Source organism: Sphingomonas sp. DC1600-2, from assembly GCF_049897605.1.
Lineage (GTDB): Bacteria > Pseudomonadota > Alphaproteobacteria > Sphingomonadales > Sphingomonadaceae > Sphingomonas.
This window is the reverse complement of sequence record NZ_JAFCWO010000001.1, coordinates 277,328-334,998: the sequence shown is the minus strand read 5'-3', so window position 1 is coordinate 334,998 and position 57,671 is coordinate 277,328. Positions and strand designations below refer to the sequence as shown.

The window sequence follows — 57,671 nt, the reverse complement described above, 5'->3', positions numbered from 1 at the left end:
TTGACGGCTGCGAACGCATCGCTTGATGGCATCATCGCTCTCCCCATGCGGCTTCGTCCAAGCTCCAAAACTCTGTGCGGTGCCGATGCCCGCATTGGCAAGGCGCTCGTAAATTATTTTGTCCGACTATTGACCGTCGAACCACCCTCCGTTTAGCAATGCCGCACGATCCGTAACGGCGCACGCCCGCTGCACGATCGTCGAAAACAAAAAGCTCCGGCCAGCATAAGGCAGGGCGATCGGGAGAAGACCGGATGACCGGAGTGGGGCGATCCGTTGATCGACGTCGTGCTTGGTTCGCATCGCATGGCGCGGGGCGCGCCGCATTGTACGGAATGGCATTGCTGCTGGGCGCGCCCGCCATGGCACAGGACGCGCGGATGGTGCCGACTGTCGCCCCGGCCGAACCCAATGCGATCCGGCTCGATACCGGCGACGCCGCGGGCGCGACCGCACCGGAGTCGTGGTTCCGCCAATATGGCGTCGCGATGACGCGCAACGTCAGCACCGCGACACTGACGCCGTTCCTCCCCGATCCTGCCAAGGCGACCGGCGCGGCGGTGATCGTGGCACCCGGCGGCGGTTTCCTGATGCTGTCGATGGAGAATGAGGGGTGGCGCGTCGCGCGTGCGCTCGCCGATCGCGGGATCGCCGCGTTCGTTCTGAAATACCGCCTGAAGCCAACCCCCGCCGGCATGCCCGAGTTCGAACAGGCGGTGGCGGCGATGTTCGCGGGTGCCGGACGTCCCACATCGCGGCTGCGCCCCGAGGAGGCTGCCGCCGGGCTGGCCGAGCCGATCGCCGACGCGCGCGCCGCCTTCGCACTGATCCGTGCGCACGCCCGCGAATGGCGGGTCGATCCAGCCCGCGTTGGGATGATGGGCTTCTCGGCAGGGGCCATGACGACAATGGCCACCGCGCTCACCGCCCCCGAACTGCACCCGGCGTTCCTCGCGCCGATCTACGGCTCGATGGAGGCGGTCAGCGTACGCCCCGACGCGCCGCCGCTGTTCGCGGTGCTCGCCGCCGACGACCCGCTGTTCGCACGCAAAGGTCTGGGCCTGATCGATTCGTGGCAGCAGGCGGGACGGCCTGTCGAATTTCATTTGTATGGCCAGGGCGGCCACGGCTTCGGCCTTGGTAAAGCGAACACGACGAGCACCGAGTGGTTCGACGCCTTCGTCCGTTGGCTCGATATGAACGGCTTGCTGACACGCCAGCGGGACGGCGGCGCGGCAGGCGCAAGCGGCACGGGAGCGACAAAGCCATGAAACCGATCAAGATCGCAATCGTGCTGGCAGTGGGCGCTTTAGCGCCGCTGACCGCCGGTTTGGCGCAACAGGCACCCGCGCCTGCGCGCAGTTTCGAACCCTATTTTACCGCGCCGACAAACGCACCGCTGCCCCCTGACGCCGACGGTTTCCTGCAACGCTGGCTGCTGTTGGAACCGATCGTCAAGCCAAACCGCAGCAACATCGGTTTCACGCAAAGCTATGTGCGCGCCGCGCTGACCGATTTTCCCGGTGGCACTGTTGCCGTGCCGCGCGATGGTGCGCTGATCAAGACGCCGGAGCCGCTGCGCTGGCACGCGCTCGATGCGCGGTTGTTCGACGTCAAGCTGTTCAATTTCGCGCAAAGCCTCGGCAAGCCGGTCTATGGTGTGATCTTCCATGCGGTCACCGTCGTCGACAGCCCGCGCGAAATGCACAATGTGCGCCTCGCCGTCGGCTCGAACGCAGCCTCAATGTGGTGGGTCAACGGCACCGAAGCCGTCGGCCTGTATGGCGACCGTCGCATGGTGATGGACGACGGCGTATCGCAACCGCTGACGCTGCACAAAGGGCGCAACATCGTCCGCGGCGCGGTCATCAACGGTCCGGGCCTCAGCGACTTTTGCGTCCGCTTTGTCGACGCCGAGGGGCGACCGGTCCGCGACCTCACGATCGACCTTAAATAGCTCCGTCCGGGCTTAAACCCGCGCGATCCCGTTGGAGATACCATGAAGTACGCTGCGATTGCCGTCCTGTCGGCCCTGCTCGCACTGCCGGGCACCGCCGCTGCCCAATTGGAGGGCGAGCCCTTTATCCATGATCCCTCGACGATCGCGCTGTCGGACGGGAAATACTATACGTTCGGCACAGGGCGCGGTGGCCTGGTGTCCGAAGACGGCTGGAGCTGGCATAGCGGTGGCGTTCGTCCCGGCGGCGGGGTCGCGCCCGACATCATCCACATCGGCGATCGCTACTATGTCGCCTATGCGGTCGGCGGCGGCGGCATGAACGGCGGCCATGCCAGCCAGGTCAAGGTGATGTGGACGCACTCGCTCGACCCCGGCTCGCCCGCTTTCGGATATCATGATGTCGGCGTCGTTGCCGAGAGCAACGGCGTCGAAGACGCCGATGCGATCGATCCCGCCTTCCTCCTCGCCGACGGGCGGCTGTGGCTGAGCTACGGCACCTATTTCGGCTATATCCGCATGGTCGAGCTCGATCCCACAACGGGTGTCCGGCGCGCAGGCAACCAACCGGTCGATATCGCGATCGACATGGAAGCCACCGCACTGCTCTACCGCGATGGCTATTACTATCTGCTGGGAACGCACGGCACGTGCTGCGACGGGCCCAATTCTTCGTACAACATTCGCGTCGGGCGCTCGCGCTCGCCGACCGGCCCGTTCGTCGACCATATGGGCGTACCGCTGCTGAAAGGCGGTGGGAAACTGGTGGTCGCCGGGCGCGGGCGTCGCTACGGCCCCGGCCATTTCGGCCTGGTCGACCTTGGCGACGGACTCCAGAAGTTCTCGATGCACTATGAAGCCGATATGGATCGCAGCGGGCGTAGCGTGCTCGCGATCGAGCCCTTGTTGTGGAAGGATGGCTGGCCGGTCGGCGGCGAAAATCTTGCGGCCGGAACGTATGAGATCGAATCGCAGCGCAGCGGCGGCGCGCTGCAGCTTGCCGTTGACGACACCCGCATCGCGTTCGATGCGCGCCGCAGCTTCTTTGCTGCGCCGAATACGCCGGTCACCCCCATCGCGAACCAGACGCTTGGCGAAGATCAGGCGAACTGGCCAAGCGGGCCGATCAACGTCGACCTTGGCGATTATATGATCAGGCCGCACCAGCAATGGACAATCGCCCCAGTCGCCGGGGCAGGCGGCTATTTCGGTGCCCCGTATTACAGCATCCTCATCGCGGGTACCGGCCGCGCGCTGGCCGTGTCGGGCGAGACCGTCGCAACCGTGCCGACCTTTACCGGCGCACCCGAGCAATTGTGGCGGATCGACCAACTCACCGACGGCACCTACCGGATAACGCCGAAGGTGACGGGACAAGGCCCGTCGCGCGCGCTGGTTGCCGTGGGGGCCAGCACCCCCGCCCTCGCCCCGTTCGATCCCGCAAGCGCCGTCGGACGGTGGACCTTCAAGCGACCGTAGCGGAGACTCCCCATCTTCACGGAAGGACGTCCTACGATAGTCGCAGTTTCCGTCACGACCGGCTGCTGCTAGAGTTCGGCGCTGTGACGATCGAACATTCCCTCTCCCCGGCTGAAGATGCCGGAACCGCAACCGACAGCGAACTGCCAACGCGCTCTCCGCGCGGCAAAGGGCGGCGGCTGCGCGGCGCCATTGCCCACAAACTCGGCGTGGCCATCCTGTCTGGCAAATATGCCCCGGGCGAGACGCTTTCCAGCGAGACCGTCTTTGCCGAATCGCTCGACGTATCGCGCAGTGCTTATCGCGAAGGCATCCAGGCGCTGATTGCCAAGGGGCTGGTCGAAAGCCGACCAAAAGCGGGAACGCGCGTGCTCCCGCGCGACCGGTGGAATCTGCTCGACCCCGACGTGCTCGGCTGGGCCTTTGCCGGCGAACCCGATCCGCAATTGGTGCGCAGCCTGTTCGAACTGCGCTTGATCATCGAACCTGCCGCCGCCGGGATGGCCGCGACCAAGCGCGACCGCAGCGAACTCAAACGCATGAAGGAGGCACTTGCCGCGATGCGGCGGCATTCGCTCGCGACCGATCTGGGCCGTGCGGCCGACCGGCAGTTTCACGATACGATCCTGCGCGCCACCCGCAACGATGCGTTGGTGGTGCTCAGCGCCTCGATCGGCGCAGCGGTCAGTTGGACAACGCAGTTCAAGCAACGCCTGCGCGCGCTGCCGCGCAACCCGATCCCCGATCACGTGCTCGTTTATGACGCGATTGCCGCCGCCGACCCCGACGCCGCCAGCGCGGCGATGCGGCGGCTGGTCGAACTCGCGCTGGAAGATACCCAAAGCGCGATGGCGAGCTGATCGCGCCGGAGTCAGCGCGTCAGCGCCGCCTCGGACCAGCTCACCGGATCGGGAAAGCGCAGCGGCGTCGCGGTGCGCGCAACGAGTTCGATCAGCGTGACGCCACGCACGTCGACCGACAGCGGCGCGACTGCGTCGCCGAAGCGCATCGGTGCCGACTGGCCGAGCAGCTTGCCGTCGCCATAGACCGCGAAGCGCACCGGCTGGCTGCGATCGCGCGCCGAATCGTCGACCCCGACCAACGCCGAGAAGCGGGCGAACCCCGAATTGCGCACTTCGATCCGCGAATTGGCAAGCACACCGATCCCGGTGGTGAAGCGACGCCCGGCCACCTGCAGCGTCTCGCCATAAGGCGTGCCGTCAGCCTGCGCGCCACCCCAGCCGCCATAACGCGGGTGGTCGCCGTCGCCCCGAGTCCCGCGCCACGGCAAGATGCCACGGTGGATCAGCGGCTCATGCTCGGGGACGACGACGCCATCGACCGCAGGATTCACCCGGCCCGGCTGCTCCGAGAGATAGAGACCGCCGGGCAATTGCCGCGTGCCGTGCGCAGTGAAGACAAGCGTCTGATGCGGCGCGAGCGCGAGCTTGGTCTCGCCGCGGAAGTGCGTCGTGCCGCCATCCCACAGATCGTCGAGCGTAACGTCACCATCGGCGGTGAATTTGAGATGGTCGGCAGTCAGCACCGCTTGCGCTGGCGACGCGGTGCGGTTGAAGATCGCCACCGCTTTGTCGCCGCTCGCCAGCGTTTTGACGAGGATCTGCACATCGTCGGTATCGAACGCCAGCACCGCCTGGTTGCCGGCGGGATCCTGGTCGAGCGCGATGATCCGCGAATTGCCCAGGATCGCCAGCATCGTCGGCGGTGCCTTGCGCAAGTCATAGCCGATGAACAGCGGCGCATTCACCATTGCCCAAAGTGTGAAATGCGTCCGCGCCTCGGCCGCATGCGCCGCATCGAAATCGCCGGTGCCGATGAACAGCATGTCGGGGTCGTTCCACGATCCCGGATGCGCATAGAGCGCGCGGCGCGACACGCTGTCGAAATTGTGCAGCATCCGCGACCAGCTTGGCGAAATGTCCTCGCTGGTGCGCGAGATGCTGCCGACATCCTTGCCCCAGGCGCGGACATCGGCCGAGCCCCACAGGCAGATCGAATAGAGGAAGTCGTTGTCGGGGTTATAGCGCTTTAGCGCGCGCCCGACCTCCTCATACAGCCCGCGCACCGCCGCAATGTCGCTGCGCCCGACCGATTCGACGTCGACCAGCGGCGCGAGCGCGCGATACTGGCCCGACTTCACGCGCGGATCGGTGGCGGGGAAAGCGCGGATGCCGCAGCCGTCGACCTTGATCAGGTCGAAGCCCCAGTCCTTGAAATAGAGCGCGATATCCTGGTCGACATGCCCGTACAGGGCGACCTCGCGCTCGGCGACGGTACCTTCGGGCATATTGGCCATGGTCGAGGTGAACGCCTGCCCGCAGGTATTGCGCCCGATGTCGGAATAAATGCCGGCCTTGAGCCCCATCGCATGGAGCCGGTCGGTAAAGGGCCGGAAGCTGGTGTCGCCGCCCGGCCCCGCCCCCTTGGCCGAGGGAAAGGTCGTGGTGCGGATGACCATCCGCCCGTCACTTTCCCGTCGCTTGAGCCACCAGCCGTCATCGATGTCGATATAGCGATAGCCCTTCGCCGCCAGCCCCGAATCGACGATGATCTGCGCCGAGGCGAGCACCTTGTCCTCGCTGACATCTTCGTAAAAGGCGTTCCAGCTGTTCCACCCCATTGGCGGCAATTGCCCCGCGCCCGCAGTATAAGCGCTCCACCGCCCGGCTGGGGCGAGATCGTCGGCCTGCGCCATCGCGGGCAAGCTGCAAGCCGTGGCCGCGAGCAGCGCCGCACAGACGCGCAATCGGCTGCGTCCGCCGCGCATCAGCGCGCCGCCTTGGTCACGAGGTTCTTGCCGAAGAAGGGCATCACATTTTCCTGAAAGCGCACCGCCACGTCGCTGACGTGCGTCCCGTGGTACAGTTCGAAGCTGTTGGCGATACCATAGCGGTCCAATGTCGCGTGAAGCTTGGCGGCGTCGTCCTTGAGGCCGTCCTGATCGCCGACATCGATCGCGATGGCGCGATACTGGCGCAAATTGCCGATATATTGGTCGACAAAGGCGAGCGGCGCGTTCGCCGCCCATTTTGCCAGCACCTCGGGCTGCACGACGCCGTTCTTGGTCGGCAAGTCGAGGTAAAAAGGCGGGTTTTTCGGATTGGGCGACCAGGCGGCGGCGGTCGCAAATTGCGCGCGCCCGAAGAAGGGCAGCGCGGTGGCTTCCTCGCGCGTATGAATGGCCTCCAGCGCGGCGGCCGCCTTGGGGTCGATCTGGCCGGGATCGCGCGCCGACAGGCAGCACGGGCTCATCATATAGATCGCGCCGAACATGTCGGGATGCCGCATCCCGATCCGCGCGGTGCCGTATCCCCCCATCGAATGCCCGACGAGCCCGCGGCTGCGCCGGTCGGCGATCGTGCGATAATGCGCGTCGATATAATGGATCAGGTCGCGCGCGATGAAGGTCTCGAAATCGCCGGTGGTGACCGAGCTGGAATACATCGATCCGTTATGCAGCGTCTTCGAATCGGGCAGCACCACGATCATCTCGGGCACGCCCTTGGCGAACGCGCCCTCGATCGTCTGCGGCACGTGAATTTCGTGGGTCCATTGCTCGGCACCGATCGAATAGCCGTGGAGCGCATACAGCACCGGGTAACGCCGCTTCGGGTTGGCGGCGTAGCTTGGCGGCAGCATCACCAGCACGTCGCGGTCCGCCGAATCGCCCTCGAGATTGCCGACGATGGTCGGCGCATGCACCTTGATCCGCTCGATCGTAACGGCCGGAGCACCGGCAACCGGCGGTGGGACGTGCGTCGGCACTTGTCCGATTGCCGGCATCCCCCCCATCAGCAAAGCGGCGGTTCCGATGCAGGCAACGCGTGAGGCACGCCATGCCGCCCGCAGCCGATGACGATTGCGCATATCACTCTCCCAAGCACTTATTGGACCGGTATCGCGTCTTCGCGACGTGTCGTCTTGTCCGTCTAAAGCAAGTCCGCGTCAATTCCTTGCAGCGCCTCCTCTAGGCCGGGGCCTACCCGCCGCGAAGCAAGCGCATCACCAACGCCCGGATCCGCCCATAATTGCCGCCACGCAGCGGCCCCAGGATACCATGCTGCTGTTCCGACAGGTGCCTGAGCGGATGGCCATCGGGGCGAAAAACATAGTGTTCAAAAAACGCTCGCCACGCCGCGCGTTCGGGCGCGGGGCGCTCGGCGATTGCGATCATCGCGAGCAACATCGCGGTATGCGGAGCATCGGGACCGCTGGCGAAGCCATCCCACCAATAATTGACCAGAACATTGAAGGGTGCAGTCGCTTCGACCGAATGCCACCACAGCTTCGGCAGATACAGCGCGTCGCCGGGTTCCAGATCGACGGGAATCGCCCGTCCCCGGGCGTTGGCGAACGCCGGGTAGCGTGCGTCTTCCGGCGGCGCACTGGCGGCCAGGCTGACCGGTTGCCCGGCCAGCGTGTGATCGATCGGCCCGACATACAGATCGGCAATCGCATCGGGCGGATAAAGCGTGAAACGCCGTCGCCCCGCCACGACACAGGCGAGGTTGTCGAACGTATCATAGTGGCAAGCGACCGACGACGCGGTCCCAAGCCAGATCCGCGGCCCGACGTCGGGCGACAGGATCGAGAGCGTATTTTCGGCAGAAAAGCCCGGAAGATAGTCATCTGTGGGCAGCGAACCGACATAGATTGACGGTTGCGAGGGAGACTGTGCTGCGTCCGCGATCCGCCCAAGCGCCTCACCGAACCGCACGCTTTCGCGCGAGAAGGTAAACCCGGCCAGTCCGTCGGCATAATCGTATCGTCCACCCGTTCCCGGATCGCCGACAAACATCTCCGCCGCCCGGTCGACCGCGAATCGTGCCAGATAGGCGACGAGCGCCGCCTGCGATTGCGCTTGCGCGGCATAAGCCGGCCACTGGCGACATACGCCGCGCAAGACGACCGGTTCGCACGGCTCGGCAATGTCGCGGAGGAACCGGTCGCGATCCAATGTCGTGCCGTCGACGGTTCGCAAGCAGGGCGAGTCGAGCGATGTCATCCGGCAACAAGACGATCGTTGCGCAGGCGGGCGAGGCGCGAAAGATGCTGCTGTGATCCAAGGACGCTTTGCGCGAGCGCCAGGTCGCCTTGCCGGAACAGTCCGATCACCGCAACGTCGTCGAGCTCGGCCAGGGCATCGCGACTGATCGTGTAGAGGCCTTCCAGCACGAGTCGTTCGCCATCGTCGAAGCTGAATGACAGGTCGATCGGCTCGACCAGTTTGAGCGCGAGCAAACGCTTGAGGAACTGCTCGGTCCGCGGCAACCCCGCGTGCAACTGACTCAAGGCGCTCTGGACACGGCGCAGCGCCGCGGCGGGCAGGCCCTCTTCTTCAAACACCCTTTGCCCACCCGTTCCCGCAAAGCGGGGTTGCGCCGGATCGATCGCGATATGATCGCCGGAGATATAGAAACCCTGCCGCACCAGATCGAGGAGCCCTTCGACCGCCGCGCCATCACCCGTTCCGGAAAAAATGTTTTCGCCCGGCTTCAGGCCCAGCAGTGCTCCGGCATAAAATGCCCCGGTTTCAGGATGTTTGGTAAAAAGGATCGGAAATCGGGCAGCGACCGACTCGAACTCTTCGACCACGATCTGCACGAAGTGCCGGTCGGCGGACAGCGGCGGACCAAGCCGCAGCGCCGCGTGATTATCGGTATTTAAGACCTCCAGCGTCGCCATCGGCGTCCTCTCCTAAGCTATCGCGCCGCTGCTCACGGTCGTCCTGCTGGCATAAGCGGCGCACCACGCTCCGGCCAAGAGCCTTGATCGTTTTTTCGCATTACACCGACAAATACCATTGCGCAGCGTCTCTGGTAGCGATAACAATGCTCCCAGCGCAATAGGTCGGACGATACCGACTGGGGCGCGAGAAGCTTGTCCCGGGGCCCACGGCCTGGGGCAGGCGTCTGAATAATAATGATAGTTTAAGAGGGAGGGGATTGTGACGTACTTCACCGCACGCCGGAATAGCGCAGCATCGGGCTCACGCAGGCGCAAATTTATTCTGATTGGCGCTCCGAGCTTGCTCGCGCTTGCTTTGGCAGATCCGGCCGCCGCACAAACCAGCGACGCGCAGACTATCCATACCGCGCAGGCCGTAACGCCGCAGGATGGGGCTGCTACCGCCGACACCGGCAAACCTTCTACCCCCGACGACATCGGGCAGGACATCATCGTTACGGGTCTGCGCGGATCGCTCCAGCGCAACCTGGACATCAAGCGTTCGGCGACAGGCGTTGTCGATGCCATCTCGTCCGAAGACATCGGCAAATTTCCCGACTCGAACGTCGCAGCCTCGCTCCAGCGCTTGCCCGGCGTGTCGATCCAGCGCTCGGGTGCCCGTGGCGAAGCAACCGGCATCACGGTTCGCGGCTTTGGCGGCGACTTCAATACCACGCTGTATGACGGTCGCCGCATCTCGACCGCGACCGGTGGCCGCCAGATCGATTTCTCCACCGTCGGTTCCGATTTCATCGGCCGCCTGAGCGTCCTCAAGACGCCCGACGTGGCGCTGACCTCAAGCTCGATCGGCGCGACCGTCAATGTCGAATTCCCCAAGCCGTTCGATCATCCGGGCCTCCGCCTGGCGACCAGCATTGCAGGCTCGGTGCAGGATCGCTCGGGCAAGATCGTTCCGACCGGCGGCGTGCTGCTTAGCGACACCTTCGCCAATGGCACGCTCGGCGTGCTCGCCGACTTCATCTACACGCGCCGCGATACCAACACCAACCGCGTCGGCGTCAATGGCTGGGAGGGCGGCTATTACGCGCCGTGCCAGCTGAAGGGCACCACTGCGACCAGTTGCTCGCCAACCAGCGACTCCAAGAGCGCCGCCTATGCCGACGCACGCAACCGCCAGACGGTGGTCGGCTGGTTCCCCCAGCAATATGTTTACGAGCAGGATCGTACCAAGGACGAACGCTATGACGGGCGCATCGCGCTGCAATGGCATCCGTCGGACGATGTGATGGTCACGATCGACGACAATTTCTCGCGGCAGAAGGTCGTCACCGACATTTACGGTTTCGGCGTGTGGTTCAACCAGGGCGCGCTGCGCAACGTCGAGCTCGACAAGAACGGGCAGGCCATCAATTTCACGCAGACCGGCTCGCCGACCGACTTCACCTCGGCAATCAACACCGAAGTGCTGCAGACCAATGCGATCGGCGGCAACGTCAAATGGGACGCGAACGAGCACCTCACGCTCGAGGGCGATCTCAACTACGCGCAGAGCTGGCGTAATCCGGACGGCAATATCGGCAGCCAGAACGGCGATATCGGCTATGGCGGTGCGCTCGGCACGACGACCGGGCTGCAAATTCTCGGCAACAGCAGCAACGCCATTCCGGTGCTGACGGCTTTTGGGCCCAACGGCACCGCTGCGGATTTCGCCAATCCCGCGCTGATCGGTTCGCATGTCACCGTGAACCAAACCCAGCGCAACACCGATACCCTGAAGCAGGCGCGCTTTAATGCGACCTGGCATCAGGACAATCTGACCATCAAGGCTGGCGGACAGTATATCGAGGACCGCTTCCAGCTCAGCAACCAGAGCACCTTCACCAACAACTTCTGGCAGGCCTATGCCGGCTACGGCACGCCTTCCGCGCAGGGTGGTGGCATCGCGCCGCTGCCAAGCAGCCTGTATCAGGGCACGATCTCGACCAACAACTTCATCCCCGGCTTCAAGGGCTCGTTGCCGCCGTCGTTGATCATGTTCAACCCGATCGCCTATCAGAATTATCTGACCAGCCTCGGCAATCCTCAGACGAAAAACATCCCCGGCTATAACTATTCGGGCGTTACCGGCTTTACCGGAACCTTTGACGAGGCGGTCGATCCCGGCAGCATCCAGGATATTCGGGAAAAGACCTGGTCGCTCTACATGAGCGTCAATTTCACCACCGACATCGGCAATATGCCGTTCCACTTCAACGCGGGCGTGCGGAACGAGAACACCCATCTGACATCGGTCGGCCAGGGCCGCCTGCCGTTGGTGCTCAGCACCAGCAGCGCCGATCCGACGCTGCTGACAGTGTCGAGCTATACCCCGGTTCAGGCGGTTTCGAGCAAGAGCAGCTATTCGTTCCTCCTGCCGACGCTCGACGCCCGGCTCGAAGTCACCGACCGGCTGCAATTGCGCTTCGATGCGTCGCGCACGCTGACGCGCCCGGCGCTCAACCTGCTGTCGCCGGTGCTCAACGTCGGCAGCGGCCAGCGCGTCAACGCGCTGACGGCAAGCGGCGGCAACCCCAACCTCAAGCCGTATCTGTCGGACAATTTCGACGTCGCGGCCGAATGGTATTACAAGCGCAACTCCTACGTTTCGGTCGATTTCTTCGTGAAGAACGTCAGCAACTTCATCGTTGGCGGTGTGACGCGGCAGGCCATTAACGGCGTGATCGATCCGACCACCGGGCAGCCCGCCAACTTTGCGGTCACGCAACAGGTCAACGGGCCTGATGCGACGGTGCGCGGGGTCGAGGTTGCATGGCAACAGGTGTTCGGCGAAACCGGCTTCGGCTTCACCGCCAACGCGACCTTTGTCGACACCAACAAGCCCTACGATCCGACCAACATCTCGCAAACCGGTTTTGCGGTCACCGGCCTGGCCAACTCCGCGAACTTCGTCGGCTTCTACGACAAGCACGGCTTCCAGTTCCGGGCGGCGCTCAACTGGCGCGACAAGTATCTGCTCCAGTTCGGCCAGAACCAGAATACCGGACAATTCGGTGCCGAACCGACCTTCGTCAATTCGAGCCTCCAGCTCGACCTGTCGTCGAGCTATGACATCAACAAGCACTTCAGCGTGTTTGGCGAGGTCCAGAACGTCAACAACAACCAGCAAAGCACCCACGGCCGCTTCGACAATCAGTTGCTCGACGTGTTCGACTATGGACGGCGCTATCTGGCCGGCGCGCGCTTCCGCTTCTAGTCTCTGCCACCTCGGGGGTGCCGTATCGGCACCCCCTCATTTTTGGTAGTCGGGAGCGATGCAGAGCGTCAAAAATATCGTCATCGTCGGCGGCGGGACGGCTGGGTGGCTGACGGCCGGCATCATCGCCGCGCGGCATCGCGGCCGGATGCCGGAAGGCTTTTCGGTAACGCTGATCGAATCCCCGGGAACGCCGATCATCGGGGTTGGCGAGGGCACCTGGCCGACGCTGCGCACGACGCTTTCCAAAATCGGTGTGTCGGAAAGCGATTTCTTCCGCGAATGCAACGCTTCGTTCAAACAAGGCGCGCGCTTCGCCCGCTGGACAACCGGCGAGCCCGATGAAGGCTATTATCATCCGCTGATGCTGCCGCAGAGTTTCTCGCGGGTTAATCTTGCGACGCATTGGCTGGCCGACGACCATGGCCAAAGCTTCTGCGACATGGTCTCGCCGCAAGGGCGGCTGTGCGATGACGGGCTTGCCCCCAAGACGATCGCCACCCCCGAATATGAGGCGCTCGCCAACTACGCCTATCATCTCGATGCCGGGAAATTCGCGGGCTTCCTCCAGCGGCACTGCTGCGAAACGCTCGGCGTTCGCCACATACTCGCCGACGTCCAGCATGCGACGCAGGCCGAAAATGGCGACATCCTCACCGTCGTCACCGAACAGGCAGGCGAGATCGCGGGCGATCTGTTCATCGACTGCACTGGCTTTGCGGCGCTGCTGATCGGCAAGACGCTCGGCGTGCCGTTCAAGAGTTGCAGCGACACCTTGTTTTGCGACACGGCGCTGGCGGTGCAAATCCCGCATGAGGATCCGGACGGACCAATCGCCTCGCACACGATTTCGACCGCGCAATCGTCAGGCTGGATCTGGGACATCGGCCTGCCGACGCGGCGCGGCGTCGGGCATGTCTATTCGAGCAGCCACATTTCCGACGATGCCGCCGAGCAGGAATTGCGAGCCTATCTCGGCCCGCGCGGCCGCGATCTGGCGGTGCGCAAACTGGCGATCCGGGCCGGGCACCGCGAAACCTTCTGGAAGAACAATTGCGTGGCGATCGGCCTGGCCGCCGGTTTCCTCGAACCGCTCGAAGCATCGGCGATCGTGCTGATCGAACTCTCCGCCAAGCTGGTGGCCGAACAGATGCCGGTGTGCCGCGAAGTGATGGACATCCTCGCCGCGCGCTTCAACGCGACGACGCTGTACCGCTGGGGCCGGATCATCGATTTCCTGAAGCTGCATTATGTGCTGACCAAGCGCACCGACAGCGATTTCTGGCGCGACAATGTCCGGCCCGAAACGGTCCCGGACCGGCTACGCGATCTGCTGACCCTGTGGAAATACCAGCCGCCATGGTTCCACGACGAATTTGACCGTGTCGAGGAAGTCTTCCCGGCGGCAAGCTATCAATATGTGCTCTATGGCATGAACTTCCACACCGAAGTGTCGCGCGACGCGATCGCGGGCGAAACCCGGCTCGCGGCGCAAGCACAGCGCGAAGCCGCGACCCAGACCGAGCGTCTGCGCGCGGGCTTGCCGCGGCACCGCGATCTGATCCGCAAGATCGTCGAGCATGGGTTACCGACGATCTGATCCTCCGACGACTCCTTCCCTCCCCCGGATTTGAGGTACATCATGGCATCGACCCTTTCTTTCGCATCGCGCGCGCTCCTGCTGGTGAGCGCCAGCGTCGCAACCATTGCGTCGCAAGCGCAGGACGTGCCCGCATCGCCAACCCGCTTGCCGCCGCAGCCCGGCGTGGCGCGCGCCGAGGCGGACCGCCTTGCGGCAACACTGGTTGCGCAAATGACGACCGAGGAGAAGCTGCCGCAGCTGCTCAACGTCGCACCCGCCATCCCACGGCTGAAGATTCCGGCGTATAACTGGTGGACGGAATCGCTCCACGGCGCGCTCGGGCCGATTCCGACCACCAACTTCCCCGAGCCGATCGGCCTAGCGGCGAGCTTCGATGCCCCACTGGTGCATCAGGTCGCGGGCGCGATCAGCACCGAGGTGCGCGCGCTCCACACCCAAGGGCGGCAGACCGGCAAGCTGGGCCGGATCGGCACCGGGCTCGATACGTGGTCGCCCAACATCAACATCTTCCGCGATCCGCGCTGGGGCCGGGGCCAGGAGACCTATGGCGAGGATCCCTATCTCGCCGCACGCATGGGCGTTGCCTTCGTAACAGGCATGCAGGGGCCCAACCCGGATCTGCCGCAGGTCATCTCCACGCCCAAGCATTTCGCGGTCCATAGTGGCCCCGAATCGACCCGCCACGCCGCCAACGTCTATGTCTCGCCGCACGATCTGGAGGATACCTATCTCCCCGCGTTCCGCGCGGCGATCGTCGAGGGGCGCGCCGGTTCGATCATGTGCGCCTACAACCGCATCGACGGCCAGCCCGCTTGCGCGAACGATCTGCTGCTTAAGGATCACCTGCGCGGTGCCTGGGGCTTTACCGGCTATGTCGTGTCGGATTGTGACGCGGTGAAGGACATTGCCGACAATCACAAATATGCCCCCGACCAGGCGACCGCCGTCGCTGCAGCGATGAAGGCGGGCGTCGACAATGAATGCAACACCCAGACGATCGGCGATATCGGCGGCCTGCCCGACCGGTTCGGCGAGGCGTTGAAGCGCAATCTGATTTCGCAAGGCGATATCGATCGCACCTTGGTCCGGCTGTTCTCCGCGCGCCTCCGCAATGGCGATTTGCCGGGCGTCGCGGGCGCGCCGGCGGTGGTTCCGGTAAGCGCCATCCTCACCCCCGATCATAGGGCGCTCGCACTGGAAGCTGCCGAAAAGAGCCTGGTGCTGCTCAAGAATGACGGCGTGCTGCCGCTGCGCCCGGGCGCGCGGATCGCGGTGATCGGCCCGCTGGGCGATGCGACGCGCGTGCTGCGCGGCAATTATTCCTCGACGCAGTCCGCCCCGCCGGTCTCGGTAGTGGAGGGTCTGCGCCAAGCCGCCGGTGCCAGCGCGGTGACGCTGGTGCCCTTCGGGGAATCGATCACCGATGGCGATCGCGTGCCGCCGTCGGCGCTGATTGGGCCAGACGGCAAGCCCGGGCTGCTCGCACGCTATTTCAACCCGGTCACCCCGCCCAGCCTCCCCTTCAAGCCAGGGACCGACCACACCATCCTTGCCGCGCTCACCTATCAGGACCGCCCGATCGTGACGCGGCGCGAGGTCGATGTTGCCGCGCGCGCCTTCGATCTGCCCAGGGTGAACGATTATCACCGCACCGAATGGACCGGGTTTCTGGTCGCGCCCGAGACAGGCAGCTACCGCCTTGGCCTTGGCGGCAGCGGGCTGCTGGAAATTGACGGGCACACCTTCCTTGATGTCGGCGGCGAGCATCACAGCCCGCTGCCGACGCTCAAGACGGTGACGCTGCAAAAGGGCCAGCGCTATCGCCTGCGGCTGGTCTCGACCGCGCGCGGCTTCGGAAATACCGATCTGGTGTGGAAGCGGATCTCGCCCCAGCCCGAGGCCGATCTCGCCGCCGCCGCTGCCAAGGCCGACGTGCTCGTCGCGGTGGTCGGGCTGACGTCCGACATGGAGGCCGAGGAAACCGGCACCGACATTCCGGGCTTCAAGGGCGGCGACAAGACCTCGCTCGACCTGCCCGCCGAGCAGCAAGCGATGCTGGAACGCGCGAAGGCGACCGGCAAGCCGCTGATCGTGGTCGCGATGAACGGCAGCCCGATCAACCTTGCCTGGGCCAAGGACAATGCCGCCGCGATCGTCGAGGCCTGGTATCCCGGCCAGTCGGGCGGGCTTGCCGTCGCCAACGTGCTGACCGGCAAGACCAATCCCGCCGGTCGCCTGCCGCTGACCTTCTACCGCAGCGTTGCCGACCTGCCGCCGTTCGACGATTATGCGATGGCGGGGCGCACCTATCGCTATTTCACCGGCACGCCCGTTTACCCGTTCGGCTACGGCCTGAGCTTCACGCGCTTCGCCTACACGCCGCTGACGGTGACACCCGCCAGCGGCGGTGCCGAGAGCGGGCTGCGCGTGACGACCGAGGTCAGCAACGCCGGTGAGCGCGCGGGCGACGAGGTGGTGCAGCTCTACCTCAACTTCCCCGATCAACCCGGCACCCCGCGCGTGGCACTGCGCGGCTATCAGCGCGTCACGCTCAAGCCGGGCGAGCATCGCGTCATCAGCTTCGACCTGTCGCCCCGCGACTTGAGCGCAGTGGCGATCGACGGAACGCGCCAAGTGATGGCCGGCCAATACCGCGTCAGCGTGGGATCGGGCCAGCCCGACACCGGCGTGCCGACCAGCACCGCCAGCTTCACCACCAGCCGCGCGGTCCGGCTGCCGCTCTGACGAATAGGCGACTTCTCTCCTCCCTGAAAGGGAGGGGAGGAAGCCGGGCTATTTTCAAAGAACCCCCGAGCTCCAAAGGCGGTCCGCACCCGCAGCGCAGGACCGCCCTCGCGGCCTCACTGCAAATCGAGCACCACGACCGACATAGGCGGCAGCGTCGTGCTGAGCGTGCCACCGCTCACATGCGCGCCGGTGAAGGCGACCGGCTTCACCGCATCGGGCTGCTCAAAGCTGTTATGCGCGTCCATCGTCGCGCCGGTGACGATCCGCCCCGAAACGCTGCCAGCCGTGACCCCGGCCAGCGCAATCGACAGCGGGATCGCGCGGTTGGGATCGAGATTGACCAACGCGACGTGCACTTGCCCGGCTGTGTCACGCACCGCCGACGCACTGATCGCGGGAAGTGCCGTCGCATCCTTGTGATACCAGGGCGACTTCACGTCGATCGGCAACACGGTCGCATCCTGCCAGGGCTTGTACAGATCGAATACCCAATAGGTCGGCGTCTTGACCATCTTCGCGCCGTCGGTGAGCAGCATCGCCTGCAACACGTTCACCATCTGCGCGATCGCCGCCATCTTCACGCGGTCGGCATGATGCGCGAAGATGTTGAGGTTGAGCCCCGCGACGACCGCGTCGCGCACACTGTTCTGCTGGACGAGGAAGCCCGGGTTGCTGCCGGGAGCGGGATCGTACCAGGTGCCCCATTCGTCGACCACCAGCCACACCTTCTTGGCCGGATCGTATTTGTCCATGATCGCCGAATGCTTGGTGACGAACTCGTCCATCTGCAGCGAGTGCGCCATCGTGCTGGCCCATTCGCTTTCGGGAAAGCCGAGGGCCGCGCCCTTGTCCTTCCATTCCTGATCGCGCGGGCGCGTATAGTAATGCAGCGAAAGACCATCGATGTTCTTGCCCGACAGCCGCATCAGCGTGTCGGTCCACTCATAATTGGCGTCGCTTGGACCGCTGGCGATCTTGAGCATCTTGCCGGTGCCCGACTTGGCAAAAAGGGCGTAGCGATTGGTCAGGTCCGCAGCATATTCGGCGCGCATATTGCCACCGCAGCCCCACAGCTCATTGCCGATGCCGATATAGGGGACCTTGAACGGTGCCGCATGACCGTCCGCCGCGCGTTCCTTGGCCAGCGTCGATCCGTTGGGCGAGGTCATATACTCGACCCATTGCGCGGTCTCGCTCGGTGGCGCGCTGCCGACATTGGCGGAGACATAGGCCTCCGCCCCCAACCGCTCGACAAAGCCCATATATTCGATCGTGCCGAAGGCATTGTCTTCGTTGACGCCCCCCCAGTTGGTGTTGATCTTGACCGGACGCTTGCCGCGCGGACCAACCCCGTCACGCCAGTGATATTCGTCGGCAAAGCAGCCGCCGGGCCAGCGTACCACCGGCACCTTGATCGCGCGCAGCGCCTCCAGCACGTCGCGGCGATAACCGTGATCGTTGGGAATCGACGACCTCTCACCGACCCAGATCCCGCCATAGATGCCGTGGCCGAGATGCTCGGCGAACTGGCCGAACACTTGCCGGTTCATCACCGGTCCCGGTTGATCGCCGTGAAGCGTGGCGGTCGCGGTATTGGCGGGGTCGACATTTTCCTGGGCAAAGCCCGCGCCAGGCACCGTGGCGACAAGGGCAAGGCCGAGCAAAAGATGGGCGCGACGGATCATGGCAATAGTCCTTTGACGCAGAGCGTGGGGGAAGTCGGCCGGAGCACGACGCGGATCCGGAAAGGCGAGAGTTTCGGCGCGGCCCGATGCCGCGCGGGACATGCAGATCATATGCAACATTCCCCCCTCACACCCGCAAAGAGCGCCACCGAGCCCTTGCGCTTTCCGTTATATTGTCTGAGTATAAGCAGAGAGCCAGTGCGTCAACGGCGCGGAACGCGCAATCGTCAGGCGGTTCGAAGGAGAGGGTATTTCATGCTTCGCACCTTTGCTGTGGGGACGAGCGCGTTCGCGCTGGCCTTGGGGACCCTCGTCGGTCCCGCCTGTGCCGCGCCTACCGTGGGCGGACTGCTGTCCGACCATAGCGTCGTCCAGCGTAACCAGCCGATCGTGGTGACCGGCGAAGCGATCGCGGGAGAGCCCGTTACCGTCGTGCTGGCCGGGCAATCGGCCCAAGCCCGCGCGGCCCGCGACGGTCGTTTTCGCGTCACGCTGCCGCCCTTGCCCGCCGGCGGCCCGTATGACGTGCTCGTAATGGCACCAAGCGGCACGACGGCGCTGCACGATGTGCTGATCGGCGATGTCTATCTGTGTTCGGGCCAAAGCAACATGGAGCTCCCCGTCGAGCGCGCACAGAATGCGATGGGCGCGATCATGGGGGGTGCCGACGATCAGCTCCGCCTCGTGACCGTGGCCAAGCGAACATCGACGACCGCGCGTGACCGTTTTGCGCAACAGCCCAGCTGGAGCGCCGCCGACGCAAAGACGACCGGCAGCTTTTCGGCGGCTTGCTTCTACATGGTGCAGGCATTGCGCAAGGTCGCCAAGGTGCCGATCGGCGCGATCCATTCGAGTTGGGGTGGATCGCAAATCGCCGCATGGATGGGCGAAGACGCACAGCGCGCCGCGGGCCGTGGCGCGCAAGCCGACCTGCTCGCACTCTACGCCCGGGATCCTGCCGCCGCCGAGCGCACGGCGAGCGCCGCCTGGGAAAGTTGGTGGCGCGACAAGACCGGCGACACGCGTGGTCACGAACCGTGGCAGCCCGACGCGGCGCTCGACTGGCAGCCCGTACCGAAGATCGCCTTTTACGAAGACTGGGGCGTGCCAGCACTGCAGACCTATCTCGGCATGCTGTGGTATCAGAAGACCATAACGCTGACGCCCGAACAGGCACGCCAGATGGCCACCATCGCCATCGGCGCGATCGACGATGCCGACCGCACCTGGATCAACGGAAAACCTGTCGGCGGGCGCGGCGGCTGGGACGCGCGTATGTATTCCGTCCCCGCCGGTACGTTCGTCGCCGGCCGCAACGTTATCACCGTCAACGTGGAAAACGCCTATGCGACGGGGGGCATGCCCGGCCCGGCGGACGCCATGAAACTGACCTTCGCCGACGGCAGCATTGTGCCGATTGCCGATGGCTGGCGTTATGCGATCGCCAAACGCGTCCTCGGCACCTCACCGCGCGTGCCATGGGACGAGATCACCGGTGCCGGAACGATCTACAATGCGATGATTGCGCCGCTCGGCCAAACCGCGCTGGCGGGCGTGGCCTGGTATCAAGGCGAATCCGACACGGACATTCCCGGCTATGCCGACCGGCTGAAGGCGATGATGTCCGAATGGCGGCGTCAAGTGGCGCAACCGCACTTGCCGTTCGCAATCGTTTCGCTCGCCGGTTTCGGCACGCCGTCGATCGCGCCTGGCGAAAGCGGCTGGGCGCGAGTCCGCGACGACCAGCGCAAAGTGGCCCAAGACGACGGTCATGCGGCGGTCGCGATAACGCTCGACCTTGGCGATCCCCTCGACATCCATCCGGGCGAGAAGCACGAAGTCGGGCAAAGATTGGCTCGAGCGATGGGCGCACTCGTCTATGGACAGACGATGTCGGCATCGGGGCCGCAGCCCTTAGAAGCCACGCAGGACACAGCTGGCAACGTGACCGTGACGTTCGCAGGCGTGACCGGTGCGTTGCACACGCGCAGCACGAACCAGGCCACCGGATTCGAGCTGTGCGGGCCCGAGGTCGGCTCCTGTCGCTACGCCCGCGCGACCGTTACGGGGAACCATGCCACGCTCTTCGCGGACAATCGCCCGGTTACGCGCGTGCGCTATGCCTGGGCGGATTTTCCGGTCGTCAATGTGGTCGACGACGCCCAACTCCCGGCCGGGCCGTTCGAGCTGCGCATTCCTTGATCGGGCGTTGACCGGGTACGGTAGCCCGAACGATCGTCGCATGGCGGGGAGATCGCGGCCCCCCGCCGACAATGAGCAAGCCGTACCGCCCCTTTGTCAAGGCGAGCAGGTGTCGCGCCACGCTGCCGCCATGCCGAGCTACAGCCGCACGGCATTCAATCGCAGCGCGTTGGTCACGACGGTGAAGGACGACAGTGCCATCGCCGCGCCGGCCAGCATCGGCGACAACAGGATGCCCGCGACCGGGTAGAGCACGCCCGCCGCGACCGGTACGCCGATGCCGTTGAACAGGAACGAGAACAGCAAGTTTTGCCGAATGTTGCGCATCGTCGCCTTTGCCAGCCGCCGCGCCCGGACCATCGCGGCCAGATCGCCCTTGGTCAGCGTCATGCCGGCGCTCTCGATCGCTACGTCGGTGCCGGTGCCCATTGCCACGCCGACATCGGCCGCAGCCAGGGCGGGGGCGTCGTTGATGCCGTCGCCCGCCATCGCCACGATCGCGCCCTTTGCCCTCAGCTCGCCGACGATGCGCGCTTTGTCCGCGGGTTTCAGCCCGGCATGAACCTCGTCGATTCCGCCGATCGCGACGGCCACTGCGTTCGCGGTAGCAGCGACATCGCCCGTGAGCATCACGATCCTCAACCCCTCGGCGCGTAGCGCGGCGACCGCAGCGCGCGCGGATTGCTTGATCGGATCCGCGACCACCAGCAGCCCCGCAAGTTGCCCGTCAATCGCAACGAACATGACCCCGGCCCCTTCGCTGCGATAGCGATCCGCCGCATCGGCGAGTGGGGCGGTGTCGGCACCCGCCAGGGTCATTTGTTCCGCGTTGCCGACGAGCACGCTACGGCCGGCCACGCTGCCGCTCACGCCGCGCCCGGTCTGAGAATCGAACGCGTCGACGGGTTCGATCGAGAGTCTCTCGTGCTTGGCGGCGGACACCACGGCCCGCGCCAGCGGATGCTCGGACCGGGCCTCGACCGCCGCCGCCGCCGAGAGCACCGTCGTGCGCTCGAAACCCCCGGCGGTCTCCACCGCGGTCAGGATTGGACGCCCCTCGGTCAACGTGCCGGTCTTGTCGATTACCAGCGTGTCGACGCGTTCCATGCGTTGCAGCGCCTCGGCATCCTTGATCAGCACGCCAGCGGCCGCCCCGCGCCCGGTGCCGACCATGATCGACATCGGCGTCGCCAGCCCCAGCGCGCAAGGACAGGCGATGATCAGCACCGCGATCGCGTTGAGCAGCGCCTGGCCGAAGCGCGGCTCCGGCCCGGTCAGGTTCCATACCACGAAGGTCGCGACCGCGATCGCCACCACCAGCGGAACGAACCAGCCAGATACGCGATCCGCGACCGCCTGGATCGGCGCACGGCTGCGCTGCGCCTCGGCCACCATCTTCACGATCCGCGCGAGGACCGTGTCCGATCCCACCGCCCGCGTTTCGATGACGAGCGATCCGGTGCCGTTGACGGTCCCGCCGGTTACAACCGCCCCATCGGCTTTCAGCACGGAAGCAGGCTCACCGGTCAGCATCGATTCATCGACGGAGGACCGTCCATCGACCACGACCCCGTCCACCGGCACCGCTTCTCCCGGTCGAACGCGCAATCGATCGCCGGCTTTGACCAGCGCGAGGTCGACGTCCTCTTCCGTTCCGTCGGCGGCGATCCGCCGCGCCGTCTTGGGGGCCAGATTGAGCAGCGCACGGATTGCCCGCCCCGTCGCCGCGCGCGCGCGCAATTCGAGCACCTGCCCCAGCAACACGAGCGTGACGACAACGCCCGCCGCTTCATAATAGACCGGCACCGCCCCGTGCATGCGAGAGGTCGCAGGGACGATGCCCGGCGCGACGGTCACCACCAAGCTGTAGAAGAACGCCGCCCCCACCCCGAGCGCGACGAGGGTGAACATGTTGAGATGACGCGTTACCACCGACGTCCAGGCCCGCACAAAGAACGGCCAGCCAGCCCACAACACGATCGGTGCGGTCAGCCCGAGCTGGATCCAGGGCGACCAGGCCGGCGGCACGAAGTGCAGGCCCAGCATCTCGGCGAGCATCGATATCGCCAGCAACGGCACGCTGAGGACACCTGCCACCCATGTGCGCCGCGTGAAATCTATAAGCTCGGGGTTCGCTACGTCGTCCAGCGAAGGCTGTTCGGGCTCGAGCGCCATGCCGCAGATCGGGCAGGTGCCTGGCCCATCCCGATGGATTTGCGGGTGCATCGGGCACGTCCACATTGAGACAAGCGATGGCGATACCGCCGGGGGGGCATCGGACGAGAGATATTTCCCCGGGTCATCCACGAATTTCGTGCGACAGCCCGCCGAACAGAACGCATACCGCCGCCCTGCATGATCGGCGTGATGCGGCACCGTATCCGGATCGACGGACATCCCGCAGACCGGATCTCTGGCGCTTCGTGTATCGGAGGCGTGGACCATGTGGTCCGGGTGATCCGCCATATTGCTCCTTCCCGCGAGCGCTAACGGCGCGCTCCGTTCGGCGACCGCACAGTAGAAAGTAGGGTCGCAGAATATCGCCGCAAGGACGTTCTTCGGCGGCCCGAACGTGCCTGCGCGCACGCGCCTGTTCGTTGATTATCTCGCAGATCATTATGGCGAGCAGAAATCAGCCGTCTTGGCTGCAGGCGATACGTCGCGTCGAGAAGGCCGTTCGATGCCTTCGGTTACGGCTTCGCACCGGGAGCCTGCAATGCGTCGGCCGATTTCTTTTCAAGGCTCGCCAAGGTGTCCGGAACGAGCCGTTCGGAGAAGCCCGCCAAAAACGACCAGACCAGAAGTTTGGCAAACTCCACCGTTGGCGACAGTTCGGACGCCGCACGAAGATCTTCGGGCTTAACCTTGGCGAGGCCCCTGGTAACGGGGCCGGCCAAGTGCAACGTCCAGATCGTCTGCTCTGTCACCATGCCGGAGCTCAGAGCCGGGAAGAGGTTTCCGCCGACAAATTTTCCGCAGATGAAGAAGTAGAAGAAAATCGCCCCGGTCATTCCGCAGAGCAGGCGGAGACAAAGCATGCGGGAAACGTAAGTCTGAATGACCGTGTCGAAGGTCAGCGCGGCGCTGTCTGTCTGAAATTTCATGGCACGGCTAAAGAATGCGCCAAGCGCGCCGGCGCACGCGACCGCCAGCAGCACGAAGATGGTCTCGTTGATCACCGCGCCTCCTTCCAAAAGAGCTTTCTTCGGCAGGCTGAGCCACGTGAAGAAGAGCCATAGAAAGGGAACCAGAATCGTGATCGCGGCAATGATAATGCCGTAGCGCAGCAAGGTGGATGCGGCCTCGGCTCGCAGTCGGCGGATGAAACGCCCGCCGATGAAGCCGGACTGCAGCTCGTACAGAAGCGCACCGTAGATATCCCGCTTGTCATCCAGACCGAGCAATCCGAATGCGGACCGGTTTGGATAGGTACTGAGCGAGGGAAGCGCTCGCGCGGCCGCCAATGTCAGCAGGATCGAGTATTGCGATCTCAGTTGGACATCGGTGAGGACAGCGCCGAGCAGACTTTCCGCCTCGTTGATCCGGGACCAGTCGGCCTCGTTGAGATTCCCGCTGCTATCGTAGAAGATCTTGTCCAGCTCTGCTGCGATGATGGGGTCCGCCGGCGAAGCCGTGTCCGCCTTGCGGATTCGCCAGAGGATCTCGGCCTGCTTCCATTCATGAACCCTCACCTCGGTGGGCGGTTGTACTGGCGGCACCGGTTTCGCCGCAGCAAACCATGTCGATGGATCCAAAAGCCTCATGCGCCCCGTCCCCCTTTCCTTGCTCTGCCCGTGCCAGTCTGCCTCTCGCCTATCGTGACAGCGTCCAGAAGCCGGACTCGTGCTTTGTGTCGCCGACCCTGTCTATTGGCTGCGCTGGCAGGTCAGCGGTATTCTCCGACGACCAAGAACCGAGATCATCGCATCTTGGCTGGCACCGGCCATGTCGCCATGCAGGTCCTCGATCGACGTGATGTGGACCATTCCCGACAAACGCGGCATGATACCAATCCTTCCAGTCCTGCGTCACTGGCGTGCGCGACAAATGCCCCCAAGGGTTTTACGATTTTTACAGCGATCTATTCTTTTCCGCGAGAGTATTTTTGTCAACAGCATCAATAAACTCTTAAAGTCGATCCGATCTTGCTCTGGGCGTAATTGTCGCAAAGCCTTTCATTGATGCTACCAGCCTCGAGACCGCTCCTGGAGAACATCCCCAACGCCGCGCGCCACCGACGGGCGGGAGGTCACATCCCCGAACGCAGGGCCAGGTCTGCGGGTCGGCAAGCGCCTCCTCACAAATGCTTCCGGAACGTTACTTGCACGGTTCGGCCAAGCGGGTTGAGTTGGTAGCGATCGTAACCGGCTGGCACGGTTCCGTCGGCGAGCGTTACGCGTTGGAACCGATCGAACATGTTTTGGACGTTGATCGAAAGCCGTGTGTTTGCTGCCCAACCCCGGTCGAAACGCGCGCCGAAAAGCGTCGCTGGCTCGAGAAACAGATCCAGATCGAGCTGGGCCAGCGCAGCATACGCATTGTCGCCCCTCCCCGCAGCAATGGCCAAATTGCGGATACGGACGCCGCTTTGCCAGCGACCGTTTAGCGTCACTCCCATACCACGCTTACCCGCCACCGCCTGCGCCGACAGCAAATGGCGCGGCTGTCCGCCATCCCCCCCAAGCCGATCCAGGGCGGGAAGGTCCGCACGGATCGTCAACCGACTTTCCAATTGCCAATGATGGATGAGTGCCACCGAAAACCGCCAGTTTCCTGCGCGTATTTGCCGCTCCTGGGCGGGGGCGACGGCGCGCCCGAGGTTCCAGAGCAGCGTAAATCCTGCGGTCAATTGTGCCTTATCGTCCTGCTCGATCGCGACCGGGCGCGCATCGATCTCGATCAGCTGCCCGGCTCCGTTTCGCATGACCCTATCCGGGAACGCCGCCTCGACAGCCGGCGTCAACTGCGGAAAGCCCGTCGCGCCGCCACGCGCGATTTGCCGTTGATAGCCTAGATTGATCGTCAGTCCCTGCCCGCCCAGGGGTCGCCACGCCCCTTTCAGGACAAAATTCGTCCTCGACCCGCGGCGCAAATTTGGATTGCCGCCGCTGAGCCAGATCGGCGCGGCGACCTCCTGCCGAACAGGGTCATAGAGGCGAACCACCGTCCGAGTTTGCGGAGCATTTAGCTGGGCTACGTCTGGCGCGTCCTCTGCGATACTATAGTCGCCGAACACCTGGACCGTGGCGGCGGGCGACCAGCTGAGCGCGTTGTCGAGCTGGCGTTGCACCGTACTGCCGAGGATGCCAGCCATCCCAGCCGTGACCGTGGCCGACAGCTCACCCAATACGGCACCGGGACCTTCGCGCCGCCGGGTCAGCGGCACGGTGAAACCGGCCTGGGCGTTAATTTCCGTACGACGCAGGCCGGGCAGCGACGCATTCGCGGTGTCGCGGGCATCGCTGCCCACCGCAACGTGGCTGCCCCCGGTCGCGAGGTTCACCGTCAGCGGTCCGGCCGGGAGCGTCGCCACCGCTTTGTCCACGATCACTTTTACGTCAAGACCGCGCGTTTGCGACTGCACCCGGTCCGTGGTGATAAGCGTCGCGCGCGGCAGCGCGACATAGGGATTGAAGGTTGAATCATGTGCATCGATGCGCGCTTGCACAGCGGCAAGATCGCCGCTTCGATCGAAGCGGCTGTCGCTCCAGCTGTGGGTGTAGTTTGCGACCAGGTTCACATTCCAGCCCGCGACGGAGCCTGCAAGCGTGCTCGATACGCCGAACGTGGCTGTATCCTGGCGCGCGGTAGATATGACGCCAGACAAAGCCGGTATCAGCAGGACATCGCGCGCGAACGGCGACCACGGGCTGCCCGCTGGCAGGTGAAGCGCCTGGGCGGGATATCCAAGCTGCTGAATACTGCCGATGACCGCGAAATTTGTGTTCAAGGATAAGGAAAACCCGCCGAGCGGACGGGTAACCCCCAGATTGATCCCCAGCGTCCGACCGCCGGGAAGCAACGCATCAACATCGTCGGGATTGTCATACCGCACATTGGAAGCGGCGGCGGCCGCAAGCGCTGCCAGGCTGGGCGAGTGCCCCGACACCATCGCGGGAATGTCGACGACGGCAACAGTGCGGCCGACGATCCGACTTAACGCCGGATCGATTTCTCCTCCATCCGGCGCGGCGAAATGCGCCGCCAGATCAACCAAAGCCGCAGGCGAGGTTAAAGGTCGGGCACTCTTGCGAAGGGCGCTGTCGCGGGACAGCTGAAGCTGCGCGTTCCAGTAGGTCGCCCCGTCGATCACGACGCGGCTCACCGAACCGTTTTCGCTGTCGCGCCCACCCGCCGTTGCAAGCGTCACGCCGGTGGAGCCGTCCCAGCTGGCGAATTTTGGCTTCAAGACCAGATTGACCACGCGCTGATCGGCCGGATAGCCATATCGTGACGCCGCCCCCGGCGGCAAAATCGCCAGCCGCGCGAGCGCCTCGGGCGGGAATCCGGTGACGCCCGCTGCCGCGCCGATCCGTTTTCCATTGACCAGCAGCACAGGTGCCCTGCCGCTTCCATCGATCAATGGGGCAATGACGCCTAGCAACTCCGCGATCGTATCCGCGCCATATGCTGCGATGTCGTCCGCGCCCAGCTCGGTTTCCGGTGGTACAACCGCGTCACCGCGCCGCGCCGTAACGATGATGTCGTCTCTATCGTCCGTCCGAGGAGCCCGGTCCGCCGCGTTCACCGGGGTCGGCAGTGGCCCCGCTGCAGGGCTGGCAGTCGGCGTTGAGACTTGCGCCGCCGCTGTCGCAGAGCATCCGCCTAAGATCGCGCCGACTGCCCAAAGCGCGCAACCGGAGGAACCGGCCAGACCTTTTCGCGGAGTGGCTGGGTGGGTTTCCTTCAAATCCGACACGCACACATCATCCTGGGGCAATCCCCGCCGGTTGATCCGCCCCCCTCATTTTACACCGGAATGCGGTACCACCCCAGTGTCGATCCCGATGCACCGGCACACCGGGATCGACGAGGAACGGGATCACACTTCGACGGAACCGGGAGGATGAACGATCCCCCCGATCGTCGTCGGTCAGATAATCGTGATGCCCGACACGGTCAGGTGCGCGGTGACCGTGCAGCCGCCAGGGCTGATCGTGGCCGTCGGAATATCGAAGTGCGACGGCGTTCCATTGGCCCAGGTCGCGCTGACATTGGCGGGACCGCACGATACCGGCGCGGTCACTTCGAGGCCATTGACGTTGACCGAAGTCGTCGACGTTGGAACGAGCGTGAACGGCGTGGTCAACCGCACTAGCGCACAAGCACCGAGCGGCCCGCCGACAAAGCTGGCGCTGGTGATCGTCGCCGTTCCGTCGCTATTGACGGTACCGCGAAAGGTCGCTGCACAATTGAGGGTCGGGAAACCAGGCGCGGTCAAGCTGGTCGCGCCCGTCGCCGTGACGGTAGCACCCGATGGGGAAAACGACTGCGCGAACGCCGGTCCGGCCAACGTCATTGCGGCGGCAGCGCAAAGTACTGCAAGCTTTTTCATGGTTCATCCTCTCTCGAATAGATGGTTTACACATCTTTTTTCGGGGAATTCCTCCCCATTTCGATTGACGCTCGTGCATCAGTTTCGGGGGGATGAATTTCTGCAAATTACATATTTTGTAGCTACCTCTATGAGGCACCATCCCGACCGAAAAAATTGGCCGCGCAGCCTTGTCTCGCTGCGCGGCCAAACTGTCGGCAAAGGGGGTGCCGATCAGAAGCGTTTGGTGATGCTGACGCCGATTATGCGTGGATCGAGCGTGAACACATTGGTTGTCAGGCCCGAATCGTCGCTATTGACGAAGGCATCGGTGATCGGCGTCGAATTGAACAGGTTCTTCACATAGACCTGCAACGTCATATCCCATTTGCGCTGGTCGAGCGTGAGAGAGATATTGGTGTTATTCCATGCCCGTAGCCGGTCGATCGCGGTGTTGTAGATCCGCGCCCAGCTTGCATCTTGGCGGTAGAAATCGGCGCGCGGCGTCAGCGCCCAATCCCCGCTCTCGAACGTATATTGAACACCGAGATTTAACGTCCAGTGCGGCGCGTTGGGCAATTCGTGCCCGCTCACATCCGCTGCAATCCCCTGCCCGTTATTGGGCGCGGTTTTCAGATCATAAGCGCCATATTTCGCCGCCAGCGTATCGCCCGGCTTGAAGCTCCCGAAATTCAGTCCCGCAACCCCGCCGCACAACAGGGCCAGCACAAGAGGGGGAGCCGACGGATCCTGAACGATGTTCTTGACGATCGAGGTCGGCGCGATGCAGCTTGATGTCAATTGCACCCACGGGCGCACCAGCGTCCAATCAGGGTTGCCCTGCGTTCGATTCATGACGTCGATCGACGACGAACCTTTGCCGAGCCGCGTACCGAGATAGCCGACATTGGCGTTGAATTGCAGATTTCGCACAGGTCGCCACGTCGCTTCGAGTTCTGCACCCCATGTCTGCGCATTGAAATTTTCGTTCAAAGCCGTGCGATCGACGATCTTCGAAATCTGATACCCTTTGTAATCGTAGAAAAATGCCGAACCGTTGAGCGTCAGTCGACCGTGGTCGAACGTATTCTTCAAGCCAACCTCGAAAGCGTTGACATATTCCGGTTTGTAGGTGGTCGGTTGCGGGTAGAATTCGAGATATTGCGGGTCGGCATTGATGCCAGGCGGATTCGTGCCGCCCGCCTTATAGCCGCGCGAATAAGATCCGTAGACCAGCGTGGAATCGGTAAAGGCCAGTTCAGGCGACCAGTCCACCGCCAGCCGCCCTGTGAAGCGACGCCACGATTGGTGAATGTCGGGTTGGGCGGGATAGCCGGAATTGACGTAGCCCCCGCCCGATATACCCGGTGAAAGCAGCAATTGTGTGGGAACCGGCGTCGTAACCTTACGATCATCGGTATAGCGCAATCCCCCGGTGACCTTGAGATTGGGCGTGGCACGCCAGTAAACCTCGCCAAAGGCCGCGTAGGAATCGACCTTGTAGATATTGTCGCTCCGGAAATAATTGTGCCCCTGGCCATTGATCCGGTCGATCGGATTGGGATCGATATAGATGCAGCCTGTGGTTGCCCCTGCCGGACAGGCGGGAGGCGGCGTGTCGGTACTGACCGGTCCGTTGAAATACCCTTGGGCGATCGCTGTAAAAAAATTGGAAAAGACGTAATAATCTTCATTGATTTTGAAATGGAGATAGTTCGCACCGAAGCTGAAATTGAACGGCCCGGTGTTGGACGATTGCAACCGGAATTCCTGCGACCATTGTTCGCTGCGGGAGTTGACCATGTCGACTGCAACCAAGGTATTGGATGCGCCAAGCTGTGGATCGTTGAACACGCCGCCTGGCGTGAACCCCTTTACCTCCGGCGTGAAAGTGTCGAGACTGAAGAGGCCGATCGAATCGTTGATAATCGGCACCGAATTGAACCGGTTATAGTCCTGGGTCGAGTGGTAAAAATCCTTGGTGTACAGCGACTGCGAATACAGTTTCAGGTTGCTGCGCACGCCCCATTCAAAATTGAGCTGAAAGATATCGTTGCGCGCCCGAAAAGTCGGATCATACTTTGTCGCAATCTCGCGCAAGTTGCGCGATTGCACGACCCCGGCATAGGGATCTCGGGTCGGATCGGCGAAGGTCGCAAGCCCGGAAAAGTCCGGCAGGAAGCCCAATTGGACCAGCCCGCTGGCGGCAGCGACATAGGGCAGGCTCAGTCCGTTCGGCACGCCATAGGCACCCGCGTCATAGAGCGAACCGTTGGCGCACCCTTGGCTTAGCTGGGCACGGATGGGAAACCCGTTGGAAACTTCCGGCACAGCCAGCCCTCCAACCGTGCTGGGACCGGGATCGTAGTGGCACAATTGCTTGCCGGTGCGGGACCGATCGTCCTTTTCGTCGAAATGCTCCCAGACGAGACTGGCGGTGAAATCGTCGACGGGTCGCCACTGTGCCGTCGCGCGCAGCGACCAGAGATCACGACCATTGACCGCCCGGTCGGTTACCGTGTTGTAATCGAACCCGCTGCGATTGGTGTAGGCACCGGCGACGCGCACCGCGAAGGTATCGGTCAGCGGGACGTTGAGCATGCCGCTTACGCGGCGCGTATCGTAATTGCCGACCTCTCCCTTCAAAGAGCCTTCGAACCGGTTGCTTGGCTTGTTCGGGAGCATGTTGACGACGCCCGCAGTGGCATTGCGACCATAAAGCGTGCCCTGTGGCCCCCGCAGCACCTCGACCCGCTCGACATCGAAATATTCCTGCTCGAACAGGCGATTTCGCAGTAGCGGTGTATTGTTGTAGCTGATCGCGACGGCAGGATCGGTGCTTACCGAAACGGCCTTGGTGCCGACCCCGCGGATCGAGAAATTGTAGCCGCTAAAATTGTTCTTCGAGAAGTTGACGTTCGGCACTGCGCGTTCGAGCTCGGCACCCCCTTCGATCTTATACTGGTCGAGCGCCTTGGCGCTAAACGCAGACACCGCGATGGGGACCTTCTGGATCGATTCCCGCCGCTTCTGTGCGGTCACGATAATATCCTGGCCTATAGCGTCGGACTGCGCTTGCTCAGTCGGCACGGCGACCGGCGTGGCTGCCTGGCCGTTTCCCTCAACGCTCCCAAGCGCCCCCGGCTGGATCACAAAGACTTTGCCCTGCCGGCGATAGGTCAGACCGGAACCGCGCAAGATCGCGCTCAACGCCGCTTCCGGGGTTGCGGCACCAGCGATCCCGTGACTCACCTTGCCTTTGGTCAGCGCGGCATCCGCCATGATCGTCAGCCCGCTTTGCAAGCCAAAGTCGCGCAAGGCGAGATCAAGTGACTGCGGGCGAATATGATATGGCGTCTCGGCAAAGGCCGGACTTCCACAGGTTGATACAATCAATCCTGCCAGCGCGATTCCGCACAACATCGATCGACGAACGCGCAAGGACCCAAAGGTCATCATCCCCTCCTGTATTGCGTTTCGACTTGAGCCGAATCCGCTTCCGTACGACTATGACGCGACCATGAGCCTGGTGGGGGGATCATCCTGAAAAAAACGAAAGATTCCAGCAAACGGTGTCCCGCGACGAGAAAAGCCCTCTCCTGATCCCCCCGACCATAGCAGAGCACCGTCTATCATCTGGGACATGCCGAATTGTCCGGCGGAGCGAGGCGCATGAGTGGAGATCGACCGGGAAAGGCTGATCGCATGTCGGCGGACAACAGGCCGCAGCACACCTATGACCTGACGGAATGGATGAATCGCTATGGGCCAGGCTTGCGCCGCTTCCTGGCCCGGCGGGTCAACGCAGCGGATATTGACGACCTTGTTCAGGATGTTTTCCTGCGCATGCAAACCGCCCAGTCAAACCAGCCGATCGAGCATGCCGAACGCTATCTTTTCCGGGTCGCACAAAATGTCCTGATCAGCCGCTATCGCGCCGATGGCGGCCGTATGCGGCCGGTGCTCGGCTCGATCGAGGGGACCACCGCAGAACCCCGCGACGACATTTCTCCCGAACGCATTGCGATCGGGAGAGAACAATATGCCCTGGTGATTCAGGCCATTGCGAACCTGTCCCCGCGCGTACGCGCCGCGTTCGTCATGCACCGGTTCGAGAACATGACATACCAGACGATTGCCGTACGCATGGGCATAACCAAAAATTCGGTAAAGGAGTTGATCCACCGGGCCTTGCTCCGTCTGTCCGACGTCATGGAGGACATACAGTGACGATCGAGCCTAAACGTCTCGAAGATGGCTTGCGTGCCGAGGCGACGCGTTGGTTCAGCGCGCAGCGCTCCGGCGACATGGCGGCGGAAGAACGGGAAGCGTTCGCGGATTGGCTCCGCTCCAACCCGGGTGCTCACGCCCAGCTTGAGCGGCTGCAACAGCAATGGGACGCCCTGGATTCGATCGCCAACGACCCGGCAGTCCTGGAAATACGCGAGCACGATGTTCACGCATACAATCGTCCGGCGCGTTTCAAGGCGTTGCTGGCGCTTGCCGCGGCGGTGCTGCTGCTGGTGTCCTCCTCGGTTACGTTTCTGCAATATGGCGACCCAGTGCGATCCTGGTTCGGTTCGGAGGGCGAGTTGTTCCGCACCGGCACCGGGCAGCGCACGACCGCAACCTTGACGGACGGCTCTGTGGTGACGCTCGATGCGGAGAGCGAACTGCGTGTGGTCGAAATGGGTGCCCGTCGCCGCTTGCGACTGATACGGGGGCATGCCTTCTTTCAAGTCGCCAAGGACCGCGTCCACCCCTTTCTCGTCGAAGCAGCCAGCAAGACGATCCGTGCAGTTGGAACCGAATTCGACGTCCAGCTCGATGATCAAGCGAAACTGACCGTGACGCTGATCGAAGGCAAAGTCCGCGTCGAGCAGCCCAATGGATGGGTCCGGCCCGGTCGGCGCGTCAATATGGTGGCGGGTGCGCGCCTGATCGCGAAATCGGATCATGCCTGGAACGTGACACACGTCGATACGGCGAGCGAGACGAGCTGGCTGACGGGTCGGTTGACGTTCATTCGCGAGCCGCTGGCGGAAGCGCTGAACGAGGTTAACCGTTACTCCGCGCGCAAGATCGTCTTTGTGGACGGGCCCGCACCGGCGACCAATATTGTCGGGGTGTTTGCCGCCGGCGATGTCGATAGCTTCGTTACGGCGCTGGAGTTGAACGGAATCGCGCGGGTCTCGGATCGCACCGACACGAAAATAATGGTCACCCGCTCCGCTCGAGATGGAAGGGGAGATTGAGCCATCCGGCGGCGGCTGGTGCAGAAAAGGTACGGTCGCTGCCCCTGCCGGACAAACCCCGACCGGTTGGCCATCGAGTATCTGCCGACATTCGCGCGAAACGGCGTGATCCGGGACCGTTTCGTCATGCCCGATCAAGTCACCCGCGTGCCAACGCTGGCGAAGGAACCGGGGCGCGAGAATGCCGAAGCCGTCTCAGCGGACCGGGTCTCGATGCCGGGCACCACACAACCAGCCGATATCCTGTGGATGCACCCTTTTTAGCACGAAGCGCTGATCGGTTTCGGGGCGCTCCTCACGAGCGGTCGCCGAGCTTGATCGCTTTGAGCAGCGCGTCGGTCATCACCTTTGGATCTGCTCTACCATTTTGATTGGTGAGGACGATCGTCGAGAGGGGTTCGCCAAGGTCGCGGCGGTACCAGCAAGAGAAACCGGCGGTTCCCCCGCCGTGCGAGACGATGGTCCTTCCATCCACCTCGTCGACTTCCCACCCAAAGCCCCAACCGGCGGGCTGACCGTTCGACAGGCTGGCGCTACGCCACATCTTCCGCCGAACGCCCGAGCTCAAGATTCGCCCCTGATCCAGGGCAACGGACCAGCGATTGATATCGGCTACGGTCGACAGGAGGCCGCCGGCTGCCCAAGTCGATCCGGCCGCGCTGCGCGGAGGATCGTCGTCGTAACGCCCTTCGCTCCAGAAATGCCCTGAAGCACAACGGTTCCTGCATGGGATCCGATCGCGAGGGCCCGTCGACGACATGCCGGCTGGCCCGAAAAAGCGCTGCCGAAGCAGGTTCCAATAGTTTTCCCTGGTGACCGCTTCGGCCGCCATCCCGAGAAGAATGAAGCCGGTATTGTTGTATTCGTGCCGCTCGCCGGGCGCGAAGCTGTTGGGCCGGTCCGCCACCAGCGCGAGGATTTGCCTCGGCTTGAGCTCCTGCGGCATAAGCAGGCGGAAATTGTCTCCATTGAGATATTCGGGCAACCCGGACGTGTGGCTGAGAAGCTGCGAAAGCCGAATATTCCGCCAGGTCGCGGGGATATCCGACACATAGGTCTCGATTGGCGCGTCGATACGCAGCAGACCTTCCTCTTGAAGTTGAAAGATCAGCGACGCTGTGAAGGTCTTCGTCAACGAACCGATCTCAAAGATCGTCTGCGCATCGGGAACGGACGCTGCATTGCCCTTGGTGCCCGCGCCTCCAGCAGCCACAATTCGGCCCTTTCGAACCGCTCCGGCCGCGATCCCGGGCGCAGCGTCGAGCGGGATCTGCGAAAGAATTGTCTCGGCTCGACGCACGGCCAAAGCCGGATGCGGCATCAGAAACGGTGTCGCGGTGAGCCCGGCAAGAAAAGCTCGCCTCGAACCGCTGGCAGCCGCATTCCGCGTTCGCAAAAACCCATCGTCGGCAGAGCACGTCCAATTACGCTTCAGCATCAATAGAATGCTCCATTGGTCGTAATCGCGAAACGGGTTCTCATGGACGCTGAAACTGCATCGGTTGACGCATCAGTCAAACATCGATTGCGATCGTTCCCGACGACCCGAACGCATCGGAAGGCGGTTCGAGCGCGTATCGATCATTCGGAGGATTTTGAGGGCTCGGATGCGCGAGGGTGCAGCTTGACCAAGCCGCACCCCGCCGGGCAGTTCCCCTGCTTTGCCCGGGCACCTTACTCGTGGCGCAATGCGCGGGCCGGCTCCGCGCGCGCGACGCGCCATGCTTGGCCAAACACGGTCGCGGCCGCGATCAACACCGCGATCAGCGTCGCGCCAACGAAGAACAGCGGCGACAGCGCAATCCGGTCGTCAAACCCGCCGAGCCAGCGCTGCATGGCGACAAAGGCCAGCGGCCAGGCCACAAGATTCGCCAGCAGCACCGGCCGCATGAACTGAACGATCAGCAAACGCAGCACTTCCGCGGTCGACGCGCCGAGCGTCTTGCGGATGCCGATCTCCTTGACGCGGCGCGCGGTATCGAAGGCGGCCAGCCCGTAAAGGCCGATGCACCCGATCAGGATCGCAAGCACCGCGCCGATTGTAAACAACCGCGAGCGCTGCGCATCGGCCTTGTAGTAGCGCGCGAACAGGTTGTCCTCGACCGAGCGGGCGCGGAACGGAACCCCGGGCGCGACGCGCTTCCACGCCGTCTCGAGTGCCGCCGTCATCGCTTTTGGATCTCCGCTATACCGCACCGCTGCGATCGGCGAGATGACCCCGACAGTGTCGTAATAATAAGCGACCGGGTCGACCGGGTCACGCGGACTGCGGAAGCGGACATTGTCGACCACGCCGATGATCGTCGACCATCGATCGCCATCGCTGATCGTTTGCCCCACCGCCGCCGTCGGCGACGAAAAGCCGAGCGCCGTCACCGCCTTGCGGTTGATCACCAGGTTGGGGCCGATTTTCTTGCGCTCCGCCGGGGAAAGAAGAGCGCGATCGTCGGCATGCGCCGCGTCGAACAGGCGCCCGGCAATGCGCCGGGCACCGTAGACCGCGAAATAGTCGCGCCCCGTCCCGACATCCATCACCGATATCTTCCGGTCGGGCGCACCTGGCCGACTGTAGCCCGAGAAATTGGTCGTATCCTGATCCCCCGGCGCATTGTTGCCCACCGTTACGCCCGTCACGCCCGGAACCGCTGCCGCGCTGCGTAAGATGTCCGCGCGCTGCGCCGCATCGAGCCCGCTATCGTTGAACGAGCGAATGAGCAGCAGCCCTTCCCGATGGAAGCCGAGGTCGGCGTCGCGGATGTGCGCGGTCTGCGCCAGCATCGTCCCGGTTGCGATCGCAAAGGCGATGGCGATGGCGAACTGGACGATGACCAGCGCGCCACGCAACCGTGCTCCGGCGCGACCACCGCCCGGTGCGCGCGTCGAGGCCAGCACCGCAGCGGGACGGAAACCCGACAGGACGAAGGCGGGGTACAGACCGGCCACCAGCGCGATCACCAGGACCAGCGCGATCATGGGAAGTACGATCCCGTCGCGCCCGAAATAATGGAGCGCGAGTTGGGTGCCCCCGAGCGTATTGACGAATGGCAGCGCGATCTCGGCCAGCGCAAAGCCGATCAACGCCGCCACCGCGACGGTAGCAAGCGCCTCGAACAGGAACTGACCGATCAGCGCGCGCCGCGTGCCGCCAACCACCTTGCGGATCGCCACCTCGCGCGCCCGGAGGCCGGCACGGGCAGTCGCCAAATTGACGTAGTTCACGATCGCGATGACCAGCGTCAACAAGCCGACCACGCCCAGCGTCGTCACGATCGCGCGATCGCCGGGGCTGTAGAGGTGCATCGCCGTCAGCGGGCGCAGCGACTGAAAATACTCGCCCTTCTTGATGTTGTCGCCGGCATAAGCATGCCGATCAAGGAAGGTGGGCAATTGCGCCTCGAAGGCGCGCGCGCTGGCCGTATCGGGAAAGCGCAGGAGCGTGGTCAATGACGAGCTGCCCCAATGCTCCCACCATTCGTTGCCGAAGCGGGCGCGCACCAGTTGCGCGAACATCTCGTCCTTGAAGGTCACATTGTCGGGCATGTCGCGCAGCACCGCGCCGACCCGATAGGGATAGACCGCGCCATTGATCGCGAGCTGCAGCGTCTGGCCGATCGCCGGCTGGCTACCGAAATATTTCCGGGCGGCACGCTGCGTGATCACCAAGCCGTTGGGGTCGGCAACGGTGCGGGCCGGATCGCCCTCGATTGCCGGAAATTGCATCAGATCAAAGAAATTCGGATCGACCGCGCCAAGCTCCTCCGACGTCGCTTGCGCGCCCTGTCGGACCGTCGCTGCAGTCGGCATGAAGCGGGTGCCGACCAGTTGCGGATAGTCGGCGCGTAACTGAACGAGTTCGCTGCCCATCGTGTTGGGATTGGGGTCAGGCGGATATCCCGGCATGACATAGCGCTCTTCCATTACCCACAGTCTGTCCTGCTCGGGCAAGACGCGGTCAAAACCGCTTTCGAACTGCACGAACAGGTAAAGGACCAGGAAGGTCGCGATACCGAGGGCCAGTCCGCCAATGTTGAGCGCCGCGAACAACCGGTGGTGGGCGAGCGAGCGATAGAGCGAGACCAGCATCTTACGCTGCCCGACGCGCGGAGGACAGGATGCGACCGTCGAGCATGTGTACCGTTCGCTTGGCGATATCGGCGTGCGCGGGGGAATGGGTGACCATCACGATCGTCGATCCGTCTGCGTTGAGCTGGCCGAGAATGTCCATCACCTGCGCGCCATTCTCGGTGTCGAGATTGCCGGTCGGCTCGTCCGCGAGGATCAGCCGCGGCTCGCCGACAATGGCGCGGGCGATCGCGGCGCGCTGCTGCTGTCCGCCGGAGAGTTGATGCGGGTGGTGCCGCTGGCGATGCGCGACGCCGACACGATCCATCGCCGCGGCGACGCGGTCCTTTTTCTCCCCCGTCGGCATTGCGCGATAGGCGAGCCCCAGGGCGACGTTCTCGGCGATCGTCAATTCGTCGATCAGGTTGAAGCTCTGGAACACGAAGCCAAGGCGATCCCGCCGCAGTTTTGCAAGCGCGCTCTCCGGTGCGCGGGCGATGTCGGTACCCTCGAACAGATAGCGACCGCCGCTCGGGCGATCGATCGTGCCGATAATGTTGAGCAAGGTCGATTTTCCGCAGCCCGATGGCCCCATGATCGCGACGAACTCGCCGGCCTCGACGGCCAGTTCGATCCCGCCAAGCGCGGTCGTCTCGATCTCGTCCGAGGCATAGGTACGGCTGACGTCCTGGAGCTGGATCATGGGCAAATCCTATTTGAGAAGAAGGGTCTGGAAGGGTGCGTAGGAGGTCAGTGCGGTGGTCACGATGCGGTCGCCTGGTGCGAGGCCAGAAATGACCTCGACCTGATCGGGATTGCGCCGCCCGGTAACGATCGCGCGCCGTACCGCTTTCGAATCGCCGTCGAGCACGAAAGCCATGGTCCCGCCGGCATCGAGCCAGCCCCCCGAAGGCGCGACGATGGCGGGCCGGTCCGCGCCGAGGATGAGCCGAACGTCGAGCGTCTGCCCGCGGTTAAGCGCGACCGGCGGGCTCGTCCTGAACGCGAGTTCAACGCGGAAACGCCCTGCCGTCACCTGGGGCAGCACCTTTAACAGGGTCATCGGATAGCTTCGACCGTCGAGGTCCGCGACCGCACCAAGGCCGGTGTGGACGCGCCCCAGATAGAATTGATCGACGTCGGCGATCAGCTTCCACTGGCCTTCTGAATCGATCTGTCCAACGGGATCGCCGCTCTTGAGCATCTGTCCCGGCTGCAGCGTGAACGCAGTAAGCCGCCCGCCGACCGGCGCGCGTAATACCAGTGCCGACAGGCTCGCGCGTACCATCGCCAGGCTCTCGCGCAACTGCTGGGAGGTCGCAGCGATGCCCGAGGATTGGGCGGCGAGCGTGACCGCCGCCTCGCTCGTGCCGCGCTGGAGCGTGGCGACGCGTGCCTGTTGATAGGCGACATCCTCGCGCACGGGGTCGATCGCGGCGCGGGCGATGATGCCCTTGTCGAACAGCACCTGTCTCTGCGCGAGCAGGGTCTGCGCCTTGGACAGCGCGTTGCGCGCATCTGCCAGGTCGCGCGCGCCGTCCTGCCGCGTGTTCTGTACCGTCAGTCGCTGGCCATTTATCGCACTCAGCTGACCGATGATTTCGGCCGAGCGGCTGGCGACGTCGAGCGCGAGCGAAGGATTGGACAAGCGCGCGAGCGGGGTGCCCGCGGCCACCATCGCGCCGTCGGCGGCCGCCAGTTCCGCGACCTGCCCGCCCGAGATGGCGGTGACGAACACCGTCCGCAGCGGCGCGACTTCGGCGCGTAACGGCACGAAATCGCGAAACGGCGCGCGCGTTACCGCTCCGGTGCGGATCGCTGCGCTATCGACGCTCAACGTATTGGAGCCGGGCATCAGCAGCCACAACACCAAGGCCGCGATCACCACCACCACGCCAATCGCACTCCGCACAATCACTCGCCAACGTTTGGCGTGGGGGCGCTCGATGCGACGGTCCATCGCTGCGCCAGATTGGGTCATCTGCGTCATGCCGACACCATAACGGATGCATCGCGACGGGCCTAAAGCGCGGAAATCCGGCGTTTCTGGCAGCAATCGCGCCGTGCGTTTCCCATATCTGTACGGACTGTCCGTTTCCGGACACTATGCAACACCATGTCAAGCGAATCGCCCGCCATCCTGATCGTCGAAGACGATGCCGACGTCGCGAAGGCCGCGCGGTTGTTGCTTGAACGCCAGGGAATGACCGTATCGATCGCCGCCGATCCTGCGGCTGCCTGGGTGTATCTCGCCGAGCGGCCTGCCGACGTCCTTCTGCTCGACCTCAACTTCGCGCGCGGGCGCACCAGCGGCGAAGAGGGTTTTGCGATGCTCGACCGCCTAATTGCGGCCGACCGCCACGCCGTGGTGATCGTCGTCACCGGTCACAGTGGCATTGCCGTCGCGGTACAGGCGATGCGCCAGGGGGCGACCGACTTTGTCATCAAGCCGTGGAACAACGAACGTCTGCTTGCGACGGTCCAGCGCGGCGTCGCGCTGCGCCGTGCGAAGCTGGATGCCGCAACAGCGCCACCGATCGACGACGGCCTGTTGCTCGGCGAAAGTGCCGCGATCGCGGGCGTGCGCGATCTGATCGCCCGTGTCGCGCCGACCGAAGCTCCGGTCCTGGTCAGCGGGGCCTCCGGCACCGGCAAGACCGTGATCGCGCGGCTGATCCATCGAGGATCGGGACGCGCTGACGGGCCGCTGGTTACGCTCCACGCGGAGACCGCCGACAGCGCGACGATCGCGGAACGGCTCGCCGCCGCTCTCGCCGGTACGCTGGTGATCGACCATATCGATCGCTTGCCGCGCAGGTTGCAAAGCGACCTTGCCCAGCAGGTCGACGGTGCGCGTGTCATCGCGACGACCCGACTGGATCGCGCGGAACTGCGCGCGGCTGTCGGCGAAGACCTGTTGTACCGCGTCAATACGATCGAAATCCGCGTGCCACCGCTAGCCGAGCGCGGCGGCGACGCGCTGCTGCTGGCGCAGCATTTTCGTTCCCTGTTCCAACATCGGCATGGCAAGCTTGGCGGACCGATTGCTGACGCTGCCGCGAAAGCGATCGCGCAATCTGCCTGGCCCGACAATGTGCGCGAGCTGCGCCTTCTGATGGAACGCGCAGTGCTGCTCGGCACGGACGACGCGCTTGGACTGGACGATATCGCGCGGCCGCCTGCGCACGACGCCGAACGGCCGCTACAGCCGGGACGATCGCTCGCGCAGAGCGAGCGGGCGATGATCGATGCAGCGCTCAAACGCTACGCGTTCAACGTGAGCCGTGCCGCAGAGGAACTCGGACTGACCCGCGCGGCCTTATATCGGCGGATGGCGCGCTATGGCCTCTGACGGCATCCGTCGCACGATCCGAGCGCTGGTCCTCGCGCTGGCGGGTGGGATCATCGCACTGGCAGCCACCCACGGCCTGTACGCGACCGCGCTGCTCGCGATTGTGGTCGCAGCCTGGACCGCGGTGCGCAATGCGGTTGAGCAGGGCGCGCCCTCGCCCGCCCTCGCACCACCGGCTCCGTTGCCAGTAAAGTCCGACCCTGAAGCACTCCAGCGCCTCACCGCCTATCTGGACCTCTCGCCGGCCCCCTTGGTCTCGCTAGATGGTGACCGCCTTCGCGCGGTGAACCGCGCGGCGCGGCGCTTGCTGGGAACGAACGACCTGGTAGCCGAACCTCCACCCGCTCTCCTGGGGATGCTGTCGGACACCCGACCCGGCCGAACCGCCAAGATCGACCTGGACGACGCCGGGGAGATCAGGAGCTTCGCGCTCACCACGGGGGACCTGGCGCTGTCAGGCCGAATGCTGCGAATCGGCGCGCTGATCGACATCGATACCGAGTTGAAGGCGGCGGAGGCGGCCGCTTTGCGCGAGCTCGTCCAAGTGCTGAGCCACGAGATCGTCAACGCGCTAACTCCGATCGCGTCGCTCGCCGCGACGGCGGTGGCGATGCTCGATGATCCCGTGCCACCGCTGCCCGAGTTGCGCGAGGCGATCGAAACGGTCGCACGGCGAGCGGCGAGCCTGCATCGCTTCGGGGAGAGTTACCGCGCGCTGGCACGCCTGCCCACCCCCGCCCTGCGGCGCACCGCGCTTGCCGGTTTTGCAAATGATCTCGCCATGCTCTTCACGTCGCGCTGGCCCGCGATCGAACTGGCGGTGGAAAAGCACGAGGCCCCCGCGCATCTGCTGATCGACCCGGACCAGCTCACCGCCGCGCTCTGGGCGGTTCTGCAGAACGCCGCCGAGGCGCTGGACAATGCGCCCGACGCCAAAATCCACCTGATATTCAAGGCGCGTGTCGGTCGGACGCTGATCGGCATCGTCGACAACGGACCGGGGATATCTGCGCGTGACGAGAGCGACATTTTTCGGCCGTTCTTCACTACCAAGGCAGAGGGCAGCGGAATCGGCCTGTCGCTTGCGCGCCAGATCCTGCGCGGCCACGGAGGCGACCTTGCCCTGGCCTCGTCTCGCGTCGGCAAGACCGAGTTTGAAGCGACTATCCCCGCATGAAGGCACTGCGCGACGCCGCGCAAATCGGTATTCGGCGGAGCGTGACAAGAGCAGACGCCCGTCGCCAGTGGCGGTCGTCCCGTTCGCTACCCCCCGATCTTCCGAAACCAGTCGTTCCCCAGGATATCGAGGGTTGGCTGCCCCTAGAGCCGTCGGATTTAGATCCAGTCGGCGCAATAAGTGGCCCCGCGCACGGGTCAGGCTTGCCTGTCGTGCACGAGGCCATCCCCTCAGAGCGCGACCACCGGGTCGGACGACAGCGACATCTGGCGGGCTTGAACGAGGGCACTCTCGATCGCGCTGCGTCGCGCCTCCTCGCCGCGGCCCAGCCCTTCGGCAACGATGACTTCGACATCGACACCGACAAAACTGAAAATCGAGCGCAGCAGCGTTTCGGCATGCTCATATGCCGAATAGGGGGATCCCTCGCCATAGACGTTGCCGCGCGCGAGCGCGACGATCACGCGCTTGCCCGTGACCAGGCCGACCGGGCCGTTCTCACCATAAGCGAAAGTCTTGCCCCTCACGGCGATGCGATCGACCCACGCTTTCAACTGGCTGGGGATCGAGAAATTGTAGAACCCGGCACCAATCACCACGATGTCGGCGTCGAGAAATTGCTGCACGTCCTCACCGCTCTCCAGCGCCAGGAAAGCATCGAGAGTCATGTGCGCGATCGGCTCGGCGGCAAGGTCGCGATAGGTGACCTCAAGGGTTGGATCGGTTTCCAAAAGACGCGCCACCACGGCGGCGGAAATGGCGCGGCTCGCTGAACCCTCACCCATGATGCTGGAATCGAGATGAAGAAGCTTCATTGATTGTCTCCGGTCTGGATTTGTGACCTGGAGCAGGTATGGAACCGAGGGCGAACCGCCAAGAACGCATATTTTTAGGACCTGGTCACATGGATATGCCCGCCACTCCAGGCATCAACGCCGACTGCCGGAGAATGAGCAGCGTGCTGTCTCTCGTCGGCGACAAATGGACGGTGATGATCGTCATGGTGCTTGCCGAACGACCGCGCCGCTTCAACGACATCAAGCGGACGATCGGCGGGATCTCGCAGCAAATGCTGACCCGGACACTGAAAGCGCTCGACCGCGACGGCATGGTCAGCCGGACGGTACATCCGACCGTGCCGCCACAAGTTGAATATGCCCTGACGGATTTGGGGTATTCGCTGTCGGAGCCGCTGCGCGCGCTAGGAGCCTGGGCGGGAAAGCATCTCGAACTGATCGACGAAAACCGCCATCGCTATGACGGGGCGCGGAAGATCGAGGCCGAGACTCCCACGCGGGCGCAAAGACCATAACGCGGCCGTTGCGCCCCGCCCTCATGGTCTGGAAGAGCGCATTGCGAGCATCACCCAATCCCCGATCGATCCCGTGATCACCACGGCACCGACGCGCCAAAGCGGTCGATGAAGCGCAGCCCCGGCGTACCCCTTTGGGCGAGCAAAGTGTCGGCCAGTTGCGGCATGGTCTCCGCGATGCTGAAGGGCGCGTGCGGTCCGCCAAGCGCGGTGCGGATCCAGCCTGGTGCCATCAGCACCATCGCACGTGGATCGCCGGCATGGCGGGCGGCAAAGCTGCGCATAGCTTGGTTGAGCGCGGCCTTGCTGCCGCGATAGACCTCAAAGCCACCGTTTGTATTGTTGGCGATGCTGCCCTGGCCCGACGACATCACGCCGATCAGGCCCGTGCGCGGCACAAGATCCTGAAGGCCTTCCACCGCCCGCATCACGCCGAGCGTGTTGGTCAGCATGACGTGCACAAATTCGTCGGTGGGGACCTCCGCGATCGTCTCCATCGCGTTGCGGTTGGCGGTGCCCGCGTTGACGAACAGCAGGTCGATGGCGCGATCCGCGAGGCGGTCGTGCAACGCCGCGATCTGGGAGGGTTCGGTGACGTCGAGCGCTTCGATCGCAACCTGGCCCGGATGGGCCTCGGCAAGATCGTGCAAATCGGTCCGGTCCGTCTCTCGCACCGTACCGATAACGTGCCAGCCCTTTTTGACGAACTCCGCCGCCAATGCGTGGCCGAGGCCTCGGGATGCGCCCACCAGAAGGAGCGTGCCGCGATCGGTTGAAATGGTCATGAGGGTCTTCCTTTGTTGCTCTGCCGGGCCCGATGTCGAGGATGCGCAGCGCACGCGCCAGACGCATAGAATGCAAAGAACAATTGCGTCTGACGCCATGTCTGGCATGCAGATCCGGCTAGGGGATGGGGATGCCGCCAATCGATCTGAACCTGCTGACCGCGCTTGATGTGCTGCTCAGCGAATGCAGCGTCACCGCCGCCGCCCGGCAGCTCGGCCTAAGCGTTTCGGCGATGAGCCGGACGCTGGCGCGGCTGCGCGTTGCGACCGGCGACCCGTTGCTGGTCCAGGCCGGACGGGCGCTCGTCCCGACGCCCTATGCGGAACAATTGGCTGAACGCGTCCACAGGATCGCGCAGGAAGCGCGGTCGGTGCTTACGCCGACGATCGAACATATCGATCCGGCGACACTCGTGCGGACCTTCACGATTCGCGCCAATGAAGGGTTCGTCTCGGTGTTCGCGGCAGCTTTGGTCGCAGCGATCACCACGGCGGCACCGCACGTGCGGCTGCGCTTCGCGCCGAAACCGGACAAAGCGGCGGTGCCGCTGCGCAACGGCACGATCGACGTGGAAATCGGCACAGTGGAAGCCTCGGCTCCCGAGCTGCGCAGCCAATTGCTGTTTCGCGATCGCTTCGTCGGTGTGGCACGGCGCGGGCACGCGCTATTGGACGGCGCAATCACGCCACACCGCTACGCAGCGTGCCGCCACGTTATCGCATCGCGGCGCGGCGCGTCGAGCGGACCGGTGGACGACGCACTCGACGCACTTGGGCTGCGGCGCGACATCGTCGCGATCGTATCGAGCTTCCTCGACGCGCTCGACATCGCCCGCCGTTCGGACCTTATCGCGCTGGTGCCGCACGCGTGCCTGCGAGGCGGAGCGGCGGCAACGGAAGGCCTCGTAGCGTTCGAGCTGCCGGTGACGACGCCGGGTCTTTCGATCAGCGTGATGTGGCATCCGCGCCTCGACGCCGATCCGGCACACCGCTGGCTGCGCCAAATGCTGATCGCGACGTGCCGGCAAGCGGTTCAACCGGACGGGGCCAGGCGGGCGACGTAATCGATAAACGCCCGGAGCGGCGGTGGCACGAGCTTGCGACTGGAATGGTAGAGAAAAGGACCGGGAAAAGGCTGCCACCACGCCTCCAACACCGGCTCGAGCGCATGGCTCGCCAGAGGCGGCCGAAGCCAGTCTTCGAAAAGGTGGATCACGCCAACGCCGGCGATGGCCGCTTCGACGCCGAGATCTATAGCTCCCCCAACGCCAACGACCAGCCGGGCCCGCGGCTCGATCCGAACGATCTCGCCGTCGCGCTCGAATTCCCAGGGAGACGTCAACCGACCACTGGCGAAGCGACCGAGAATGCACGGATGCCGGAGCAAGTCGCGCGGGTGCGAAGGCCGACCATACCGATCCAGATGCTTCGGGGAGGCAGCGGTCGCGAAGCGTTGCACTCGCGGCCCGATCGGCAGCGCGATCATGTCCTGTTCCAGCTTGTCGTCGTAGCGAATGCCCGCGTCGCAACCCGCCGCCAACATGTCCACAAAACCGTCTTCGGCGATGATCTCGACCTTTATGCCGGGATGGGCCTGGAGAAAACCGGGCAGGATTGCCGACAAGATCAGCCGCGCCGCGCTAACCGGTACGTTCAGCTTGAGCGTGCCGGTCAGGCCATCGCGCAAGTCTCCCACCGCGCCAAGCGCCGCTTCCACCTCGCCCAGAGCAGGCGCGAGCCGTTCGAGCAGGCGCGCGCCGGCCTCGGTGGGAGCGACGCTGCGCGTCGTGCGGTGGAGCAGCCGGACCCCGAGCGACGCCTCCAGCCGACGCACGGCCTCGCTCAACGTCGAGGCGCTGACACCCGCAGTTCGGGACGCTTCGCGAAAGCCGCGCGCGCGCGCCACCGCCAGAAACGCGTTCAGGTCGGTCAGGCTCTGGTTCATTGTCTGCCTTTCCGCACAGCCCGTGCTGATCATGCCGGATTATCACCATAGTCGCCATGCCCTAGCTTGAGCAGGAAGGAGACAATCCCATGCACCCGATTGATCAGGCAGGCAGCTTCACCCTTGGCGACCGCGCGGTAAGGCGGATGGGATATGGTGCCATGCAACTCGCCGGGCCGCACGTATTCGGGCCGCCGAAAGACCGCGACGCCGCGATTGCAGTGCTGCGCGACGCCGTGGACGCAGGCGTGAACCATATCGACACCAGCGACTTTTATGGCCCGCACGTCGTCAATATGCTCATCCGCGAGGCACTATCGCCCTATGCCGAGGATCTTGTTCTCGTCACGAAGGTCGGCGCGGTACGCGGGGACGATGGTTCCTGGAACCTCGCAGACTCGCCCGACGACCTGCGCCGCGCGGTTGAAGACAACCTGCGCCATCTGGGGCTGGACACGCTTGAGGTGGTCAATTTCCGTTCCATGCTGGGCGGTGGCAATGCAGGACCGGCCGAGGGCTCGATCCGCGTCCCCTTCCAAGCCCTTGTCGGCATGCGTGAGGAAGGTTTGATCCGTCACCTTGGTCTCAGCAACGTGACCGCAGCACAGGTTGCGGAGGCGAGAGCGCTCGCGCCGATCGTCTGTGTGCAGAACCAGTACAATATCGCCCACCGCAGCGACGACGCGCTGATCGATGCGCTGTCAGAGGACAGCATCGCTTTCGTACCGTTTTTCCCGCTGGGGGGCTTCAACCCGTTGCAATCGTCCCGATTGAACGCGGTCGCCCGCGACCTCCGCGCGACGCCCCTGCAGGTGGCGCTCGCATGGCTGTTGCGGCGCTCGCCCAACATCCTGCTGATCCCCGGGACCTCGTCGACCGCGCACTTGCACGAAAACCTGGCTGCCGCCTCGCTGAACCTGCCGGACGACGCGCTGGCGACGCTTAATGGGATTGGCAGCTAGGCAACCCTATCCTTCCTTGATTGCCCGAGGGGTGTTGGGGTATGTCGCCAGTCGCTGGATCATCGTTGCCGCACCAATCAGCAGCACGATCGGCACAAGCAGGACATAAAACCCAACCGTTCCGCTGAACGCCGCCAGGAGATGCCCGACGATGAACGACCCGGTGGTGCCGCCCAGCGCGGAAAAGACGACGATCAGGCCAACCATCGCGGGCTGCTCCTGCGGCCGCATCGACGACAGGATCGCCGAATTCAGCGCCGGGTAGATCGGCGCCATCAACAAGCCGATCATCGGCAAAAGATACGCCGCGATCGGCGCTCCCGCCCAGCCGGTTACACGGCCATGATGCCCGGCGGCGAGCGGCAGCACCGCCAGCATCAGCAGCGCCATCCCGGCAAGACAGCCGCAGACCAGCGGAAACCAGCCGGTCCGCCGTACGACGACGCCAGCCCCCAGCCGCCCAAGCGCCAGGCACACCGCGAAGATCGACGCCGCCTGCACGCTCATTTGCGCCGACAGACCGAGCAATTCCCGATTGAAGGTCGGAAGCCACGACCCGATGCCTTGCTCGACCAGCACATAGCAGAAGATCGCCGCGATAAAGCTCAGCGTCAGCGGCCGCCAGGCGAGCGCGAGCATTTCGCCGAATTTCTGGCGCGCACTCTCGGGTGAAGTGCCCGTCGATTCGATCGCTGCGCCCTCGTCAAAAGGGGTTAGAGTCAACAGCACCAATGCAACCCCACTTGCCGCCGCGAGCCCGTAATAGACGTTCAGCCACTGCGGGTCCGCCGGATTGACCGGGTTGATGAAGGCCGCGAAGATCCAGTATCCGCTCAGCACCCCGAGCATGAACACGCCCTCGATCACATTGAGCAGGGAAGCGTGCTGCGTGCTGTCCTTGGTCAGCAGGCCAACGAAACTATAGACCGAAACCTTGGCCACGCCGAAGCCGACCCCGACCGCAAGGAACATCAGTCGGGTGGTCCAGAAACCCGGTGCCAGCGGCATCGCCAGACATGCAAGCGCGACGACCCCGAGCGCGACGACCATCGCGCGGCGCAATCCGAAGCGCGGAAGCTGCGCGGCGAGCAGAAAGCTCGTCGCCGCGATCGACAGGTCCTTGAATCCCTCGAGCGAACTCGCCGCGCCCTTGGTGATGTGGAAGGATTCGATCGATTGCAGGATCACGGTGCCCACGCTGTTGAGCAGCACGGCAAAAACCGCATAGGTCAGGGCAAGCCCGACGATCAGTCGTGTTCGGTTCATGGTCCTCCCCTGCCGGAGCGTCGATCCGGCTTATTGTCTTGACCACCTCCTATTATGAAATGCATATCATTGGCAAATCGGGCGCGCATGCGCCGTGTCAGGAGAGAGTTTGCGTGGGGCGGTCATTACCGGAAGCGTCGTTTGCTGCCATGCGTTTTGCGCGCGATGGCTGGTGCCTGGCTGCCGAGGGGCAGACACTGCAGCTACACCATGTTCCCGCGCTCTTTTCGATCGGCAACGGCTTTATCGGGATGCGCGGTCCGGGAGACGGGGCAGATGCGCCCAGGGTCTATCTCAACGGCGTTTATGAACGCATGCCGATCGCCTATCATGAGGCGGCACACGGCTATGCGCGGGAAACCGACCTGCGGCTCGCGGTGGCGGATGCAACACGACCAGCGATCCTGGTCGAGGGCCAGCCCGCCGAGGCGGCGAGCAGTGTCACGCTTGATCTCACGCGCTGCGTCCGCGCCGAAACGGTGCTGGCCGGTGGTATCGACTTAACGATCGAACAATTCGTGGCGATGGCGCAAACCGCTCTCGTCCTCACCCGCGTCCGGTTTCCCGCAGGTAAAGACGTGGTGGTGACCCCCTTGGTGACGCCGCCTCCTGGCAGCGAGGCACCCGTCGCTGCCGAGCCGCAAAGCGACGCGATTTACGATCCGCGCATCGCGCCCACGCTTGCGGACAGCCCGTGGCGCAAGCTCGATCTCCGCGCCGGTCCCGGTATCGCCGCGCGCACCGACCGCCTGCACCGCAGCGGCTTCGTGGTGGCGAGCGCGATGCAGGAAATCGGACGCCGTACCGCCGGCAATCTGGTCGAGGTCGATTTCGTGTCGGGCTATCAGGCCGCGCGCGACGAACCCGTACTGGAGCCGCTGCTTGCCACGCTCAACGCGGCGCAAGCGCGGGGCTATGACGCGTTGCTGGCCGAACAAACCGCATGGTTCGCCGACTTCTGGTCGAGCAGCACTGTCAGCATTCCGGACCAGCCCGAAACCGAACTGGCGATCCGCTATGCGCTTGCGGAATTGACGATGGCGGTCGGGCGCGACGGCAAGACCTCGATCGGGGCCAAGGGGCAGACCGGTGAGGGCTATGAAGGCCATGTCTTCTGGGATGCCGATCTCTACGTGCTGCCGGTATTTGCCTTCACGCAACCGGCGATTGCCCGGGCGATGCTGGCATGGCGGATTTCGGGTCTGGATGCCGCCCGCGACAATGCCCGCGCGATGGGCCAGACCGAGGGTGCGCTATACCCGTGGCGGACGATCGGCGGGCACGAATGCTCGTCCTATTTCCCGGCGGGCCCCGCGCAATATCACATCAACGCCGACATCGCCTACGCGCTGGAAACCTATCTTGCGGCGACCGGCGACCGCACGATTCTCAACCAGGGCGGGGCGGCGATGCTGGTGGAGACCGCGCGCATCTGGCTGGCGATCGGATACCATGATGGGGATCGCGACGATGCCTTCGTCATCAACCGCGTGACCGGCCCCGATGAATATTCGGCGATCGTCGACAACAACCTCTATACCAATGTGATGGCCGCACGGCATTTGCGCTTCGCCGCGCGCGAAGGGCTGGCACTGTCGCTACTGGATGCGGCGGAAGCCGCGCGGATGGTGCGTGCTGCCGACGCGATGCTCCTGCCGTTTGACGATGCACGGCAGGTCTATGCGCAGGACGATGGCTATTTCGCGCTCGATCCATGGCCGTTCGCCGACACCCCGCCGGAGAAATATCCGCTGCTGCTGCACTTCCACCCGCTCGCCATTTATCGGCGGCGGGTGTCGAAGCAGGCGGACGCAGTGCTGGCAGTGGCGCTGCTCCCCGAAGCCTTCGCCGACACCATGCGGCAGCGGATGGTCGAGACCTATGAGGCGACGACGACCCACGATTCGACCCTGTCCGCCAGTGCCTTCGCCACCGCAGCGGCGCGTGCGGGCGATGGCGCGCGCGCGGCGCACTATTGGCGCGTCGCCGCGCTGACCGATTTGTCCGATCTGTTCGGCAATACCGATCACGGGCTGCATATGGCCGCCTTGGCGGGAAGCTGGACGACGCTGGCGATGGGCTTTGCCGGGATGCGAGTCGAGGGCGACACGCTCTGTTTCGATCCGGTCGAGATTCCCGGCCTGCCCGAATACCGCTTTTCCATCACCTATCGCGGTGTGCCGGTCGAAGTGACGGTCTCCGGTGCCACCGCGCGCGTATCGGTGCGGGGCGACCACGCCGTGCAGATCCGCATCGCGGGCGTCGATGTGGCGACGTCCTCGGAAATCCAGAACGCGCGAGCGACCGTATCATGACCTTCCGCGCCGCACTTTTCGATCTGGATGGCGTGCTGGTCGACAGCGCGCGTCTGCATTTCGTCGCCTGGAAACGGATCGCCGATGAGCTCGATATTCCCTTCGACGCGGACGACAATGAAGCGCTGAAGGGCGTCGATCGCATGGGGTCGCTCGAGCACATCCTGCGGCTTGGGGGCCGCACGCTGGACCTGCCCGCGAAAGAGCACCTCGCCGCCCGCAAGAACGGCTTCTACCTCGATGCCCTGACGACGATGAGCGACGCCGACGTGCTGCCCGGTGCTGCGGCATTGCTGGCGCGGGCGCGCGAACGCGGGTTGCTGCTAGGGGTCGCCTCCGCCAGTCGGAATGCCACGGTCGTGCTGGAACGGGCCGGGCTCTCGCGCGCCGTCGATTTTATCGCAGATGCGGCAAAAGTCGCGCACTCGAAACCTGCGCCGGACATCTTTCTTGCTTGCGCGACGGGCTTGGGCGTGGGGCCGGCCGAGTGTGTCGGCTTTGAGGACGCGGCGGCCGGCGTAGACGCGATCAAGTCCGCCAACATGGTGGCGATCGGGATTGGCGACCGCGAGATTTTGGCCAAAGCCGATTTGGTCTTCGCGGCAACCGCCGATGTCGATCTCGACCGCGTTTTGCGGCTGTCCCCGAGAGCGCCTCAGGTCTGACGGACGATCAGCCGCGTCGGCAACAGGCTCGATTTGGGCCTGCCGCCTTCGAGGATCTGCATCAGCTTTTCGACCAGAATTGCGCCCGCCAAATGGGTTTCCTGCTCGATCGTCGTCAGCGCGGGCGTGAAATCGGCGGCGGGCGGAATGTTGTTATAGCCGCACAATGCGTAGTCGGTCGGCGCTTCCAGTCCGAATTCGCGGAACGCGGCAACGATCGCGATCGCAGCGGTATCCGAAAAGGCGAAAACGGCGTCGGGCGGGGGATTCTTCTGCAGCCACGCCACCATGCTTTGATAGGTGGAGGCATAGGCCATCTGCTCGACATCGAGATGCGCCACGCTGACATCGCCGTGCTTGGCGGCAACCTCGCACAGGCCGTCATAGCGCATGCGGATTTCGGAATGGGCGATATTGCCGACATACAACCAGCGTTTGGCCTGGCGTTTGACGAACAGCTCACCGGCAAGCTGCCCGCCAAGCCGATTGTCGCTGCCGACCGAGCAATAGGGTTCCTTGGGATCGACCCCGCCCCACACGACAAACGCCGCACCGGCGCGCGCAAGATCGCGCAGCATCGGTTCGCGCACGCCCTGGCCGAGGAAAATGAAGCCGTCCGCCACGCGCGAACTGATCAGGTCGAGATGGCTTTGCACGTCGGTGAGGCTGGGGGGCGACAACAACAGGTCCTGGTTGCGGACCGACAATGCCTCCGAAACGCCTGCCAGCAATTCAAAGATGAACGGGTCGGCAATCCGCCCCGCGCGATGCGATCCGAAATCGAGCACCACCGCGACAGTGTCGTTACGCGCCTGCCGCAGCTTCTGTGCGTTGCGATTGATCGCATAGCCATGTTCGCGCGCCACGCGCAGGACACGCTCGCGCGTTTCCGCATTGACCAGCGGGCTGTTGTTGAGAACGCGCGACACCGTTGGCTTTGACACGTTCGCAAGCTGGGCAATGTCCCCCATGTTCAAATCCATGGCGCGTCGACGCAAGACAGGGCTCCTCATTTCCCGGGCAGGCAGGCGGTCGTTGAAACGGATTCCCGATAGACGGTGAAACTGCCCACCCCGCCTGAATGCGATGAAATACGCATGGACGGGAAGGTGATGCAACACGTGCTTCTCACGAAGCGGGCAAGCTGCCGTTTGGGTTTGCCCCGCCAAACCCCGGTCCCGGCAGGTCGAGCGGCACCACTAGCGCCTTATGCGATTGTTTTTCCGCTATATTTTTCAACATTCCGCGAACTGTAACAAACCATTGAAATGCAATTCATAGACGTGTATCCCTCCTGTCATAGCCGGTTCCCGAGCAGGAATGCGGCGTGAGGGAGAGGAAGATGAAAGTTTCGCGCAATCGCTCTTTGGTCGCCGTTTCGGGGGTCGCGCTGGCGATCGCACTGGCCAGCCCCGCTGCCGCCCAGGACGTCCCTTCGCCGACAGCGCTACCTGCGGTCAGCGCACCGGCTGACACAGCCGACCAAACCGACATTGTCGTCACCGGGCGCCCCGCGGGCAGCGGAATCAACAAGCTCGAGGCCGGTTACTCGATCACCACCCTTTCCGCCGACGACTTGAAGCTGCAGGCCCCGAAGAGTTCGGGCGACGCGCTCAAATCGATTCCCGGCGTCTGGGTGGAAAGCTCTGGCGGCGTCGGCACCTCCAACATCTTCGTGCGCGGCATCCCCAGCACCGGGGACGCACCGTTCGTGACGCTGCAGTTCAACGGGATCCCGGTCTACGGGGTCAGCAGCCTCTCCTTCATGGACCAGACGGGGTTGGTCCGGATCGACGAGACCGTCGCCGGAATCGAGGGCGTCAATGGCGGCCCGCAGTCGCTCTATTCGGACGGCCAGGCCGGTCTCACCACCAATTTGCGCCTGCGTGAAGGCGGCGAAGTGACGCATGGCAGCATCGGCGCGTCGATCACCGACTATAGCGCCTGGCGAACCGACGGCTATCTCAGCGGCAAGGTCGCGGACGACCTCTATTACATGGTCGGCGGCTATATTTCGCGCGGGGACAGCGTGCGACGCGCTGGGTTCGACACCGAAAAGGGCCAGCAATTCACCGCGAACATCACCAAGAAGTTCGCGGGCGGCAAATTCAACATTTTCGCGCGCTACACCGACGATCACGGTGAATGGTTCCTGCCGTTCGCGGCCAACGTGCCGGGTCTCGATCTGGGGCGCTACAACCAGCTCAACCAATATACCCGCTATGCGACGATCATTTCGCCCGGTGCGGCGGGCAGCGGTGCGACCGAGCGAGTCGATCTCGCCCAGGGGCGCGGCTGGAAGGGCGTCGTAACCGGTGCCAGCCTCGATTACGATTTCGGCGGCGGCCTGTCGGTCACCGACCGGTTTGGTTTCACCAGCGGCACGCTGCGCACGGCTGGCCTGGTTCCGGCGGGGGCAGGCGCGGTAACGGTTGCGACCGCCCTGGCGACTGCCGGCACGCCCGGCCAGACCACGGTGCGCACGCTCAATACCGGGCAAACGCTTGCCGCGACCGATTATGTCCAGCAATTCGGATCGTGGTTGGTCGAAAAGAAGCTGCAAAACGTTTCGAATGAAGCAGTGCTGAACTTCAAGCGCGGTGCCAATACGCTCAACCTCGGTTATTATTTCTCGCACTTCACCTCGGATGACGCATGGAGTCTGGGCGGCAATCGCTGGGCGCAGGTTGGCGGGTCGGGCGATCTCGTCAATCTCAATAATGGAACCCTGTCCGCCTTCGACATTTCCGATCGCGGCCGCGCCGATGTGAACGCGGTCTATCTGTCGGATTCGTTCAACATCACCGAAGCGCTGCGGATCGACGCAGGGGTGCGCCACCAGTGGACCGATATCGATTTCACCATCACCGGTAACGGCCTCCCCAACGCAGCGAAAATCCACCGCGAAGCCACGCCGTGGACCGTCGGCGTCAACTACCGTGCGCTGCGCAATCTCGACGTCTATGCCCGGATATCGCAGGGGTATCACTCGCCGTCGTTCGACGATGTGCGGTCACAGCTCGGCAATACCGGGCCGCGGCTCGACCTGAACTGGAGCGTGCGCTCCTATGAAGGCGGTGTGAAGTATCGCGGCGGCGGTTTCGAGGCCGCACTGACCGGCTTTTATGACGAGGTCGTGGGCGCGGTGTACAATGACGTTGGCGTACCCCCGCAAATTGCAGGTTCGAAGACCAAGGGCATCGAGCTCGACGCATCCTACCATCATACGAGCGGCCTCGGCTTTACCGGCAACGCCGTGCTCGAAGATGCGAAGACCGACACGCCAGGCATCCCGGCTATCGACGGGAAGAATGCGCAACGTATTCCGTCTTATCAGGTTCGCGTGACGCCGACCTATACCACCCGCATCGCGGACGACAGCGACCTAACGCTCTATGGCACCTATGAAGCGATCGGGAAGCGCTACAGCGATCTCGCCAACACCCAGTTGTTGCCTGCTTATGCGACGGTCAGCGCGGGGCTTCGCGCCAAGATCAAGGGCTACACCTTGCAGGTAGCAGGCGACAATCTGACCAACTCGCATGGCCTGACCGAGGGCAACCCGCGCTTCCTGGCCGGGCCAGGGGCCGCGCTGCCCGACGTGCGCCCGATCTTCGGGCGGTCGTACCGGGTCACGGTAAGCTACGCCTTCTGATGAAGACGGCCGAGCGGCGCGCCGACCATCGGCGCGCCGCTCATTTTATGCGCGCGGCCGGTCCGCTCAGCCGTGCAGTGGCGACAAATGGCTTTTGCTGGCGTGGTGGTGCGCGCCTTCGGTGTGGTGATCGCCATTGGGTTCGACCGCCACCACATTGACCGAGCCGAAACGCACGCCCCGTTCCGCGCGGATCAAATCCGCCAGCGCCCGAACGGCAAGCGTCGGCCCCTTCAAAATAACCGTCTCGAACAAGCTGGTATGATCCAGAATGATCTGCGTCGACGAGACGATGAGATCATGATGCTGATGCTTGATGTCGAGCAACCGTTGCGCGAGCAAGCGCGTGCTGTGGCTATAGACATAGGCAAGGTTCGCGACACACTCCCCCTCCGTCGTCGAGTTGCGATGATGCGTCTCCACGGCCTCGCGCACCAGATCGCGAACTGCCTCCGAGCGCGTCTGATACCCCTGCTCCTTGAGCATCGCATCGAACAGCGGCGCAATCCTGAGATCTAGCGAAACGGTGACGCGTTGCATCGTTGGGGAGCTCCTATTGTCCCCACATATCGCAGTGGGAGACCGCACGGTATTTTTATCCAACGCAGCTCCCCCGAATTTCTTTGCAAGCGGAGGCAACCAAATCGACGGCGCGAAACGTACCCTTTCACGTGTGAACTTTTTTAAAAAACTGCATACAAAAGGGAAACGCCCGTGCCACAAAAGACCCCGTCCGCAAGCGCGATCCAAGCCGCGCGGGACCGTGGCACCGGGCGATCGCTACAATGGCGGGAGCTGCTGTGCGGGGCGGCCACCTTGCTGATCGCGCAATCGGTCGTCACGAACCTCGCCGCCGCGCAAGATATGCCGCAAGCCCCCGATTTTCCGGCGCCGACCGACGCCCAGCACCCCGACGACATCATCGTCTACGGTCGTGCCATCGCCCAGATCGGCATTGCCACCTCGGGATCGCAGGGTGTTGTCGGCTATAAGGATTTCGCGGACAAACCGCTCTCGCGGGTTGGCGAGTTGGTCGAGAATGTGCCGGGCGTGATCGCGACCCAGCATTCGGGCACGGGCAAGGCCAATCAATATTTCCTGCGCGGCTTCAACCTCGACCACGGCACCGATTTCGCAGGGTTCGTCGATGGCGTGCCGATCAACATGCGCACGCATGGCCATGGCCAGGGCTATCTCGATCTCAATTTCCTCATTCCCGAGCTGGTCGAACGGATCGACTATCGCAAAGGCCCCTATTTTGCCGATGTCGGGGATTTTTCGGCCGCAGGCACGGTCAAATTCACCACCGCCGACCATCTGGCGCAGCCGATCGCGCAAGTCACCGCCGGGAGTTTCGGCTATTATCGGGCGTTGGCGGCGGGCAGCACCGGGGTGGCGGGCGGCGATCTGCTGCTCGGGCTCGATGGCACGGTGTCCGATGGGCCGTGGGTGCTGAAGGAACGGCTGCGTAAGGTGAATGCGCTTGCCAAATATACGCGCGACGGCTTCAGCCTCGGCTTGACCGCCTATCACGCGACCTGGAACTCCACCGATCAAGTGCCGCTCCGCGCGATCGACAGCGGCTTGATCAGCCGCTTTGGCAATATCGATCCCTTTCTTGGCGGCGAAACCACGCGGATCGGGCTGACCGGCAACGGCCATTTCGACAATACCGAGGTTTCGCTGTTCGGCCTCTATTACCGCTTCCGCCTGACCTCCAACTTCACCTATTTCCTCGATGATCCGGTCAATGGCGACGAGTTTCAACAGCGCGACCAGCGCGGCGTTTTCGGCGGGTCGATCCGCCACACCATGCCGACCACCATCGCCGGCCTGCCCGTGACATTCGTGATCGGTGGCGACACGCGCTACGATCATATCGGCAAGATCGGCCTGTATCACACCGTCAAGGGCGTGCCGATCGGCACCGTGCGGCAGGACCGGGTGGAGGAATATAGCGCTGCCTTATATGGCGAGGCGACTGCTGCCCTGACCCCGCGCCTGCGCCTCGTCCTCGGGTTGCGCGGCGACCTTTACGGCTATGATGTGCACGCACAAACGCAGGCCGCCAATTCCGGAAGCGGATCCGACACCATCCTCGGGCCAAAGGCTGCTCTTGCGTGGCGCGCGACCGACCATCTCGAACTCTATGCCAATTATGGCGAGAGCTTTCACTCCAATGACGTGCGCGGTGCCGCGATCACGGTAGACCCCAAGAGCGGCGCGCCCGCCGACCGCCTGCCGGTTTTGGTGAAGGCGCGCGGCGTCGAGCTGGGCGCGCGCGTGGAGTATAAGCGCTTCACCGCATCGATCGTCGGCTATTATCTGACGCTGGGGTCTGAACTGGTCTTCTCGGGCGATGACGGGACGACCGAACCCAATGACGCGACCCGTCGCTATGGAACCGAGGCCACGCTGTTCTGGCGGCCGACATCGTGGCTCGCGCTCGACGGATCGGCGGCCTTCACCCATGCGCGCTTTCACGACGTGGCGGTCGGGCAGGATCGCATTCCCAATTCGGTCGGCAACGTCCTGGCCGGCGGCGCGGCGGTCGATTTCGGACACGGAATCACCGGGTCGGTGCGGTTGCGCCACTTTGGCAGCGCGCCGCTGCTCGAAGATGGCAGCGCCCGCTCGCAGCCGACCACGCTCATCAATTTCGGGGGATATTACACGCTGGGCCGGTTGAAACTTGGCCTCGATGTGCTGAACGTGTTCGACGCGAAAGACGCCGACATCACTTACTTTTA

The 57,671-nt window shown here is 63.9% G+C and carries 41 protein-coding genes (2 of these 41 running past the window's edge); 20 read left to right on the top strand and 21 right to left on the bottom strand.

The features are described from left to right. Positions 1-35 carry the 5' end (the start) of a glycoside hydrolase family 95 protein gene (locus tag ACP7BL_RS01615; RefSeq protein WP_426257455.1) on the bottom strand. The gene continues 2,404 nt to the left of window position 1, outside the view, so 35 of the gene's 2,439 nt are visible here — the first part of the coding sequence; its start codon is at positions 33-35; the stop codon falls past the left edge of the window. Between the two features lie 300 nt (positions 36-335). Here ACP7BL_RS01615 and ACP7BL_RS01610 point away from each other — a divergent pair, with 300 nt between their 5' ends. The 4 genes from ACP7BL_RS01610 (at position 336) to ACP7BL_RS01595 (ending at position 4,296) form a co-directional block, all read left to right on the top strand. Next, positions 336-1,271 (top strand): alpha/beta hydrolase, encoded by a 936-nt coding sequence (locus ACP7BL_RS01610; protein ID WP_426257454.1) that lies wholly within the window; start codon positions 336-338, stop codon positions 1,269-1,271. Then, on the top strand, positions 1,268-1,957 hold the full coding sequence (locus ACP7BL_RS01605; protein WP_426257453.1) for an acetylxylan esterase: 690 nt from the start codon (positions 1,268-1,270) through the stop codon (positions 1,955-1,957). The genes ACP7BL_RS01610 and ACP7BL_RS01605 overlap by 4 nt, the downstream gene beginning before the upstream one ends. A gap of 42 nt (positions 1,958-1,999) precedes the next feature. Then, complete coding sequence (locus tag ACP7BL_RS01600; protein ID WP_426257452.1) at positions 2,000-3,436, top strand: family 43 glycosylhydrolase; 1,437 nt, start codon at positions 2,000-2,002, stop codon at positions 3,434-3,436. A 143-nt stretch (positions 3,437-3,579) separates the two neighbouring features. Then, complete coding sequence (locus ACP7BL_RS01595; RefSeq protein ID WP_052192290.1) at positions 3,580-4,296, top strand: FadR/GntR family transcriptional regulator; 717 nt, start codon at positions 3,580-3,582, stop codon at positions 4,294-4,296. Positions 4,297-4,307: 11 nt separating this feature from the next. Here ACP7BL_RS01595 and ACP7BL_RS01590 read toward each other — a convergent pair whose 3' ends face one another. The 4 genes from ACP7BL_RS01590 to ACP7BL_RS01575 all read right to left on the bottom strand — a co-directional run bounded on the left by ACP7BL_RS01590 (position 4,308) and on the right by ACP7BL_RS01575 (position 9,142). Continuing rightward, on the bottom strand, positions 4,308-6,224 hold the full coding sequence (locus ACP7BL_RS01590; RefSeq protein WP_052192284.1) for an NPCBM/NEW2 domain-containing protein: 1,917 nt from the start codon (positions 6,222-6,224) through the stop codon (positions 4,308-4,310). Beyond that, positions 6,224-7,324 (bottom strand): alpha/beta hydrolase, encoded by a 1,101-nt coding sequence (locus ACP7BL_RS01585; RefSeq protein WP_426257451.1) that lies wholly within the window; start codon positions 7,322-7,324, stop codon positions 6,224-6,226. Before ACP7BL_RS01585 ends, ACP7BL_RS01590 begins: the two co-directional genes overlap by 1 nt. Before the next feature lie 112 nt (positions 7,325-7,436). Next, on the bottom strand, positions 7,437-8,462 hold the full coding sequence (locus ACP7BL_RS01580; protein ID WP_137903055.1) for a cupin-like domain-containing protein: 1,026 nt from the start codon (positions 8,460-8,462) through the stop codon (positions 7,437-7,439). Further along, positions 8,459-9,142 carry a SapC family protein gene (locus tag ACP7BL_RS01575; RefSeq protein ID WP_033964504.1) on the bottom strand — a complete coding sequence of 228 codons (684 nt, stop codon included), beginning with the start codon at positions 9,140-9,142 and terminating at the stop codon, positions 8,459-8,461. The genes ACP7BL_RS01580 and ACP7BL_RS01575 overlap by 4 nt, the downstream gene beginning before the upstream one ends. A 259-nt stretch (positions 9,143-9,401) precedes the next feature. On the opposite strand from ACP7BL_RS01575, the gene ACP7BL_RS01570 reads away from it, so the two are divergent. Genes ACP7BL_RS01570 through ACP7BL_RS01560 form a run of 3 tightly spaced genes read left to right on the top strand, consistent with a single transcriptional unit; the run spans position 9,402 to position 16,746 of the window. After that, on the top strand, positions 9,402-12,398 hold the full coding sequence (locus ACP7BL_RS01570; protein ID WP_409574462.1) for a TonB-dependent receptor: 2,997 nt from the start codon (positions 9,402-9,404) through the stop codon (positions 12,396-12,398). A 58-nt stretch (positions 12,399-12,456) separates the two neighbouring features. Then, positions 12,457-13,998, top strand: coding sequence for a tryptophan halogenase family protein (locus ACP7BL_RS01565; RefSeq protein ID WP_426257450.1), 1,542 nt, complete (start codon positions 12,457-12,459; stop codon positions 13,996-13,998). Between the two features lie 42 nt (positions 13,999-14,040). Next, entirely contained in the window at positions 14,041-16,746 is a 2,706-nt protein-coding gene (locus ACP7BL_RS01560) for a glycoside hydrolase family 3 C-terminal domain-containing protein (protein WP_426257449.1), read from the top strand. A 116-nt stretch (positions 16,747-16,862) separates the two neighbouring features. On the opposite strand, the gene ACP7BL_RS01555 is transcribed toward ACP7BL_RS01560, so the two are convergent. Next, on the bottom strand, positions 16,863-18,434 hold the full coding sequence (locus tag ACP7BL_RS01555) for an alpha-N-arabinofuranosidase (RefSeq protein WP_426257448.1): 1,572 nt from the start codon (positions 18,432-18,434) through the stop codon (positions 16,863-16,865). Positions 18,435-18,689: 255 nt separating this feature from the next. On the opposite strand from ACP7BL_RS01555, the gene ACP7BL_RS01550 reads away from it, so the two are divergent. After that, complete coding sequence (locus ACP7BL_RS01550) at positions 18,690-20,636, top strand: sialate O-acetylesterase (RefSeq protein WP_426257447.1); 1,947 nt, start codon at positions 18,690-18,692, stop codon at positions 20,634-20,636. 138 nt (positions 20,637-20,774) lie between these two features. Here the strand turns inward: ACP7BL_RS01550 and ACP7BL_RS01545 are convergent, their stop codons facing one another. The 5 genes from ACP7BL_RS01545 to ACP7BL_RS01525 form a co-directional block, all read right to left on the bottom strand. Beyond that, a complete protein-coding gene (locus tag ACP7BL_RS01545; protein ID WP_426257446.1) occupies positions 20,775-23,033 on the bottom strand; it encodes a heavy metal translocating P-type ATPase in 2,259 nt (752 codons plus the stop codon). Between the two features lie 293 nt (positions 23,034-23,326). Next, positions 23,327-24,400 (bottom strand): hypothetical protein, encoded by a 1,074-nt coding sequence (locus ACP7BL_RS01540; protein WP_426257445.1) that lies wholly within the window; start codon positions 24,398-24,400, stop codon positions 23,327-23,329. Between the two features lie 533 nt (positions 24,401-24,933). Next, positions 24,934-26,961: a hypothetical protein gene (locus tag ACP7BL_RS01535; RefSeq protein ID WP_426257444.1), complete on the bottom strand. Its 2,028-nt coding sequence runs from the start codon at positions 26,959-26,961 to the stop codon at positions 24,934-24,936. Between the two features lie 768 nt (positions 26,962-27,729). Then, the gene (locus ACP7BL_RS01530) at positions 27,730-28,191 is read right to left on the bottom strand and encodes a hypothetical protein (protein ID WP_126845143.1); all 462 of its coding nucleotides are present in this window, start codon (positions 28,189-28,191) and stop codon (positions 27,730-27,732) included. A gap of 213 nt (positions 28,192-28,404) precedes the next feature. Next, complete coding sequence (locus ACP7BL_RS01525) at positions 28,405-31,626, bottom strand: TonB-dependent receptor domain-containing protein (RefSeq protein WP_426257443.1); 3,222 nt, start codon at positions 31,624-31,626, stop codon at positions 28,405-28,407. 249 nt (positions 31,627-31,875) lie between these two features. Between ACP7BL_RS01525 and ACP7BL_RS01520 the strand changes: the two genes are divergently transcribed. The 3 genes from ACP7BL_RS01520 to ACP7BL_RS01510 all read left to right on the top strand — a co-directional run bounded on the left by ACP7BL_RS01520 (position 31,876) and on the right by ACP7BL_RS01510 (position 33,689). Continuing rightward, entirely contained in the window at positions 31,876-32,400 is a 525-nt protein-coding gene (locus tag ACP7BL_RS01520; protein WP_033964073.1) for an RNA polymerase sigma factor, read from the top strand. Continuing rightward, positions 32,397-33,425, top strand: a complete 1,029-nt coding sequence (locus tag ACP7BL_RS01515) for a FecR family protein (RefSeq protein ID WP_137902758.1) — start codon at positions 32,397-32,399, stop codon at positions 33,423-33,425. Before ACP7BL_RS01520 ends, ACP7BL_RS01515 begins: the two co-directional genes overlap by 4 nt. Before the next feature lie 66 nt (positions 33,426-33,491). Further along, on the top strand, positions 33,492-33,689 hold the full coding sequence (locus tag ACP7BL_RS01510; protein ID WP_426257442.1) for a hypothetical protein: 198 nt from the start codon (positions 33,492-33,494) through the stop codon (positions 33,687-33,689). Positions 33,690-33,720: 31 nt separating this feature from the next. On the opposite strand, the gene ACP7BL_RS01505 is transcribed toward ACP7BL_RS01510, so the two are convergent. The 4 genes from ACP7BL_RS01505 to ACP7BL_RS01490 all read right to left on the bottom strand — a co-directional run bounded on the left by ACP7BL_RS01505 (position 33,721) and on the right by ACP7BL_RS01490 (position 39,477). Then, positions 33,721-34,863, bottom strand: a complete 1,143-nt coding sequence (locus ACP7BL_RS01505; protein ID WP_426257441.1) for a serine hydrolase domain-containing protein — start codon at positions 34,861-34,863, stop codon at positions 33,721-33,723. A gap of 236 nt (positions 34,864-35,099) precedes the next feature. After that, complete coding sequence (locus ACP7BL_RS01500; RefSeq protein ID WP_426257440.1) at positions 35,100-37,508, bottom strand: ABC transporter permease; 2,409 nt, start codon at positions 37,506-37,508, stop codon at positions 35,100-35,102. Position 37,509: 1 nt separating this feature from the next. Further along, positions 37,510-38,190 carry an ABC transporter ATP-binding protein gene (locus tag ACP7BL_RS01495; RefSeq protein ID WP_126845147.1) on the bottom strand — a complete coding sequence of 227 codons (681 nt, stop codon included), beginning with the start codon at positions 38,188-38,190 and terminating at the stop codon, positions 37,510-37,512. 9 nt (positions 38,191-38,199) lie between these two features. Beyond that, the gene (locus ACP7BL_RS01490) at positions 38,200-39,477 is read right to left on the bottom strand and encodes an efflux RND transporter periplasmic adaptor subunit (RefSeq protein WP_231564953.1); all 1,278 of its coding nucleotides are present in this window, start codon (positions 39,475-39,477) and stop codon (positions 38,200-38,202) included. Between the two features lie 126 nt (positions 39,478-39,603). Between ACP7BL_RS01490 and ACP7BL_RS01485 the strand changes: the two genes are divergently transcribed. Together ACP7BL_RS01485 and ACP7BL_RS01480 are read left to right on the top strand one after the other, a co-directional pair. Further along, on the top strand, positions 39,604-40,839 hold the full coding sequence (locus ACP7BL_RS01485) for a sigma-54-dependent transcriptional regulator (protein WP_033964061.1): 1,236 nt from the start codon (positions 39,604-39,606) through the stop codon (positions 40,837-40,839). Continuing rightward, complete coding sequence (locus ACP7BL_RS01480; RefSeq protein WP_033964059.1) at positions 40,829-42,016, top strand: sensor histidine kinase; 1,188 nt, start codon at positions 40,829-40,831, stop codon at positions 42,014-42,016. Before ACP7BL_RS01485 ends, ACP7BL_RS01480 begins: the two co-directional genes overlap by 11 nt. Positions 42,017-42,246: 230 nt before the next feature. Here the strand turns inward: ACP7BL_RS01480 and ACP7BL_RS01475 are convergent, their stop codons facing one another. Next, a complete protein-coding gene (locus ACP7BL_RS01475) occupies positions 42,247-42,831 on the bottom strand; it encodes an FMN-dependent NADH-azoreductase (RefSeq protein ID WP_126845148.1) in 585 nt (194 codons plus the stop codon). Positions 42,832-42,920: 89 nt separating this feature from the next. On the opposite strand from ACP7BL_RS01475, the gene ACP7BL_RS01470 reads away from it, so the two are divergent. Next, positions 42,921-43,328: a winged helix-turn-helix transcriptional regulator gene (locus ACP7BL_RS01470; protein ID WP_033964057.1), complete on the top strand. Its 408-nt coding sequence runs from the start codon at positions 42,921-42,923 to the stop codon at positions 43,326-43,328. Between the two features lie 77 nt (positions 43,329-43,405). Here ACP7BL_RS01470 and ACP7BL_RS01465 read toward each other — a convergent pair whose 3' ends face one another. After that, positions 43,406-44,113: an SDR family oxidoreductase gene (locus tag ACP7BL_RS01465; RefSeq protein WP_033964056.1), complete on the bottom strand. Its 708-nt coding sequence runs from the start codon at positions 44,111-44,113 to the stop codon at positions 43,406-43,408. A 131-nt stretch (positions 44,114-44,244) separates the two neighbouring features. On the opposite strand from ACP7BL_RS01465, the gene ACP7BL_RS01460 reads away from it, so the two are divergent. After that, positions 44,245-45,177, top strand: a complete 933-nt coding sequence (locus ACP7BL_RS01460; RefSeq protein ID WP_426257439.1) for a LysR family transcriptional regulator — start codon at positions 44,245-44,247, stop codon at positions 45,175-45,177. Here ACP7BL_RS01460 and ACP7BL_RS01455 read toward each other — a convergent pair. After that, positions 45,147-46,058 carry a LysR family transcriptional regulator gene (locus ACP7BL_RS01455; protein ID WP_033964054.1) on the bottom strand — a complete coding sequence of 304 codons (912 nt, stop codon included), beginning with the start codon at positions 46,056-46,058 and terminating at the stop codon, positions 45,147-45,149. The two genes, ACP7BL_RS01460 and ACP7BL_RS01455, sit on opposite strands and share 31 nt — an antisense overlap. Positions 46,059-46,147: 89 nt before the next feature. Here ACP7BL_RS01455 and ACP7BL_RS01450 point away from each other — a divergent pair, with 89 nt between their 5' ends. Beyond that, the gene (locus ACP7BL_RS01450; RefSeq protein ID WP_426257438.1) at positions 46,148-47,020 is read left to right on the top strand and encodes an aldo/keto reductase family oxidoreductase; all 873 of its coding nucleotides are present in this window, start codon (positions 46,148-46,150) and stop codon (positions 47,018-47,020) included. Positions 47,021-47,026: 6 nt separating this feature from the next. On the opposite strand, the gene ACP7BL_RS01445 is transcribed toward ACP7BL_RS01450, so the two are convergent. Beyond that, positions 47,027-48,286, bottom strand: coding sequence for an MFS transporter (locus tag ACP7BL_RS01445; RefSeq protein WP_426257437.1), 1,260 nt, complete (start codon positions 48,284-48,286; stop codon positions 47,027-47,029). Between the two features lie 149 nt (positions 48,287-48,435). Here ACP7BL_RS01445 and ACP7BL_RS01440 point away from each other — a divergent pair, with 149 nt between their 5' ends. After that, positions 48,436-50,601 (top strand): glycoside hydrolase family 65 protein, encoded by a 2,166-nt coding sequence (locus ACP7BL_RS01440; protein ID WP_426257436.1) that lies wholly within the window; start codon positions 48,436-48,438, stop codon positions 50,599-50,601. Next, on the top strand, positions 50,598-51,266 hold the full coding sequence (gene pgmB / locus ACP7BL_RS01435) for a beta-phosphoglucomutase (RefSeq protein WP_426257435.1): 669 nt from the start codon (positions 50,598-50,600) through the stop codon (positions 51,264-51,266). The genes ACP7BL_RS01440 and pgmB overlap by 4 nt, the downstream gene beginning before the upstream one ends. Here the strand turns inward: pgmB and ACP7BL_RS01430 are convergent. Then, entirely contained in the window at positions 51,257-52,264 is a 1,008-nt protein-coding gene (locus ACP7BL_RS01430) for a LacI family DNA-binding transcriptional regulator (RefSeq protein WP_426257434.1), read from the bottom strand. The genes pgmB and ACP7BL_RS01430 overlap by 10 nt on opposite strands. A gap of 344 nt (positions 52,265-52,608) precedes the next feature. On the opposite strand from ACP7BL_RS01430, the gene ACP7BL_RS01425 reads away from it, so the two are divergent. Beyond that, positions 52,609-54,921, top strand: coding sequence for a TonB-dependent receptor (locus ACP7BL_RS01425; protein WP_426257433.1), 2,313 nt, complete (start codon positions 52,609-52,611; stop codon positions 54,919-54,921). Between the two features lie 66 nt (positions 54,922-54,987). On the opposite strand, the gene nikR is transcribed toward ACP7BL_RS01425, so the two are convergent. After that, positions 54,988-55,461, bottom strand: a complete 474-nt coding sequence (gene nikR, locus ACP7BL_RS01420; protein ID WP_010406720.1) for a nickel-responsive transcriptional regulator NikR — start codon at positions 55,459-55,461, stop codon at positions 54,988-54,990. A gap of 174 nt (positions 55,462-55,635) precedes the next feature. Here nikR and ACP7BL_RS01415 point away from each other — a divergent pair, with 174 nt between their 5' ends. Then, positions 55,636-57,671, top strand: partial view of a TonB-dependent receptor gene (locus ACP7BL_RS01415; protein WP_426257432.1) — the 5' portion only. It continues 103 nt past the right edge of the window; the window shows 2,036 of its 2,139 coding nt (coding positions 1-2,036); the start codon lies at positions 55,636-55,638; the stop codon falls past the right edge of the window.

Excerpts from the sequence above, each read along its gene's own strand:
- ACP7BL_RS01610 (WP_426257454.1), top strand. The coding sequence starts at position 336 with ATGGCATTGCTGCTGGGCGCGCCCGCCATGGCACAGGACGCGCGGATG.
- ACP7BL_RS01605 (WP_426257453.1), top strand. The coding sequence starts at position 1,268 with ATGAAACCGATCAAGATCGCAATCGTGCTGGCAGTGGGCGCTTTAGCG.
- ACP7BL_RS01600 (WP_426257452.1), top strand. The coding sequence starts at position 2,000 with ATGAAGTACGCTGCGATTGCCGTCCTGTCGGCCCTGCTCGCACTGCCG.
- ACP7BL_RS01590 (WP_052192284.1), bottom strand. The coding sequence starts at position 6,224 with ATGCGCGGCGGACGCAGCCGATTGCGCGTCTGTGCGGCGCTGCTCGCG.
- ACP7BL_RS01585 (WP_426257451.1), bottom strand. The coding sequence starts at position 7,324 with ATGCGCAATCGTCATCGGCTGCGGGCGGCATGGCGTGCCTCACGCGTT.
- ACP7BL_RS01580 (WP_137903055.1), bottom strand. The coding sequence starts at position 8,462 with ATGACATCGCTCGACTCGCCCTGCTTGCGAACCGTCGACGGCACGACA.
- ACP7BL_RS01575 (WP_033964504.1), bottom strand. The coding sequence starts at position 9,142 with ATGGCGACGCTGGAGGTCTTAAATACCGATAATCACGCGGCGCTGCGG.
- ACP7BL_RS01565 (WP_426257450.1), top strand. The coding sequence starts at position 12,457 with ATGCAGAGCGTCAAAAATATCGTCATCGTCGGCGGCGGGACGGCTGGG.
- ACP7BL_RS01560 (WP_426257449.1), top strand. The coding sequence starts at position 14,041 with ATGGCATCGACCCTTTCTTTCGCATCGCGCGCGCTCCTGCTGGTGAGC.
- ACP7BL_RS01555 (WP_426257448.1), bottom strand. The coding sequence starts at position 18,434 with ATGATCCGTCGCGCCCATCTTTTGCTCGGCCTTGCCCTTGTCGCCACG.
- ACP7BL_RS01550 (WP_426257447.1), top strand. The coding sequence starts at position 18,690 with ATGCTTCGCACCTTTGCTGTGGGGACGAGCGCGTTCGCGCTGGCCTTG.
- ACP7BL_RS01545 (WP_426257446.1), bottom strand. The coding sequence starts at position 23,033 with ATGTCCGTCGATCCGGATACGGTGCCGCATCACGCCGATCATGCAGGG.
- ACP7BL_RS01540 (WP_426257445.1), bottom strand. The coding sequence starts at position 24,400 with ATGAGGCTTTTGGATCCATCGACATGGTTTGCTGCGGCGAAACCGGTG.
- ACP7BL_RS01530 (WP_126845143.1), bottom strand. The coding sequence starts at position 28,191 with ATGAAAAAGCTTGCAGTACTTTGCGCTGCCGCCGCAATGACGTTGGCC.
- ACP7BL_RS01525 (WP_426257443.1), bottom strand. The coding sequence starts at position 31,626 with ATGACCTTTGGGTCCTTGCGCGTTCGTCGATCGATGTTGTGCGGAATC.
- ACP7BL_RS01520 (WP_033964073.1), top strand. The coding sequence starts at position 31,876 with ATGTCGGCGGACAACAGGCCGCAGCACACCTATGACCTGACGGAATGG.
- ACP7BL_RS01505 (WP_426257441.1), bottom strand. The coding sequence starts at position 34,863 with ATGCTGAAGCGTAATTGGACGTGCTCTGCCGACGATGGGTTTTTGCGA.
- ACP7BL_RS01500 (WP_426257440.1), bottom strand. The coding sequence starts at position 37,508 with ATGCTGGTCTCGCTCTATCGCTCGCTCGCCCACCACCGGTTGTTCGCG.
- ACP7BL_RS01495 (WP_126845147.1), bottom strand. The coding sequence starts at position 38,190 with ATGATCCAGCTCCAGGACGTCAGCCGTACCTATGCCTCGGACGAGATC.
- ACP7BL_RS01490 (WP_231564953.1), bottom strand. The coding sequence starts at position 39,477 with ATGACGCAGATGACCCAATCTGGCGCAGCGATGGACCGTCGCATCGAG.
- ACP7BL_RS01485 (WP_033964061.1), top strand. The coding sequence starts at position 39,604 with ATGTCAAGCGAATCGCCCGCCATCCTGATCGTCGAAGACGATGCCGAC.
- ACP7BL_RS01480 (WP_033964059.1), top strand. The coding sequence starts at position 40,829 with ATGGCCTCTGACGGCATCCGTCGCACGATCCGAGCGCTGGTCCTCGCG.
- ACP7BL_RS01475 (WP_126845148.1), bottom strand. The coding sequence starts at position 42,831 with ATGAAGCTTCTTCATCTCGATTCCAGCATCATGGGTGAGGGTTCAGCG.
- ACP7BL_RS01470 (WP_033964057.1), top strand. The coding sequence starts at position 42,921 with ATGGATATGCCCGCCACTCCAGGCATCAACGCCGACTGCCGGAGAATG.
- ACP7BL_RS01465 (WP_033964056.1), bottom strand. The coding sequence starts at position 44,113 with ATGACCATTTCAACCGATCGCGGCACGCTCCTTCTGGTGGGCGCATCC.
- ACP7BL_RS01460 (WP_426257439.1), top strand. The coding sequence starts at position 44,245 with ATGCCGCCAATCGATCTGAACCTGCTGACCGCGCTTGATGTGCTGCTC.
- ACP7BL_RS01455 (WP_033964054.1), bottom strand. The coding sequence starts at position 46,058 with ATGAACCAGAGCCTGACCGACCTGAACGCGTTTCTGGCGGTGGCGCGC.
- ACP7BL_RS01450 (WP_426257438.1), top strand. The coding sequence starts at position 46,148 with ATGCACCCGATTGATCAGGCAGGCAGCTTCACCCTTGGCGACCGCGCG.
- ACP7BL_RS01445 (WP_426257437.1), bottom strand. The coding sequence starts at position 48,286 with ATGAACCGAACACGACTGATCGTCGGGCTTGCCCTGACCTATGCGGTT.
- ACP7BL_RS01440 (WP_426257436.1), top strand. The coding sequence starts at position 48,436 with ATGCGTTTTGCGCGCGATGGCTGGTGCCTGGCTGCCGAGGGGCAGACA.
- pgmB (WP_426257435.1), top strand. The coding sequence starts at position 50,598 with ATGACCTTCCGCGCCGCACTTTTCGATCTGGATGGCGTGCTGGTCGAC.
- ACP7BL_RS01425 (WP_426257433.1), top strand. The coding sequence starts at position 52,609 with ATGAAAGTTTCGCGCAATCGCTCTTTGGTCGCCGTTTCGGGGGTCGCG.
- nikR (WP_010406720.1), bottom strand. The coding sequence starts at position 55,461 with ATGCAACGCGTCACCGTTTCGCTAGATCTCAGGATTGCGCCGCTGTTC.